General features: G+C 56.7%; 57 protein-coding genes and 1 riboswitch. Of the genes, 24 read left to right on the top strand and 33 right to left on the bottom strand.

What is annotated here, in order from left to right:
* Positions 1-381: 381 nt before the first annotated feature.
* Positions 382-1,452, bottom strand: a complete 1,071-nt coding sequence (locus tag WFM49_RS11780) for a Wzz/FepE/Etk N-terminal domain-containing protein (protein ID WP_336973373.1) — start codon at positions 1,450-1,452, stop codon at positions 382-384.
* Between the two features lie 802 nt (positions 1,453-2,254).
* Here WFM49_RS11780 and WFM49_RS11775 point away from each other — a divergent pair.
* From WFM49_RS11775 to hpaI, 4 genes are all read left to right on the top strand, one after another.
* Positions 2,255-3,268, top strand: a complete 1,014-nt coding sequence (locus WFM49_RS11775) for an ABC transporter substrate-binding protein (RefSeq protein WP_336973371.1) — start codon at positions 2,255-2,257, stop codon at positions 3,266-3,268.
* Complete coding sequence (locus tag WFM49_RS11770) at positions 3,268-4,098, top strand: ABC transporter permease (protein ID WP_336973369.1); 831 nt, start codon at positions 3,268-3,270, stop codon at positions 4,096-4,098. Before WFM49_RS11775 ends, WFM49_RS11770 begins: the two co-directional genes overlap by 1 nt.
* A complete protein-coding gene (locus tag WFM49_RS11765; RefSeq protein WP_336973367.1) occupies positions 4,074-4,817 on the top strand; it encodes an ABC transporter ATP-binding protein in 744 nt (247 codons plus the stop codon). Before WFM49_RS11770 ends, WFM49_RS11765 begins: the two co-directional genes overlap by 25 nt.
* Before the next feature lie 181 nt (positions 4,818-4,998).
* Positions 4,999-5,805 carry a 4-hydroxy-2-oxoheptanedioate aldolase gene (gene hpaI, locus WFM49_RS11760; protein ID WP_336973365.1) on the top strand — a complete coding sequence of 269 codons (807 nt, stop codon included), beginning with the start codon at positions 4,999-5,001 and terminating at the stop codon, positions 5,803-5,805.
* Positions 5,806-5,925: 120 nt separating this feature from the next.
* Here hpaI and WFM49_RS11755 read toward each other — a convergent pair whose 3' ends face one another.
* The 5 genes from WFM49_RS11755 to rimO all read right to left on the bottom strand — a co-directional run bounded on the left by WFM49_RS11755 (position 5,926) and on the right by rimO (position 11,048).
* On the bottom strand, positions 5,926-6,813 hold the full coding sequence (locus WFM49_RS11755; RefSeq protein ID WP_336973363.1) for a LysR family transcriptional regulator: 888 nt from the start codon (positions 6,811-6,813) through the stop codon (positions 5,926-5,928).
* 300 nt (positions 6,814-7,113) lie between these two features.
* A complete protein-coding gene (locus WFM49_RS11750) occupies positions 7,114-7,875 on the bottom strand; it encodes a maleate cis-trans isomerase family protein (protein WP_009458584.1) in 762 nt (253 codons plus the stop codon).
* A 122-nt stretch (positions 7,876-7,997) separates the two neighbouring features.
* Positions 7,998-9,005 carry a UDP-glucose 4-epimerase GalE gene (gene galE, locus WFM49_RS11745; RefSeq protein ID WP_336973360.1) on the bottom strand — a complete coding sequence of 336 codons (1,008 nt, stop codon included), beginning with the start codon at positions 9,003-9,005 and terminating at the stop codon, positions 7,998-8,000.
* 37 nt (positions 9,006-9,042) lie between these two features.
* Complete coding sequence (locus tag WFM49_RS11740) at positions 9,043-9,567, bottom strand: gamma carbonic anhydrase family protein (RefSeq protein WP_009458586.1); 525 nt, start codon at positions 9,565-9,567, stop codon at positions 9,043-9,045.
* Between the two features lie 161 nt (positions 9,568-9,728).
* Positions 9,729-11,048: a 30S ribosomal protein S12 methylthiotransferase RimO gene (rimO, locus tag WFM49_RS11735; protein ID WP_252605578.1), complete on the bottom strand. Its 1,320-nt coding sequence runs from the start codon at positions 11,046-11,048 to the stop codon at positions 9,729-9,731.
* Positions 11,049-11,252: 204 nt separating this feature from the next.
* On the opposite strand from rimO, the gene rsmB reads away from it, so the two are divergent.
* Genes rsmB through WFM49_RS11715 form a run of 4 tightly spaced genes read left to right on the top strand, consistent with a single transcriptional unit; the run spans position 11,253 to position 16,243 of the window.
* The gene (rsmB, locus tag WFM49_RS11730; RefSeq protein ID WP_321291058.1) at positions 11,253-12,557 is read left to right on the top strand and encodes a 16S rRNA (cytosine(967)-C(5))-methyltransferase RsmB; all 1,305 of its coding nucleotides are present in this window, start codon (positions 11,253-11,255) and stop codon (positions 12,555-12,557) included.
* Positions 12,558-12,605: 48 nt separating this feature from the next.
* Positions 12,606-13,190 (top strand): DUF4390 domain-containing protein, encoded by a 585-nt coding sequence (locus WFM49_RS11725; protein WP_026483737.1) that lies wholly within the window; start codon positions 12,606-12,608, stop codon positions 13,188-13,190.
* Positions 13,190-15,526, top strand: a complete 2,337-nt coding sequence (locus tag WFM49_RS11720) for a sensor histidine kinase (RefSeq protein WP_250757259.1) — start codon at positions 13,190-13,192, stop codon at positions 15,524-15,526. Before WFM49_RS11725 ends, WFM49_RS11720 begins: the two co-directional genes overlap by 1 nt.
* Positions 15,527-15,547: 21 nt before the next feature.
* A complete protein-coding gene (locus tag WFM49_RS11715; protein WP_336973356.1) occupies positions 15,548-16,243 on the top strand; it encodes a response regulator in 696 nt (231 codons plus the stop codon).
* A gap of 112 nt (positions 16,244-16,355) precedes the next feature.
* Here the strand turns inward: WFM49_RS11715 and WFM49_RS11710 are convergent, their stop codons facing one another.
* The 3 genes from WFM49_RS11710 to WFM49_RS11700 all read right to left on the bottom strand — a co-directional run bounded on the left by WFM49_RS11710 (position 16,356) and on the right by WFM49_RS11700 (position 19,141).
* Positions 16,356-16,850 (bottom strand): 6,7-dimethyl-8-ribityllumazine synthase, encoded by a 495-nt coding sequence (locus WFM49_RS11710; protein WP_009458595.1) that lies wholly within the window; start codon positions 16,848-16,850, stop codon positions 16,356-16,358.
* A 97-nt stretch (positions 16,851-16,947) separates the two neighbouring features.
* Positions 16,948-17,090, bottom strand: a riboswitch (FMN riboswitch).
* A 33-nt stretch (positions 17,091-17,123) separates the two neighbouring features.
* The gene (locus WFM49_RS11705) at positions 17,124-18,464 is read right to left on the bottom strand and encodes a HAMP domain-containing sensor histidine kinase (protein ID WP_336973354.1); all 1,341 of its coding nucleotides are present in this window, start codon (positions 18,462-18,464) and stop codon (positions 17,124-17,126) included.
* A complete protein-coding gene (locus tag WFM49_RS11700) occupies positions 18,461-19,141 on the bottom strand; it encodes a response regulator transcription factor (RefSeq protein ID WP_021447183.1) in 681 nt (226 codons plus the stop codon). The genes WFM49_RS11705 and WFM49_RS11700 overlap by 4 nt, the downstream gene beginning before the upstream one ends.
* An 83-nt stretch (positions 19,142-19,224) precedes the next feature.
* Here WFM49_RS11700 and WFM49_RS11695 point away from each other — a divergent pair, with 83 nt between their 5' ends.
* Entirely contained in the window at positions 19,225-21,246 is a 2,022-nt protein-coding gene (locus WFM49_RS11695; protein ID WP_137430624.1) for a TonB-dependent receptor domain-containing protein, read from the top strand.
* Between the two features lie 7 nt (positions 21,247-21,253).
* On the opposite strand, the gene WFM49_RS11690 is transcribed toward WFM49_RS11695, so the two are convergent.
* Positions 21,254-22,168: a methyltransferase domain-containing protein gene (locus WFM49_RS11690; RefSeq protein ID WP_254498784.1), complete on the bottom strand. Its 915-nt coding sequence runs from the start codon at positions 22,166-22,168 to the stop codon at positions 21,254-21,256.
* Between the two features lie 81 nt (positions 22,169-22,249).
* Here WFM49_RS11690 and WFM49_RS11685 point away from each other — a divergent pair, with 81 nt between their 5' ends.
* A complete protein-coding gene (locus WFM49_RS11685; protein WP_336973350.1) occupies positions 22,250-22,999 on the top strand; it encodes a ComF family protein in 750 nt (249 codons plus the stop codon).
* A 54-nt stretch (positions 23,000-23,053) separates the two neighbouring features.
* The gene (locus WFM49_RS11680) at positions 23,054-23,524 is read left to right on the top strand and encodes a tRNA (cytidine(34)-2'-O)-methyltransferase (RefSeq protein WP_035270260.1); all 471 of its coding nucleotides are present in this window, start codon (positions 23,054-23,056) and stop codon (positions 23,522-23,524) included.
* 150 nt (positions 23,525-23,674) lie between these two features.
* Here the strand turns inward: WFM49_RS11680 and WFM49_RS11675 are convergent, their stop codons facing one another.
* From WFM49_RS11675 to WFM49_RS11655, 5 genes are all read right to left on the bottom strand, one after another.
* Positions 23,675-24,673, bottom strand: coding sequence for a Bug family tripartite tricarboxylate transporter substrate binding protein (locus WFM49_RS11675; protein ID WP_009458612.1), 999 nt, complete (start codon positions 24,671-24,673; stop codon positions 23,675-23,677).
* Between the two features lie 78 nt (positions 24,674-24,751).
* Positions 24,752-25,804, bottom strand: a complete 1,053-nt coding sequence (locus tag WFM49_RS11670) for an NAD(P)H-dependent glycerol-3-phosphate dehydrogenase (RefSeq protein ID WP_442893033.1) — start codon at positions 25,802-25,804, stop codon at positions 24,752-24,754.
* Positions 25,804-26,292 (bottom strand): protein-export chaperone SecB, encoded by a 489-nt coding sequence (secB, locus tag WFM49_RS11665; RefSeq protein WP_009458614.1) that lies wholly within the window; start codon positions 26,290-26,292, stop codon positions 25,804-25,806. Before secB ends, WFM49_RS11670 begins: the two co-directional genes overlap by 1 nt.
* A 39-nt stretch (positions 26,293-26,331) precedes the next feature.
* Complete coding sequence (grxC, locus tag WFM49_RS11660; RefSeq protein WP_009458616.1) at positions 26,332-26,589, bottom strand: glutaredoxin 3; 258 nt, start codon at positions 26,587-26,589, stop codon at positions 26,332-26,334.
* A gap of 23 nt (positions 26,590-26,612) precedes the next feature.
* Positions 26,613-26,960, bottom strand: a complete 348-nt coding sequence (locus WFM49_RS11655) for a rhodanese-like domain-containing protein (RefSeq protein ID WP_226349166.1) — start codon at positions 26,958-26,960, stop codon at positions 26,613-26,615.
* Between the two features lie 161 nt (positions 26,961-27,121).
* On the opposite strand from WFM49_RS11655, the gene gpmA reads away from it, so the two are divergent.
* From gpmA to WFM49_RS11635, 4 genes are all read left to right on the top strand, one after another.
* Positions 27,122-27,868 (top strand): 2,3-diphosphoglycerate-dependent phosphoglycerate mutase, encoded by a 747-nt coding sequence (gene gpmA / locus WFM49_RS11650; RefSeq protein ID WP_009458620.1) that lies wholly within the window; start codon positions 27,122-27,124, stop codon positions 27,866-27,868.
* Positions 27,869-27,871: 3 nt separating this feature from the next.
* Entirely contained in the window at positions 27,872-29,446 is a 1,575-nt protein-coding gene (locus tag WFM49_RS11645) for a murein hydrolase activator EnvC family protein (RefSeq protein ID WP_336973342.1), read from the top strand.
* 164 nt (positions 29,447-29,610) lie between these two features.
* Complete coding sequence (locus tag WFM49_RS11640) at positions 29,611-31,122, top strand: S41 family peptidase (protein ID WP_336973340.1); 1,512 nt, start codon at positions 29,611-29,613, stop codon at positions 31,120-31,122.
* Between the two features lie 15 nt (positions 31,123-31,137).
* The gene (locus WFM49_RS11635; RefSeq protein ID WP_336973338.1) at positions 31,138-31,908 is read left to right on the top strand and encodes a HesA/MoeB/ThiF family protein; all 771 of its coding nucleotides are present in this window, start codon (positions 31,138-31,140) and stop codon (positions 31,906-31,908) included.
* Positions 31,909-31,927: 19 nt separating this feature from the next.
* Here WFM49_RS11635 and WFM49_RS11630 read toward each other — a convergent pair whose 3' ends face one another.
* The gene (locus WFM49_RS11630) at positions 31,928-32,857 is read right to left on the bottom strand and encodes an AraC family transcriptional regulator (RefSeq protein ID WP_152978324.1); all 930 of its coding nucleotides are present in this window, start codon (positions 32,855-32,857) and stop codon (positions 31,928-31,930) included.
* Positions 32,858-33,052: 195 nt separating this feature from the next.
* Here WFM49_RS11630 and WFM49_RS11625 point away from each other — a divergent pair, with 195 nt between their 5' ends.
* Entirely contained in the window at positions 33,053-34,507 is a 1,455-nt protein-coding gene (locus WFM49_RS11625; protein WP_021447176.1) for an aldehyde dehydrogenase family protein, read from the top strand.
* 6 nt (positions 34,508-34,513) lie between these two features.
* Here the strand turns inward: WFM49_RS11625 and WFM49_RS11620 are convergent, their stop codons facing one another.
* The 6 genes from WFM49_RS11620 to WFM49_RS11595 all read right to left on the bottom strand — a co-directional run bounded on the left by WFM49_RS11620 (position 34,514) and on the right by WFM49_RS11595 (position 38,637).
* Positions 34,514-35,239 carry a pyrimidine 5'-nucleotidase gene (locus WFM49_RS11620; protein WP_336973336.1) on the bottom strand — a complete coding sequence of 242 codons (726 nt, stop codon included), beginning with the start codon at positions 35,237-35,239 and terminating at the stop codon, positions 34,514-34,516.
* Positions 35,240-35,242: 3 nt separating this feature from the next.
* A complete protein-coding gene (gene argB / locus WFM49_RS11615; protein WP_009458643.1) occupies positions 35,243-36,139 on the bottom strand; it encodes an acetylglutamate kinase in 897 nt (298 codons plus the stop codon).
* 76 nt (positions 36,140-36,215) lie between these two features.
* Positions 36,216-36,716 carry a peroxiredoxin family protein gene (locus WFM49_RS11610; RefSeq protein WP_021447175.1) on the bottom strand — a complete coding sequence of 167 codons (501 nt, stop codon included), beginning with the start codon at positions 36,714-36,716 and terminating at the stop codon, positions 36,216-36,218.
* Positions 36,713-37,402, bottom strand: a complete 690-nt coding sequence (locus tag WFM49_RS11605) for a BON domain-containing protein (RefSeq protein WP_009458644.1) — start codon at positions 37,400-37,402, stop codon at positions 36,713-36,715. The genes WFM49_RS11610 and WFM49_RS11605 overlap by 4 nt, the downstream gene beginning before the upstream one ends.
* On the bottom strand, positions 37,399-37,992 hold the full coding sequence (locus WFM49_RS11600) for a phosphoheptose isomerase (RefSeq protein WP_009458645.1): 594 nt from the start codon (positions 37,990-37,992) through the stop codon (positions 37,399-37,401). The genes WFM49_RS11605 and WFM49_RS11600 overlap by 4 nt, the downstream gene beginning before the upstream one ends.
* A gap of 186 nt (positions 37,993-38,178) precedes the next feature.
* On the bottom strand, positions 38,179-38,637 hold the full coding sequence (locus tag WFM49_RS11595; protein WP_009458646.1) for a YraN family protein: 459 nt from the start codon (positions 38,635-38,637) through the stop codon (positions 38,179-38,181).
* 34 nt (positions 38,638-38,671) lie between these two features.
* Here WFM49_RS11595 and rsmI point away from each other — a divergent pair, with 34 nt between their 5' ends.
* Entirely contained in the window at positions 38,672-39,610 is a 939-nt protein-coding gene (gene rsmI / locus WFM49_RS11590; protein WP_336973330.1) for a 16S rRNA (cytidine(1402)-2'-O)-methyltransferase, read from the top strand.
* 11 nt (positions 39,611-39,621) lie between these two features.
* Here the strand turns inward: rsmI and WFM49_RS11585 are convergent, their stop codons facing one another.
* From WFM49_RS11585 to WFM49_RS11540, 10 genes are all read right to left on the bottom strand, one after another.
* Positions 39,622-40,710: a septal ring lytic transglycosylase RlpA family protein gene (locus tag WFM49_RS11585; protein ID WP_009458648.1), complete on the bottom strand. Its 1,089-nt coding sequence runs from the start codon at positions 40,708-40,710 to the stop codon at positions 39,622-39,624.
* A complete protein-coding gene (gene rapZ, locus WFM49_RS11580; RefSeq protein WP_009458649.1) occupies positions 40,707-41,582 on the bottom strand; it encodes an RNase adapter RapZ in 876 nt (291 codons plus the stop codon). Before rapZ ends, WFM49_RS11585 begins: the two co-directional genes overlap by 4 nt.
* Positions 41,583-41,680: 98 nt before the next feature.
* Complete coding sequence (gene hprK / locus WFM49_RS11575; RefSeq protein WP_009458650.1) at positions 41,681-42,607, bottom strand: HPr(Ser) kinase/phosphatase; 927 nt, start codon at positions 42,605-42,607, stop codon at positions 41,681-41,683.
* Complete coding sequence (locus tag WFM49_RS11570; protein ID WP_051316301.1) at positions 42,579-43,079, bottom strand: PTS sugar transporter subunit IIA; 501 nt, start codon at positions 43,077-43,079, stop codon at positions 42,579-42,581. The genes hprK and WFM49_RS11570 overlap by 29 nt, the downstream gene beginning before the upstream one ends.
* Positions 43,080-43,233: 154 nt before the next feature.
* Positions 43,234-43,560 (bottom strand): ribosome hibernation-promoting factor, HPF/YfiA family, encoded by a 327-nt coding sequence (gene hpf / locus WFM49_RS11565; RefSeq protein WP_009458652.1) that lies wholly within the window; start codon positions 43,558-43,560, stop codon positions 43,234-43,236.
* 189 nt (positions 43,561-43,749) lie between these two features.
* On the bottom strand, positions 43,750-44,541 hold the full coding sequence (gene lptB / locus WFM49_RS11560; protein WP_009458653.1) for an LPS export ABC transporter ATP-binding protein: 792 nt from the start codon (positions 44,539-44,541) through the stop codon (positions 43,750-43,752).
* An 18-nt stretch (positions 44,542-44,559) separates the two neighbouring features.
* Positions 44,560-45,210, bottom strand: coding sequence for a lipopolysaccharide transport periplasmic protein LptA (gene lptA / locus WFM49_RS11555; protein WP_021447173.1), 651 nt, complete (start codon positions 45,208-45,210; stop codon positions 44,560-44,562).
* The gene (gene lptC, locus WFM49_RS11550; protein ID WP_009458655.1) at positions 45,207-45,827 is read right to left on the bottom strand and encodes an LPS export ABC transporter periplasmic protein LptC; all 621 of its coding nucleotides are present in this window, start codon (positions 45,825-45,827) and stop codon (positions 45,207-45,209) included. Before lptC ends, lptA begins: the two co-directional genes overlap by 4 nt.
* A 2-nt stretch (positions 45,828-45,829) precedes the next feature.
* Positions 45,830-46,435, bottom strand: a complete 606-nt coding sequence (locus WFM49_RS11545) for a KdsC family phosphatase (protein WP_250756174.1) — start codon at positions 46,433-46,435, stop codon at positions 45,830-45,832.
* A 2-nt stretch (positions 46,436-46,437) separates the two neighbouring features.
* Positions 46,438-47,427: a KpsF/GutQ family sugar-phosphate isomerase gene (locus WFM49_RS11540; protein WP_254498790.1), complete on the bottom strand. Its 990-nt coding sequence runs from the start codon at positions 47,425-47,427 to the stop codon at positions 46,438-46,440.
* Between the two features lie 157 nt (positions 47,428-47,584).
* On the opposite strand from WFM49_RS11540, the gene WFM49_RS11535 reads away from it, so the two are divergent.
* From WFM49_RS11535 to WFM49_RS11505, 7 genes are all read left to right on the top strand, one after another.
* Positions 47,585-48,151 carry a GbsR/MarR family transcriptional regulator gene (locus WFM49_RS11535; RefSeq protein WP_026483763.1) on the top strand — a complete coding sequence of 189 codons (567 nt, stop codon included), beginning with the start codon at positions 47,585-47,587 and terminating at the stop codon, positions 48,149-48,151.
* Positions 48,144-49,727 (top strand): cytochrome ubiquinol oxidase subunit I, encoded by a 1,584-nt coding sequence (locus tag WFM49_RS11530; protein ID WP_336973320.1) that lies wholly within the window; start codon positions 48,144-48,146, stop codon positions 49,725-49,727. Before WFM49_RS11535 ends, WFM49_RS11530 begins: the two co-directional genes overlap by 8 nt.
* Before the next feature lie 15 nt (positions 49,728-49,742).
* Positions 49,743-50,894 carry a cytochrome d ubiquinol oxidase subunit II gene (gene cydB / locus WFM49_RS11525; RefSeq protein ID WP_021447171.1) on the top strand — a complete coding sequence of 384 codons (1,152 nt, stop codon included), beginning with the start codon at positions 49,743-49,745 and terminating at the stop codon, positions 50,892-50,894.
* Between the two features lie 14 nt (positions 50,895-50,908).
* Positions 50,909-51,049, top strand: coding sequence for a cytochrome bd-I oxidase subunit CydX (cydX, locus tag WFM49_RS11520; protein WP_009458674.1), 141 nt, complete (start codon positions 50,909-50,911; stop codon positions 51,047-51,049).
* Complete coding sequence (gene cydD, locus WFM49_RS11515; protein WP_021447170.1) at positions 51,050-52,750, top strand: thiol reductant ABC exporter subunit CydD; 1,701 nt, start codon at positions 51,050-51,052, stop codon at positions 52,748-52,750. It abuts the gene before it with no gap.
* Complete coding sequence (gene cydC / locus WFM49_RS11510; protein ID WP_336973316.1) at positions 52,747-54,441, top strand: thiol reductant ABC exporter subunit CydC; 1,695 nt, start codon at positions 52,747-52,749, stop codon at positions 54,439-54,441. Before cydD ends, cydC begins: the two co-directional genes overlap by 4 nt.
* Positions 54,442-54,611: 170 nt before the next feature.
* Positions 54,612-55,163 (top strand): adenine phosphoribosyltransferase, encoded by a 552-nt coding sequence (locus WFM49_RS11505; protein WP_009458676.1) that lies wholly within the window; start codon positions 54,612-54,614, stop codon positions 55,161-55,163.
* A gap of 138 nt (positions 55,164-55,301) precedes the next feature.
* On the opposite strand, the gene WFM49_RS11500 is transcribed toward WFM49_RS11505, so the two are convergent.
* On the bottom strand, positions 55,302-55,572 hold a 271-nt coding region (locus WFM49_RS11500), incomplete at its 5' end, for an autotransporter outer membrane beta-barrel domain-containing protein (RefSeq protein ID WP_336973314.1).

Here is a 55,572-nt window from a genome sequence, read left to right as displayed (position 1 = left end):
CTGCAGCAGGTTAAATGCAGATGCTTTGGGATACAACTCGTCTTCTTTGTTGATGAAGCCAGGAATGTCGAAAAAAAAATAGGCTAGTTTGGCAGGTTCAGATTCAATACCGATAATGATGGAAGGCCCAAGCTGGCCGCTTCTAAGATGGCAGTGCCTGAGCCGATGAAAGCGTCATATTTTAATAGGGTGGCATACCGCTCAAAGTAGGAAACGTTGCCATGCGAGTGTAAAAACCCTGCATCTGTTCTTGCTGAATCTTAACTTCAGTTTGTGATTTGGAATTGCCTCAGCCATAGATGTGACAATGATAGTCTACATGTTTCTGATGTAGTTGACGTACAACTTCTATTATCCAAAGATTGTAAGTTTTGAAGTCTACTAAACATGGTCGGGACGCATTACGGGGGGGCGGAACGCACTGAAAAACAGTACAAATAAGCAGGATGCCCCAAAACCGCCTAGTATGCTCAGCGCCATGATAAGCATAGGGCGTGGCCAGATGGCTATACTGCTGGGCTCTGCGACTCGGTCGATATTTATGACTTTTAGATGAGTCGGATTGATTTGTATGGCGTTCAGCAATGCTTGCTTCTTGAGTAGATCGTTCAGTTCAGGAATGTAGGGATCATTATTCTCGCGCTGCTCGATGATCTGGATCTCAGATTCCAAGGCTTTTGATCCTCTTAGATAAAGGTTTTCGTCCGAGTAAGATGTGATCAGATTTCCTTGTGTCGGAGGTTCGAGCAGATGAATGGATTGGGCCAGATGCCAGGCATCCTTGAGGCGCTTTATTTTGGCTTCGCGCTCGATTTCAGCGGTGCTGCGCAAGGTTTTTATCTGGTCCTCAGTAACCTTTTGACGAATGCGAACGGCGCTCTGCAGTGCTTGTACCAGCTCATCGCTGGCAGATGCTCCGGCCAATTGCACATACTGGTTGGCCCAATCCGCATTCTGCTGACTATCGGGGCCGCTGAAGCTAAGTATGTGCCCGTTTTCACCTTGCTGGCGAACTTGCAACTGCTCTGTAAACTGATTCCAGAGTCGTTCGTGATCTTTTTGAGAAACTGTAATGGGTAAAGATGGCAAATAATATTCGTTAAAAAATTTTAAACGAGTGGAATAAGCGTGCAAGTGCCTTAAGAAAAATTCGTAGCTTTCTTTGGGTGTAAGTTCGTTTAGTTCGTTTTTTTCTTTAGTTCGCGACATCAAGTCTGAGATGGCGGGACCAGCCAACTGAGCTGCTAAATTGTATTCAGTCAAATCGGCACGTTTCGGCTGTAATAGCTCAACCTGAGAAGCGTAAATAGGGGGAGTTATTGCAATATATATGATTCCTGCGATAGTACAGGCAGTAGTGCAGGCCACAATCCACCATTTTCTTGCCCAAGCGCACAGCAGGAGCTCTTTGAGATTGAGATCCTCTGTCTCTTTTGTTGCATGTTGAGTCATTTCTGAGTTCATTGCCTATGTATGTGATGTAACAAGTTTTCCCGGCTTTCCGCCTTCCAATGATTCCGAGTTATGCAGCGATTTCTTTATCTACTACTCTACTAAGTGGACTTCATCAAGCCCTTGGGCATGATCAGCAGCAAAAATAGCCAAAAATCGACAAAGAAGCTCGGCTTCCTCGCTGCTAGTACCTTGGCAAGGTCTTTGTTAAAGCCTTTGGGCGGTGTATGGACGTAACTCATTCCTATCAAATGTCGATGTGCCATGAGCCTGTAGTTTTGCAACAGATGGCGAAAGTTCTAGATCGTCGTTCTATCAGATACCCGTCCGTCCTGAAACTGAGTAAATTGACACGTACAAGGCCTCTTCCATTGCTACTTCCCGCAAGCTGAACAGCTGCTGCAGAATGTGGGTCTGCCGTACCGCTCCTAAGGGATACGATTGGTGATCCACCGTCCCAAGCTTCTAATCCTGCTGAACTGGCCAGTGTACGAGATACGTGGGATGGCACAGCTGGATCACTGAATTGCAGCATCGTATTTAAGCTATGGCCAACAATAGAACTCCAGCATGACATCCCAGACATTGTATACACTATGAATTTAGTCAGTGTTGCAGTTTGTGTGTTCTACTCATGGGCGATCATCGAAACGTGTCTATGAGAACGGTGGGCACAAACTTACAGTCAAGGATGCGAATGGAGAAAATCGAATACTATATATATTGATGAGCTATAAGCAAATAAAGATGCGTCTCCCCAACAGGTTTAAGCTTCAGTTTTCGCCTGTTTCACGAGATCGTTATGTTTTCCCGTTATTTAGCCCCTGGCCTTCTTGCTCTATCCGTCTCCTTCTCCGCACAGGCTGCCGAGCAAGCTCTGGAGATCGGCTATTTGCCCATCATGCCTGCCGCTCAATTGTTCGTGGGCTTAGGGTCTGGCGACTTATTGCCAGAGGGACAAGCGGAACCCAAGCTGGTTCAGTTTCAAAGCGGTCCAGCGCTGACCCAGGCCTTGATCGCCGGTCAGCTGGATGTTGCCTATGTCGGTATTGGCCCTGCCTTGGTGGCCAAGGCTAAAGAGGCCGACGTCAAAGTTGTTGCCTCCAACATTGTGGAGCAGGTCAGCGTGGTCGCTATTGGCGATCTGGCTGCCTATCTGGATGCCGACAAGCCTGATTTCGCAGCGGCTGTGGCCAAATTCACTCAGGAAAAAGGCCACAAGCCCAAGGTTGCCAGCTACCCCAAAGGCGCTGTACCTGAAGCCGCCCTGCAGTACTGGCTGCGCAATATGCTGAAAGTCGATCCTGATGTGGTCGAAGTTATTTACCAGGGTGAAGCACAGATTCAGCAGGCCTTGAGTAATCATGCTGTAGATGCGGCTGCCATTCTTGAGCCTACGGTTAGCCAGATCCTGCAGCGTCAGCCCGACGCCAAGATTGTGGCTCATGGCGGTGAGCTGTTTCCCAATGAGCCAGGTTCGGTGCTGCTGGTACGCGAAGGCTTGATCAAGTCCAATCCTGAATTGGTTCAACATCTGGTGAATGCACACCTGCGTGCTACGGCTTTGTTGCGTGATGAGCCTGCCAAAGCCACTCCTTATGTGCAGAAGTATGTAGGCGGTGGTCGCTTGCCTAAAGAGATTGTGCAAGCCGCTATCGAGCGCTCGCGTGATCAGTTCCAGCCTGACCCTCACAAGATTATTGATGGCACGGTTCAGCTGCAGGATTTCCAGGTTTCTTTAGGCACGCTGGCTACCAAGCTGGATGATGTTCAAAGCCTGTTTGACGTTCGCTTTTATGAAAAGGCAGCACCGTAATGAGCGTTGCGAAACAAGCAAGTTTGCCCGCCACGGCTGCACCGGCACCTGCCGGTGCTTTGGTTGATGCCTTGTGGCGTCGTGGTCTGGAACGAGTTGTTTATGGCCTGGCTGGCTTGGCCCTGTTCATCGTGGTGTGGCGTCTGGCTTATGTCTATGGCTGGGCTCCGCGCGGTACCTTGCCGGATCCATTAAGCCTGCCTTCGGCCTTGTTCCAGGAAATCGAAGCGGGTCGTCTCTGGCCTGCAGCTCAGTCCAGCCTGGTGCATTACTTCTGGGGCTTGGGCATTGGCACCGTTTTAGGGATTGCCTTCGGCCTGGCGGCGGCCACCATTCATCGCTTTGATTTACTGCAAGCTTACTTGGTTCGCTTGCTGCGTCCTATCCCGCCCTTGGCGTGGGTGGTGTTTGCAATTGCCTGGTTCAAGGTCAGCCACACTGGTGCAGCCTTCGTGATTGCAATCGGTGTGTTCTGGCTGAATTACTTTGCCACTTACAGTGCGGTGCGTTCGGTCGATCCCCGCTATTACGAGTTGGCTGCAGCTTTTGGGCATAATTCTTATTTTTCTCGCGCCTGGACGGTAGTGTTGCCAGCGATCAGCCCCGGCTTGTTGAGTGGTGTGCGTGCCGGTATCGGTCAAGCCTGGATGACGCTGATTGCGGCCGAGTTGCTGGGTGTGCCTGGCATGGGTCAGGAAATGAATGCCGCGGCGGGTGTGGGTGCTTACGATGCAGTTGTGGTCTATATGTTGATCATCTCGGTGGTCTACACCTTGTGCGACATGCTCTTTCTGACTTTCAACAAATGGGTACTTCAGTGGCAGCCTTGATTCAGTTCCAGGGGTTTGGTTTTCAGTACCCCGGTGCGTCTGCACCTGTTATCCGCGATGTGAATCTGGAAGTGCAGGCAGGGCATTTTGTGGCGATTGTAGGTGGTTCGGGTGTAGGCAAGAGCACCTTGTTGCGTGCGGCAGCCGGTTTGAGCCAGCCCAGCTTCGGACATCTGCGTTCCAACCTGCAAGATAGTCCTGGCCGTCGTGCCAATGCCTTCGTGTTTCAGGACAGTCGTCTGTTACCTTGGCGACGTATTGCTTCCAACGTGGCTTATGGTCTGGAAGGGTTGGGCTTATCGCGTGAAGAGCGTGATCAGCGTGTGGATGCCGCCTTGAATCAGGTGGGTTTGGCGCATCTGAAAGACCGCTGGCCGCATCAACTGTCGGGTGGTCAGGTACAGCGTGTTGGCATTGCCCGTGCCTTGGCTGTGCAGCCGGATTTGTTGTTGATGGATGAACCTTTTTCTGCCGTGGATGCCTTGACTCGTCAGGCCTTGCAGGATGAGCTGGTTCAAGTGTGGCAGCGTAGTTCGGCAGCGGTTCTGTTTGTGACGCACGACATTGACGAAGCGGTCTTTTTGGCCGATACCATTATCGTTCTGGGTGGCAGCCCGGCTGGTGTCAGCGCCCGGATAGAGGTAGACCTGCCACGTCCGCGAGATCGCACTACACTCCGCTTTGGGGAGTTGGTGAAAGAGGTTGGTCAGGCCTTGTAATTACGTCTGCCATTGCATCAAGAAGAACGGCCCATTGAGTGGGCCGTTTCTGTTGCCCACTCTTGTCTGCTGGTTCTGCATGGGTATGCTCAGAGACAAAACAATCAGGCCCTGTGCTCACTTCTACCTTGCGCGCTTTACACTACTTGTTTGACGCCTAAACACATGACAAGGAGAGGACATGAAGCACCCGGTAAATGCATTCAAGCAGGCTTTGCGGCAGGGTCAGTCCCAGATTGGTTTGTGGCATGGCTTGGCCAGCCCGTATGTGGCGGACCTCTGTGCAGGCCTGGGCTATGACTGGATCTTGCTGGATGGCGAGCATGTTCCCAATACGGTACAGACTTTGTTGGCGCAGTTGCAGGCCGTATCGGCCCATCCTATTGCGCCGATTGTGCGTCCCAGCTGGAATGACCCTGTGCAGATCAAGCTGCTGCTGGATATGGGGGCTCAGAATCTTTTAATCCCCATGGTGCAAAACGCTGAACAGGCCAAAGCGGCTGTTGCCGCAACACGTTATCCTCCGCACGGTATTCGCGGGGTGGGGGCAGCCTTGGCGCGTGCTGCTCGCTGGGGGGCGACCACGGACTATGTAGCGTGGGCCAATCAGGAAATGTGTGTAATTTGTCAGGTGGAAACTCGCGAGGCACTGGATAATCTGGACGAGATTCTGGCGGTGGAGGGCGTGGACGGTATTTTCATCGGCCCGGCGGATTTGGCGGCCAGTATGGGGTATTTGACCGAACCAGGGCATCCAGACGTTTTTTCAGCGATTGAGGATGCGATTGTGCGTATCAGCAAGGCGGGTAAGGCTCCCGGAATCTTGCAGGCCAATGTCGAGGCAGCGCATCACTATTTGTCCTTGGGGGCCTTGTTTGTGGCCGTAGGCGTGGACGCGGTGTTATTGCGGCAGGCGGCAACGGCTTTGTTGGGTCAATTCAAGGACGAGGTCGAGGTGCCCGTTGCTCAGCCCGGCGCAGCTTACTAAAGCTGGTTTGATAGCCAGGCGTCTTGCGGATAGCTGCTCCGCCTCAGTTATGTTGTAAAGGCCGGGCCTGCTTATTAGACGATATGACCTTGGCCGTAGCACCGGCTAAGGTCGGCTTTCTTAAGCGCCGCTCTCGAGCAGGAAGCTCAGCAAGGTTTCGGCGCTGGGCTGTAAATCGCTACGGCGGCGCACACCGATCAGAATTTCTCGCTGACTCCATTCTTCGTCCAGCTCAATCACACGAGTATTGGGGATCTGATAAATGCTGGCACTCTTGCGCGGCAAGATGCCAATACCCATGCCCGCATTGATCAATAAGCACATGGCGTCGTAGCCCGACACTTCGGTGCGGATGCGCACGGAGCGGTTGGCTTCCATGGCGGTTTTGGTGATCTGGTAATGCAGCTGCGTGCCGGTCAGTAGCGTAATCTGCTCATGTTCCAGCGTCTGCTCGAAACGGATTCTTTCATGCTGAGCCAAGGGGTGATTGATAGGCACCAGCACGACTAGCTTGTCACTGCGAAATGGGTAAGCTTCGATATCGGCTGCATAAGGCAGGCGGGTAAAGACACCCAGGTCGGCTTTGCCCTCTGCCAGAGCCCGAATAATGTCCAGGCTGGTTTGTTCTTCCAGTTGCAGGGGAATAGCGGGGTGCAGACGTCCAAATTCGCCCAGAGGCTCGGCCAGAAACTGAGAGATAGCCGATGTATTGGCCAGGATATGTACCAGCCCTTGCTGGCCTTGCGAGAACGCCTGCAGGCGTGTCTCTATCTCCTGGGCGCTATTGAGCAGGGCACGGGAACGATAGAGCAGCTCCAAGCCCGCCGCAGTTGGGCTGACACCTTTGTTCGTACGCAGCAGCAAGGTGGTGTTCAGAGACTGTTCCAGATCCGCAATCCGGCGGCTGACCGCGGCGGCAGCAATATGCTCACGCTCTGCCGCTTGGCTGATCGTGCCTTCTTCCAGGATGCGGACAAACAGTTTGAGGGTTAGAAGGTCCAGTTTCATGCAGGCATCATATCGCTTTTTTTTGCTTATCTGCATCTGAGCTGACGGTGGCAGCGGAGAGAGTCATCGCCCTAAGCTCTATGGCTATTTCGCGTCGTGTCTACGCCATAGATCCATACGGATGTAGTAGTAGAGGGTGTTATCAGCCTGTATCGAGGGCGCACGACCGTCCATGGCTTGGCGTTTGTTTATGAGCCGCCACAACTGCGGTTTTTACGGCGCGCATTGAGGACGTCTAAGCATAAAAAAAGCCCCGCCGACTGTATGTCGGCAGGGCTTTGTACAGCTAAACCTGTTCGATCAGGCTTGTGGCTTGGCGCCAGACAGGATGTGGCCAGCGTTAGGAACGCGGGTTTCCAGACCCAGGGTCTTGAGCATTTGGTACACGGTGCAAACAGCGGCGGACAGAACGGGCTTGCCGATCTGGTCTTGAGCGCGCTGGATAGCAGGCAGGGAAGGCATCTGCACGCAAGCGGACAGAATAACTGCGTCCACGCCGTCGTGGTTCAGGCGCTTGACGTGCTCCAGCAGGTTCTCTGGATTCAACAGGCCCACTTCCAGGTTGTCCGACACTTCCAGGCTGATGGAGTCTTGAACTTCGATGCCTTCAGCTTCGATGTAGTCAGCCACGCGCTTGGTCAGCGGCTTCATGTAAGGGGTGATGATGGAGACTTTCTTGTAGCCGAATTCTTTCAGCGTATCGACCAGGGCACCGGCCGAGCTCAGCACGGGAATTTCCACGCCGTTGTCTTTTACGGTGTTTTGCAGACGCTCTTGCGAGACGCGGTGGTAGCCGTCGCCTTGGGCCATGATGGCGACCAGGCAAGCGTAGGCCATCACGCTCATGCGGGCGTCGCTTAGCTCAACAGCACAGCGATCGCTGGCGATGTCCATGGCTTTCAGCTCTTCGGGATTCACGTGCATCATGCGCATGCGCGAGGAGTGGAATGTGAAGCGCTCTTCAGGAAACTCGGCGTAACGAGCCTGCAACATGGCAGGAATCTCGGTTTCCATGGTGGTGTTGGAGCTGGGAACGATCTGACCAATGCGGTAGGTTTTCATAGGGATCTGTCTCTGAAGGTGGTTTTTAGATTGACGCCTTCATTCTAGGACCCGTTTTCTTCCTTGCAAATCAATCATCTGTCAACGTGCCATCGCCAACGGCGATGGCAGGAGGGCAGAGATCAGGACTGGCCGGATTGCCAGCGCCAGGCGTCGTCGCACATTTCCTGGATGCCTTTTTTGGCTTCCCAACCCAGTGTTTCGCGGGCTTTCTGGGTATCGGCCCAGCAAGCAGCGATGTCGCCGGGACGGCGAGGGACGAGCGAGTAGGGGATAGAGTGTCCACAGCTGTGGGCGAAGGCTGCAATCATCTCGAGAACGGAATAGCCCTGGCCTGTCCCCAAGTTGACAGTCAGCAGCTCGCTATCCTTGGTTTCCAGGTATTCCAAGGCGGCAACATGGCCTTCAGCCAGATCAGTGACATGGATGTAGTCCCGCACGCCAGTGCCGTCTGCTGTGTCATAGTCGTGGCCGAAAACTTGTACTTGTTCACGTTGTCCAGTCGCAACTTGCGCGATATAGGGCATCAGATTATTAGGAATGCCTTGGGGGGCTTCACCAATCAGTCCGGACTCGTGAGCGCCTACTGGATTGAAGTAACGTAGCAGGCCAATGCGCCAGCCCGATTCGCTTTGGTAGAGGTTACCCATTGCTTGTTCCAGCACCAGCTTGGTGTGGCCATAGGTATTGGTTGCGGACAGTGGGTGTGTCTCTGGAATGGGAAGCTGTTGGGGATCGCCATAGACGGTAGCAGAAGACGAAAACACCAGGGTGCGCACATTGGCCTGCTGCATGGCTTGCAACAGAGTCAGCGTACCAGTGATGTTGTTGTCGTAGTACTTGAGTGGTTGGGCGACCGACTCGCCCACCGCTTTCAAACCCGCAAAATGAATGACTGCCGCAATTATGTGTTGCTGAAAAATCGTGTCGAGCAAGGCTCGATCCCGGATATCGCCTTCGATGAAACCGGTTTGAGTACCCGTAATTTTCTCGATGGCATCCAAGACGCTTTTTTGGCTATTGCTCAAGTTGTCCAGGATCAGAACCTGATAACCGTGTGCAATCAACTCCACACAGGTGTGAGAGCCGATAAAGCCGGTACCGCCAGTGACAAGAATGGTTTTGCCCATGGGTCTTTCCAGTTAAATGCAAGTTGAAAAGAAGTGCTTAGTCTATGCGTTTCAAGGCCGTTTTGTAGTGGCCACCGCGTTGGGCGTAAACACTGGCGTTTTGACGTAGCTTGGCAATGTCCTCATCGCTCAGGGTACGTACGGCTTTGGCAGGCGATCCGATGATCAGGCTGCGTTCCGGGAAGACTTTGCCTTCCGTGACCAATGCTCCAGCACCAACCAGGCTATCGCGACCGATGACGGCACCGTTCAGCACGACCGCCTGGATGCCGATCAGCGCGCCTTCACCGATGGTACAGCCGTGCAGCATGGCTTGGTGGCCGATGGTGACATGGTCGCCAATATCCAGCGGGTAGCCTGGATCGGTGTGCAGTACTGCGCCTTCTTGCACGTTGGAGCCTACACCCACGGTAATGGTTTCGTTGTCGCCACGGATAACGGCACCGGGCCAGACACTGCTTTGCTCTTTCAAAACGACCTTGCCAATCAGGGTGGCCTCTGCGGCAACAAAGCTGCTGTCGTCGATTTGTGGGGCGTGTTGATCTAATTGGTAGACAGGCATGAAAGATCCTTGGGTAATGTGCCGGGCCGCCTATGCCTGAATGAGAAGGGATAGGCAGCAGAGCAGGTGAGCAGGGAAGTTAATGAGGGGCTTGCGTATAAAAGCCAGTGTGATCATTGTGACCCCACTGGCTCGATCAGGCTATCAGGACTAGCCAGTGCTTAAATCTGTTCACCAAACAAGTCATATTCACTGGAATCCGTAATGCGCACGCGCACCATTTGGCCGGGTTCCAGTTTTTGTTCGCTGGTGATGAAGACGTTGCCGTCAATTTCGGGGGCGTCGGCGCTGGAGCGGCCAACGGCATCGCCGTCTTCGTCGATCTCATCAATCAGCACGTCCATTTCGCGGCCCACTTTGGCAGCCAGGCGAGCGGTGGAGATGGCTTGCTGATGTTCCATGAAGCGTTCCCAGCGCTCTTGCTTGACTTCGTCAGGGACGATGCCGTCGAGTTTGTTGGCGGGGGCGCCTTCCACGGGGGAGTACTGGAAACAGCCGACGCGATCCAGCTGGGCTTCGGTCATCCAGTCCAGCAGGTACTGGAAGTCTTCCTCGGTTTCGCCGGGGAAGCCCACGATGAAAGTGGAGCGGATGGTCAGATCCGGGCAGTCCTGACGCCATTGCTTGATGCGAGACAGGGTGCGGTCCTCAAACGCAGGGCGCTTCATGGCGCGCAGCACGGAAGGGCTGGCGTGCTGGAAGGGGATATCCAGGTACGGCAGCACTTTGCCCTCGGCCATCAGGGGAATGATATTGTCCACATGCGGGTAGGGGTAGACGTAGTGCAGACGCACCCACGCACCCAGCTCGGACAGGGCGGCGCTCAAGTCCAGCATGCTGCTCTTGACGGGGCGGCCATTCCAGAAGCCGGTGCGCTGGCGGATGTCCACGCCGTAGGCGCTGGTGTCCTGCGAGATCACCAGCAGCTCTTTGACACCTGCCTTGACCAGACGCTCGGCTTCGCCCAGCACCTCGCCGACAGGACGGCTGACGAGCTTGCCGCGCATGGACGGGATAATACAGAAGCTGCAGCTGTGGTTACAGCCTTCGGAAATCTTCAGGTAGGCGTAGTGACGCGGGGTCAGCTTGATGCCTTGTGGCGGTACCAGATCAATGTAGGGATTGTGGTCCAGCGAGGGCGGGGCGGCTTCACGCACGGCACGCAGGACTTGTTCATATTGTTGGGGGCCGCTGACGGACAGCACCGAGGGGTGTACGTCGCGAATCAATCCTTCGTCCACACCCATACAACCGGTGACAATGACACGGCCGTTCTCAGCTAGTGCCTCGCCGATCGCTTCCAGCGATTCAGCCTTGGCGCTGTCGATAAAGCCACAGGTATTGACCACCACCACATCTGCATTGTCGTAGCTGGGGGTGATCTGGTAGCCGTCGGTACGCAGCTGGGTAAGAATTCGTTCGGAATCGACCAGGGCCTTGGGACAACCCAGGCTCACGAATCCGACTTTGGGGGCGCTCATAGAGGGTCCTTCTGGAGCTTGAGGGCTCGAAATTGGGAAATAGGCTTGATTTTACCGTCCCATGCCCGGATGCGTGCGGATCTTGTGCGTTTGAGCCCGGTTTATGCGGCAAATAGTGCTACAGTCGCAGTCATATTTTTCTTTTCTAGCGGTTGTTCTGTGTCCGACACCCATCTTTCCCCCTCTTTGCCCCTGTCCGAAGTCATGCTGCTGAGCGCGCGCAATATTGAAGGCGTGCTGGCAGGCAAGTCCCTGACTGAAAGCCTGGCTGCAACGCCAGCGCCAGCCCGTGCGGCAGTGCAGTCTGTCAGCTTCCATGTTTTGCGCCGTCTGGGCCATGCCCGTCAGATTCGTATCACGCTGGTGCCGCGCCAGCCCAGCAATACCTGGCTGGATGCCTTGCTGATGGTGTCGCTGGCCTTGCTGGATACAGCCATGCGTGTGCAAGAGGATGCCAGGACTTTTGAGGATCGCCCGGATGTGCCGGTCTATGCCGTGCATACGGTGGTGGATCAGGCTGTGCGTGCGGCTGATAGCCAGGCTGCGCTGCGTCTGTCCAAGGGCTTGGTGAACGGGGTGCTGCGTCGCTTTACACGCGAGCGCAAGATGATCCTGTCTCAGGTAGAGAGCCGTCCCGAAGCACGCTGGAATCATCCTGGCTGGTGGGTCAAGGAATTGCGTCGTGCTTACCCACGTGATTGGGAAGCGTTGTTGCAAGCGGCTAATCGCCCCGGTCCTTTGACCTTGCGTGTGAATCAGCGTCGTTGCTCGGTGGAGCGCTTGCAGGCGGTGCTGACGGAAGCCGGGATTGCGTCCAGCAGCCCCGGCACGGGTGCCGTTACCTTGGACAAGGCCATGCCGGTTCAGGCGATTCCTGGGTTTGATCTGGGCTGGTGGTCGGTGCAGGACTGGTCGGCTCAGCAAGCCGGTCTGCTTTTGCCAGTCAAGGATGGCATGCGCGTGCTGGATGCTTGCGCGGCCCCGGGTGGCAAGACCGCTCATTTGCTGGAGCAGGCGGATGTTTCCTTGTTGGCCCTGGATTCGGACGGCGAGCGTCTGGAGCGCGTAGGTCATAACCTGCGTCGTCTGGGCCTGGCCAGCGACAAAGTTCAATTGAAACGGGGCGATGCGGCTCGTCCTGCCCAGTGGTGGGATGGTCAGCCCTTTGATGCCATCCTGGCTGACGTGCCTTGTACCGCTTCGGGTATTGTGCGTCGTCACCCCGATATTCGCTGGTTGCGCCGCGAGTCGGACATTGCCGATACCGCGCGTTTGCAAAGCTCTATACTGGATGCCTTGTGGTCCACATTGCGGCCCGGCGGGCATTTCCTGTATTCGACCTGCTCGATTTTCCCGGCTGAAGGGGAGCAACAGGTCGAGGCATTTCTGGCCCGTCACCCCGAGGCGCAGCTTTTGGACTCTCCTGGCCAGATTTTGCCCGGCGTTGCGGGACGATCGCTGGCAGATGGCGACGGTTTTTTCTACGCCTTATTTACGCGCCCGGTTTGACTTGTCACAATTAGGGCTCTGACTTTGTCCTTTTTGCGGTTAATCACGATGTGGCGCGTTTTTCTGTCTTTTCTGCTGATTTTCAACTGCGCGCTAAGCTCGGCCAATACCATTGTGCCGGTCGCTACGTCGGGAGAGCGGGTCGTCAAGGTCGAGCCCCATATTCGGGACGAAAAACTGTATATCGACGCGGATGTCGAATTCGAGTTAAGCCCGGAATTGCGTACCGCTGCCGAGAAAGGGGTGCCGCTGTATTTCACGGTTGAAGTGGAATTGGCCAAACCCCGCTGGTACTGGTTTGACAAAAATGTTGTTAAAGAACAACAAACTTGGCGGGTCGTGTATAACGCCCTGACCCGACAGTGGCGCGTGGGCACCGGGGACCTTTCTCTGCCCGAATCCTCCATGAACGACGCATTGGCCATGCTGCGGCATATTCGCGGCTGGGCCGTGGCCTATGTGGCTGATCTGGATCGCGACCAGGAATACCAGGGTCGTGTACGTTTGCGCCTGGATACCTCTTTGCTGGCCCGTCCGTTTCAAGTGGACGCCATCAATAGTTCTGCCTGGACATTGGCTACTCCATGGAAAACCTTTTCCTTTTCCGTCTCCGTCGACGAGCCCCAACCTTGATACGTTGGATCTTGCGCACCGCTCTGTTCGGAGCGGGTGTCAGCGCGTTGGCGCTGTTTTCTCTTCTTGTCTGGTCTACGGGTAATGCTTCGCGCTATGCGCAGCAGTATGACTTGCTGCTGGTGCTTAACGGTGTACTGGCCGCCACGCTGATTTCCTGGGTGCTGTTGCTGACGATTCGCCTGTTCAGACAAATACGCCGGCGTCAGTTTGGTGCCCGCATGACGGCGCGCTTTGCCTTTTACTTCACCCTGATCGGCATTATTCCGGGGGCATTGATTTATCTGCTTTCGGTGCAGTTCATGTCACGATCGATCGAGTCCTGGTTCAACGTGCGGGTAGATACGGCGCTGGAATCAGGCTTGAGTCTGGGACGTGCCGCCCTGGATTCGCAGCTCAATGAGCTGGAAGGTCGTGCCAATGAAATGGTGTCGGCACTGAACAAGGCGGATAGTGCGCAGTACAGCAGCTTGCTGATCTCCTTGCGTGAGAACAGCGGGGTGACGGAGGCAATGGTGTTCTCCGGCAATGGCCGTTTGATTGCCTTTTCCTCAGCACGGTATGACACCTTGCTGCCGGATATGCCGCCCTCCAGCGTGATGAATCAGCTGCGTATTGCAGGCCGCTATTCGGCTGCCGAGGTGGATGATGATGCGCCTGTTCACGACAACGGCCTGGACGAAGGCGGGGTTCCCGCAGAGTCCACGGGCTTGCGTCTGCGCACGGTTCTACCATTGGCCGATCCCAATCGCTTTGCGGCAACCTTGAGTGGCACGGCAGACTCGCGCTGGCTACAGGTCATTCAGCCTGTGCCGGACAAGATTGCACGCAACGCCAACCAGGTGCAGCAAGGTTTCCGGGATTATCAGGAGCTGGCTTTATCTCGTCAGGGCTTGCGCAAGCTCTACGGCATAACGTTGACGCTGGCCTTGATTCTGGCGGTGTTTACGGCTGTGGCGGCTGCCTTGGCCTTGTCGCGCCGCCTGACGCGTCCTTTGCTGACATTGGCTGCCGGGACGCAGGCGGTAGGGGTAGGGGATTACCGGGCTTTGCCTGAGCCACCTGCCAAAGATGAAGTGGGCCAGCTGACCCGCTCTTTCAATGCCATGACTCGGCAACTGGATGAAGCGCGCCGCATGGTCGAGAAAAATCGTCTGCAGCTGGAACGCTCCAATATGTACCTGGAGTCAGTGCTCAGTAATCTGTCCAGTGGTGTACTGGCGTTTGACGAGATGTTCCGCGTCACCATGTTCAACCAGGGGGCGCAGCGTATCTTGCAGGTGGACTTGCGCTCCATTAAAGGTCGTCCGCTGGAAACGCTGGAAGGGGCCATGACCTTTGCCTCGATGATACGTGAAGCCTTTTCCACGCATCAGGCCATGGGCTCGGATCATCCTTACTGGCAGCAGCAGTTTGAATTGGAAATGCAAGAAGGTAATGAAGCGCGTGATACTATCGTCACCGTTTTGGCCCGTGGTACCTTGCTGCGTGTAGATGGTCAGCCAACCGGGTATCTGGTGGTGTTTGACGATATTACTGACGTGATTTCCGCCAGCCGTCTGGTGGCCTGGAGCGAGGTGGCTCGACGCCTGGCACACGAGATCAAGAACCCGTTAACGCCTATTCAGTTGTCGGCCGAACGACTGGCCATGAAACTGGAGTCGCAGCTGGATGAAGTCCATGCTGCCATGTTGCTGCGCTATACCAATACCATCGTCAATCAGGTCAGTTCGCTGAAAAAGATGGTGGAAGATTTCCGAGAGTATGCTCGTAAACCGGCGACTCAGATGCAAGCTCTGAATCTGAACGAGCTGATTACCGAAGTGCTGACTTTATATGGTTGGGACCCGGAAGAAGGCATGGTCCGGGACGATGGTTATAGTGTGGCAATTGATGTGGAGCTGGACCCTGATTTGCCCATGGTTCAAGGCGACCCCACGCAACTGCGGCAGGTTATCCATAATCTGCTGGCCAATGCTCGTGAAGCGGCTGCCCAGGATCAATCACTTGACCAGGCGCATGTATTTGTTAAAACCATGATTGCGGGCGTAGAAGGTTCCGACTCTTCTGATGCGGTCAGTTTTGTGGTGTCAGATAACGGGCCTGGTTTTGATCCCCAGATGCTGGTGCGCGTTTTTGAACCTTACGTAACCACCAAGCCCACCGGCACGGGTCTGGGACTTGCTATAGTTAAGAAAATCATCGAGGAGCACGGCGGCAGAATCGATGTTTCCAATCGTCGTGAGGGGGGGGCTCGCATTTCCATCCTCTTTACCCGGCTTGCTGGCCAGCATATTCGTCTGGACTCTGGGCGGCGAGCAAACGATAATGCGTAAAAATCACGTAGGTGACGTTTTATGGCCAGAATTCTGGTAGTTGATGACGAAATCGGCATTCGGGAACTTTTGTCGGAAATTCTTTACGACGAAGGGCACACCGTGCAATTGGCAGAGAATGCCGCCCAGGCTCGCGAGGCACGCTTGCGGGGCCGCCCCGATCTGGTCTTGCTGGATATCTGGATGCCAGACACTGACGGTGTCAGCCTGCTCAAGGAGTGGGCTTCTCAAGGTTTGCTGGATATGCCAGTGGTCATGATGAGTGGTCACGCCACGGTGGATACCGCGGTGGAAGCAACCCGTATTGGTGCGGTGGACTTCCTGGAAAAACCCATTACCATGCAGCGCCTGCTCAAGACTGTTGCTTCAGGTCTGGAGCGTACTGTTGCACCCAAGGCGCTGTCAGCCGCTGCCCGCCCGGTGGTTCAAGGTGGTGATCGCCGCCCTGAAACCGCCATCATGGCTCCCGGTATGGCACCTGCCATGGCCGTCCCTGAAGTCGAGCAGGATGAGTCCCAGCTGGGCAGCATTTCTTTGGATCTGCCTTTGCGCGAAGCGCGTGACGAGTTCGAGCGCATTTATTTTGAATATCATCTGCGCCGCGAAAATCACAGCATGACGCGTGTGTCGGAGCGTACTGGTCTGGAACGCACCCACTTGTACCGCAAGCTTAAACAGCTGGGTATAGACTCGTCGCGCAAGCGTAACCAGTCTTGATACAGTAGTTACCAAATGCATGGCCGGTAAAGTTCCGGCTAGCCCTGTAGCTGCGGGTAAAAGCCGCTCCAGGAGTCGAGAGTATGGCGGCCTTTTCAGGCCGCCTAGTCGTTTAAAGAGCGGCGACGGTTGCCGCAACAGGCAGTGCCTGCAATTTGCTCACGGTATCCAGGCATGTACGGGCCGCTTCCTGGCCCTTGATCACAAAGTGACGGTGGAAGTAATCGTGGTGCTCTTTGCCATCATGGAAATGGTGAGGAGTCAGCACGACTGAAAACACCGGCACGTTGGTGCTGAGCTGGACTTGCATCAAGCCTTGAATCACTGCGGTAGCCACAAAGTCGTGGCGATAAATACCGCCATCAACCACCAGACCGGCAGCCACAACAGCGGCATATTGACCCGATTGGGCCAGACGTTGAGCATGCAGTGGGATTTCAAAGGCGCCGCCCACTTCAAAGAAGTCGATCAGGCTGCTGTCGTGGCCCAGAGCTTTGACTTCGTCGATAAAACCCAGTCGGGCCTGATCCACAATGTCCTTGTGCCAGCAAGCTTGAATAAAGGCGATACGGGGAGCCAGAAGATTGGCTGAGGTAATACTGTTCATGTTGATTTCCTGTTTTATGACAACAAAAACAGGGCATGCAGGAAGCAGGATAGCTCAAGCCCATAGCAGGATGACTCCTGTACAGGTTATGAGGGTATCCCGTTCTCTCTTTATCCGGACTATACCGTCGGCCCCGGAATCACACCGGGTCTGCTGTCCCTGACCACAGGTCAGGCGCTCGCGGGCTAGGCTAGTGCCATTACCGCCGGTGGGGACTTGCACCCCGCCCTGAGAACGTAGTTGGCCGGGGAGGCCAACCGGACGAGTTTACCGCTAAACCGTTTTTTTGTCAGAGGCGGGAGCCGCTAGTGGCAGCAAGAGCCTCAGAGTGCAGGGTGCGCCGGGCAGGAACAGGGCCTGGCCACTGTGGCGCAGCATAATCTGGCGCACAATCGTCAGCCCCAGGCCCGCTCCTTTGCTGGCGCTGTCTTGCTTGTGAAAACGCTCAAAGGCCAGATGAGCTGTTTGCGCGTCCAAGGCTGCACCTTGATCGCTGATATCGATCGCGCATTGGTCTGGCTGTGGGTTATGCAAATGCAAGCTGACCGTGCCTTTGCCATGCGTCAGGGCATTGTCCAGTGCGTTGACAATGGCTTCGGACAGATCGGCCTCGCAGGCTTGAACAGTATCGAGCGAACTATCATCGTGAAATTGGATCTCCCGATTGGTCTGCTCGAAAAGCGGCCATAAGTCTCCCATCACACGGCGGCACAACGGTGCCAGGGCTGTGTGGTCTGTTAGCTCCGTAGCCTGCTCCTGCTTGCGGGCCAGGCTGAGCCATTGGCTGACCAGCCGCTGCAAGTGGCTAATATCCTCACGCAGCAAATCCCAGTTCTGATCGCTATGGTGTTCGGCCGTTTGCAGACGCAAGGACATTACAGCTAATGGGGTGCGTAGTTGGTGCGCCGCATCTGCGACCAGTTGCTGCTCATGTTGATAGGCCTGCATCAGGCGGTCCAGACTTTGATTGACGGCCTGTGCCAAGGGGCGAATTTCTTTGGGCAGTTCAGTGACCGGCAAGCGCAGCTCGGGTTGAGCAGGGCCCAGCGTCGCAGCCAGATTTGCCGCTTGTCGTACCGGGCGCAAGGTCCAATGAATCAGCCAGGTGATCAACAACAGACCCACCGCACACACTGGCAGCCACAAAAGCAGTGAGCGCCACATGCGGGTTTGCAGCAAGGCTCCGATCAGCTCTCTTTCGCGCTGATCTCGTTTGGCGATCATCAGGATTTCGCCACTGGGCAGCGTGACCGAAACCGAAACTACATAGCCACTGCGATGCTTCAGCCTGAACAAGGCCAGCTCGTCTTCGGGCTGAGCAGGGCGCAGGCGTCGTGGACTTGCCAGATTGGATGAGGCCTGGAGCAACTCACCCTCGGCGCTGTACAGCGAATAAGACATTTCGCCACCGGCGTACTGACGTGGCAAGCTGTCCAATGATTCCGAGGGTTTAAAGTCGCGGGCGATTTCTTCGGCCTGCAAAAACAGGCTGATGCGGCGCAGCTCGTCTCGTGTATCGAACAAGGACAGGGCCAAAGTGCAAAAGCCCAAGGCCAGCATCAGCAAAAGGCTGATCAGTAATCGCCCGCGCAGACTGAAGGCGCGCCTGCTCACAGAGCGCGCAAGCGGTAGCCCACACCGCGCACCGTGTCGATGCAAACCAGGGCATTTTGCTCGCGCAGCTTGCGGCGTAGTTTGGAGATCAACGCTTCGATGGCATTCAGACTGATGTCGGTCTGGTTTTGATAGAGCTGCTCCAGCAAATAATCCTTGACCAGCAAACGGGGGCTGGCCTGCATCAGCTCCAGCAAGAGCAGGCTTTCCCGCCGTGGCAACATCAAGGCTTGGTCATTGACCCAGGCTTGTCGCACTTCAGGTTCGAATCGTAGATTCGCGATCACCAGTTGCTGGTAACGATGGGGCGCAGCCCGCCGCAGGATTGCGCTAAGGCGGGCCTCCAGCTCAAGCAGATCAAAGGGTTTGAGCAGATAGTCGTCCGCACCGCCACGCAGCCCTTGAATGCGATTGTGGACGGCATCGCGCGCACTCAAGATCAGGCAGGGCAGGCGCTGGCTGCGATCTGGGCGATGCAGCTGCGCCAGAACTTCCATGCCGTCCATATCGGGCAATCCCAGATCCAGAATCAGGGCATCAAAGCTATGTTCTTGCAGCAGGGCAAGACCAATCCGCCCCGTCGTAGCGGTGCGAATTGCATATCCCTGCCCTTGCAGATGGCTTGCCAACAGGCTCAACAAAGGCCGGTGGTCTTCAATAATCAGAATAGTTTTCATCAGACTACGGTCAGAAACCGGGCTCATGATAGTAGCAAATAGAAATGAGTTTGGTTCGTATTATAAATAATGGAAAAAGTCTGATGAAAATGAGAACGGGCCTGCGTTGGCCCTTGGCCGCCTTATCCTTGGCGTGTATGTCCGCCTGGGCTCAGGAACGCAATGAAGTTGAGCAGTTAAGTGCAATCTCGGTGACCGCCTCGGGATTCGCGCAGGAGGTGGTGAGCGCACCAGCCTCTATCACCGTGATTCCGCGCGAGGAGCTGGAGGGGAAACGCTTTGAGTCTTTGGCCGATGCCTTGCGCCAGGTGCCGGGCGTCAGCATTTTAGGTGGCGACAAAGGGGCTATCTCGATTCGCGGCATGGAGTCCGAGCATGTGCTGGTCTTGATTGATGGTCGTCGCCAGGACATGCGTCAGATCACTATGAAGGGTGGGGTGTCTGAGGCTCTGGACATGAACTGGATTCCCCCGCTGGAAGCCATTGAGCGTATCGAAGTGGTGCGTGGCCCCATGTCGACCTTGTACGGCTCTGAGGCTTTGGGCGGAGTCATCAATATTGTGACGCGCAAAGTGGCCGACAAATGGCACGGCTCCTTGACCGGTGGCTATACCTTGCAGGACAGTGGTTCGGCTGGAAATAGCGGCTCGGCTGATTTGTACTTGTCTGGCCCCATCGTGCCGGGGCGCTTGGGCTTGCAGTTCTGGGGCTACCACAAGCAACGTCAGGAAGATCAGGTGTTGAATGGCTTTGCGCGTGCCAAACGTCAAAACGGTACGGTGCGTTTGTGGGCAACCCCCAATAACAATCATGAGTTCATGTTTGAAGCTGGCCGCACGACCCAGCATTTCTGGACCACCCCCGGCAAGTCATTGGCTTTGACGGGCAAGGCCAATGAAAACGAGTACGTGCGCGACAGCTATACGCTGGCCCATACGGGGCGTTGGGGCCGCTTTGATACGGAGCTAAGCCTGAACCGTGAACAAGCCTATCGCGATGGCCCCACTCAAAGCGCCCGCCCTGATCTTCGCAATACCGTGATTGATGGCAAGCTCACCCTGCCTTTGGCCGATCACATGCTGGTGGGTGGTTTTCAGTGGCGCAAAAGCGAGTTGAAGGCCGATGGCTACTACGCCAATCCGAATGGCGCAGGTGTGGATACTTCCGTGCGTGAATACTCCCTGTTCCTGGAAGATGAATGGAGCCTGAGCCCATCCTTCGCCCTGACCGGCGGCGTGCGTATGGACGACAACGAGTTCTATGGCCGTCACTGGACTCCCCGTTTGTACGGTGTCTGGAGTGCGACGGATGCCTGGACGCTGAAAGGCGGGATCGCCAAGGGTTTCAAGTCTCCGACCATTATGCAAAGCAATCCGCAAATCGGTTTGCCGCAGCGTGGCGGTGCTTATACCTGGGGCAATCCGGATCTGGAACCTGAGGTCAGCACCAACGTAGAACTGGGCTTGTACTTTGACGATGGCGGACCGTTGAGCGCCAACGCTACTTTGTTCCACACCCGCTACAAAAACAAGATCGCCAATACCGGCTCGCGTCAGCTGTACTACCCCGATGGCCGCCCTGTGCCACCGGACCCGTATACCAACAGCATGTATAGCACCTACTTCAATATCACTGAAGCACGGGTTCAGGGTCTGGAACTGGGCTTGGCCTATCGCTTTAACGAGCAATGGAAAGTGCGCGGCAGCTATACCTTTACGGACTCCAAGGTGCGTAATGGCAGCGCCACTATCCTGGGCTTTGGCTACCCGCAGTCTGAAGGACAGCCCTTGGTGGCGACCCCACGCAATATGGGCAGCCTGACCGTGGACTGGACGCCGAATGAAGCCGTGTCAGCCTTCTCGACCTTGAACGTGCGTGGTCGGGAAACCAATATTTCCTGGGGACAGGGCGGTGCTGTCAGCGAAAGCATGGGGACGATTGCTACGGTGGATCTGGGAGCTAGCTGGCGTGCCAGAAAAGATCTGAGCTTGAGCGCGGCCGTCTATAACCTGACCGATCGTCGTCGCGACTCGGGTACCAGCGGAGCCTATTCCTATGCGGAAGATGGCCGCCGCTTCTGGTTGCAGGCCGAATACCGCTTCTAAATGCGGTTTATTCCTGGGGTTTGGGGCGGCGGCTGATTGTGGAGATCGGCACGCTGACCTCGCCCTGGGTGCTGCGACGGCTACGAGCGCGCCAGGCGTGCCCGTACGCAATTTCCAGGCTCAGATGCAAGGTGCCGTCCATATGGCGCTGTTTCTCCAGCGCATTGAGCAGGCGTTGACGCCAGGGCAGGGTGCTCAGGCTGGCCTTGCGTTGTGGGTGCGGATTGCCGCCCAGTAGACGCAAATCATCCAGCAGTTTTTCAGCGCTGCGGTAGGTTAGCGTCACGACCTCTTGATCCATCACGGGATCAGCAAAACCGTTTTCCAGCAACAGATCGCCAAAGTCGTGCATGTCCACGAATTCCAGCGTTTGGGTGCCCAGATCCGCTTGCCCCATGGCACTGCGCAGCTCGGCAAAAGAGCCGGGACCCAGGCAGGAGAACATGACCAGCGTCTCGGGTTTCAGCAGGCGGTTCCATTCAGCCAGGACTCGATGCGGTTCCGGGTGCCAGTGCAGGGCCATGTTCGACCAGACCAGCTCCTGGCTTTCTGCGGGCAGGCCGCTATTGGCCATATCGGCCTGAACCCAGTTGGCAGCAGGGGTAGGTTGGTTGCGTAGTTTTTGCCACAGGCTGGGTTTGGATTGGTAGCGCTCGCGGGCAACCTCCAACAGCTTGGCGCTGCGGTCCAGGCCGGTGTAGTTCATATCCGGGTAGCGGGAACGCAAAGGTTCCAGCGCGTGGCTGGCACCACAGCCGGCATCCAGAATATGAGTGGGTTGCAAGCGCACCAAAGCCAGCCGGGACAACATCCGTTGCGCGACTTCACCATAAAGAAACTGAGCGTGATCCAGGGGAGCGCGGCGATTGAATTGCTGCTCGACGTGGGCGGAGTTGATTGGTAAAGAAGGTAACTGGGACATAGTTGCGCGGACGTTGCTGGCCTGGATCAGTGGCATGTGCTGTGATCGGATTAGCCTGGCTCTGAAAGGTAATGATCTATTATGGCGCATCCCCTGTTTCGGCGCGAGCCGACCCACCGTCTTGTAGGGATTCCACTGCTGGCACGGCCTTGTGTGCTGTGTGGATTACGTTCGCAAACTGGCCCACTGTGTCGCTTTTGCCGACACGCGCTGGCAACACCGGCCCAGGATTTGCGCTGTCCTCGTTGTGCTCTGGCCTTGCCGCCTTTGGCTTTACTGGCCTGCCCGGATTGCGGAGCAGGGCAATTGTCCCTGCAAGCGACGGTTGCCGGATTCGATTATGAACATCCTGGCGATATGTTGATACATGCGTTTAAAATTTCCCGTCGGCTGGAAATGGCAGCGGTGTTGGCGGAACTGATGGTGCAGCAATGGCGTAGGCATGGGCCTGTGCTGAACGCTGCTTGCCGGGTCATTCCAGTGCCTTCGCAGCGTAAAGCCTTGCGCCGGCGGGGCTTTAACCCGGCAGCCGTGCTGGCCAGGCGCGTGGCACATGAATTGGGTTTGTCAGCTCGTTTGCATATCGTCGTGACGCAAGTACGGCATGAGCAGGCACAGAAGAACTTGGGGCGTCAGGCTCGCAGGCAGGCCATGCGGGGTGCTTTTAACCTACGGGAGTCGCTACAAGGGTGTGATGTGCTGTTGGTCGATGATGTGCTGACCACAGGAGCCACTTTGGATGCTCTGGCCCGGGCCTGCCGTTTGGAGGGTGCACAGTCTGTTTATGCCTTGGTCGCTGCACGAGCTCCCTGGAAACTGAAGGCATCCTAGCCCTGTATACTTCCTCGCTTGTTTGCGGCTTTTTCTGCACTTTTTAGGTTTTTCATGTTTCATATCGTCCTGGTTTCGCCCGAGATCCCCCCCAACACGGGTAACGTCATTCGACTGGCGGCCAATACAGGCTGTGTCTTGCACTTGGTGCGGCCCCTGGGCTTTGAGCTTGAAGACAGCAAGCTGCGTCGTGCCGGGCTGGATTATCACGAGTGGGCGCAAGTGAAGGTGCACGACAGTCTGGAAGAAGCCCTCCAGGCCACTGGCTCCGCGCCGGATCGCGCGTTTGCCCTGACTACACGTGGTAGCCATTTGCTGGCTGAGCAAAGCTTTCAGCCGGGTGATGTATTTGTATTTGGCCGCGAAACCGCAGGCTTGTCTGCAGAACAACTGGCCTTGTTTCCCAATGAGCAGCGGATTCGTCTGCCCATGTTGGCGGGGCAACGCAGCTTGAACCTGTCCAATGCCGTGGCGATTTGTGTTTTTGATGCCTGGCGGCAAGCGGGTTACGAAGGTGGGGTTTAAGCTTGTGCAGAGACAGGCCGAAAGGGTGTAGTCCTGGGCGACGCCACATTTGTCATTGAACGGCGCGTATTTATTTTTTTGGGTAATGGCTGCAAAGAAAACGGCCCTGCAAATCTTGAATTTGCAGGGCCGTTTTTTTCGATCTTGTCCTTACTCCAGCGACAGATTCAGGCGTTCAATCACCTCATCCCAACGAGCCTTGTCGGCAATGATCTTGTCCGTCATCTCCTGCGGGGTGGAAGGCTCGGATGAGAAGTAAAAGGCGTTGAGCTTGGCCTTGATGTCGTCGCGTTGCAGGATGGTGGTGATTTCCTGGTTCAGGCGTTTGACCACATCGTCCGAGGTATTGTGGGGCACAAAGAAGGCGTCCCAGGAAATCGCCTCGAAGTTTTCCAGACCGGCCTGTGCCATGGTGTCCAGACCGGGCAGCAATTCGCTGGGCTGCAGGGAGGTTACGGCCAGAGCTTTCACCTTGCCCGCTTCAACCTGGGGCATGGCAATGCCGGGCACCATGAAGGCGGCGTCAATGTCGCCACCAATAATGGCGGTCAGGATTTGTGGAAAGCCCGAGTAGGGGATTTGTTCCAGTTTGATATCAACCGCATGTTCCAGCATGGCCATGGCCAGGTGGGCTGAGCTGCCGGGGCCAACTGAGCCGTAGTTCAATTCGCCAGGACGAGATTTCGCCAGGGCAATGAACTCTTCTACCGTGTTGGCGGGCGAGTTGGCCGGCACGACCAGCACGTTGGGGCTGGTGCCAATCATGGAGATGGCCTGCAAGTCTTTCAGCGGGTCATAGCCCAGCGAGGTCTTGTACAGGGTGGGGGCGGTCACCATGGGACCATTGATGGTCAGCAGCAGGGTGTAGCCGTCGGGTTTGGCATGCGCTACGAAGCGGGTGCCGATATTGCCACCAGCACCGGGGCGGTTATCAACAATGATAGTCTGGCCCAAAGCTTGGGACAGGGGCTCGGAAATGGCACGGGCCAGGGCGTCAGGCGAGGAGCCTGCCGGGAACGGCACGACCATTTGAATCGGGCGCTCTGGCCAGCTGGATTGGGCCAGAGCCGATTGAGCCAGCAAACCAGTGCAGGCCAGCCCCAGGACGGAGCGGATCAGAAGATCACGAGAACGAGCAAGCAATGACATTGTTTTATTCTGAGTAAGAGACGGTTGACTGCAGTTCTGGCAGCGCGGGTGAAGTGCCAGATCGGGCAGACGAAGGTATTAGTGGCCTTCCTGCTTTGCCTCGCGGGTAAGCAAGGCGTGGACAGCTTCGCGCGGGGCCAGTTGTTCAAACAGGATTTGGCAGACCGCGGCGGTAATCGGTAATTCAATCTGGTGTGCTCGGCCCATTTCCAGAACCGAACGGGCACAGCGTACACCTTCAGCGGTAATGCCGGTGGCCAGGATGCTGTCCAGGCTTTCACTAGCACCCAGCGCCAGGCCTACTTGGCGATTGCGGGACAATTCGCCCGTAGCCGTCAGGACCAGATCCCCCAGGCCCGCCAGGCCGTAGAAGGTTTCGGATTGACCACCCAGCGCAACACCCAGGCGCTGCATTTCAGCCAGGCCTCGGGTAATCAGGGCGGCACGGGCGTTATGGCCCAGGCCCAGAGCGTCGGCAATGCCACAGGCAATGGCCATGATGTTTTTGACAGCGCCGCCCACTTCCACGCCGATCATGTCGGTGCTGGTGTACAGGCGCGCTTGCTTGCCATGCAAAGCCTCCAGGGCAATGCCGGCCATATCAGCAGGTTCGCAGGCCAGTGTCAGCGCAACAGGCAGGCCTTTAGCCACTTCCAGGGCGAACGAGGGACCAGAGAGCACGGCACGGCCTAACCAGGGATGGTCGGGCAGGCTTTCACGCACAATCTGGTGGGGTAACAAGCCGCTTTCCTGATGGAAGCCTTTACAGGTCCAGACCAGCAGGACGGGATGGCGGCGTGTGGCAGGCAGGTACTGCGCCAGATCCACACAGGTTTGCGCCAGGCCACGCACAGGCACGCCCAGAATCAGCAGGGCAGGGCCGGTGTCATCAGCCAGAGCAAACTCCATGACTTGCTGCAGGCTGTCGCTGGCCTGTAGCGAGTCGGGCAGCACGACATCGGGCAGGTAGGCTGGATTGCGATGATCCTGCCCGATGGCTTGTGCGGTTGATGCTTTGCGCGCCCATACCATCGTGGGAGCCTGGGTGCTGGCCAGAGCGGCCAAGGCCGTTCCCCAGCTGCCTGCGCCCAGGACTGCAACACGAACAGGAGTGTGCGCGTTTGACATCATCAGGCCTGCAAGGGCTGGCCGTCAGCGGGGGCGGCTTGCTGGGCCAGACGCTGCTCGTACAGGGACTGGAAGTTCACTTCAGTCAGGTGCAGGGCAGGCAGGGACGTGCGGTTGATGGCGTCGGCCACGGCAGCGCGCAAGTAGGGGTACAGCATGGTGGGGCACACAATGCCCAGCAGGGGTTCGAGCTGCTCTTCAGGAATGTTGGCAGCTTCAAAGATACCGGCTTGGGTAGCTTCCACCAGGTACATGACCTTGTCGCCAATGCGTGTGGTCACAGTAGCGGTGACGGTGCTTTCGTAGACGGTGTCAGCCAGGCGTTGGCCGCCCACATTGATCGACACTTCCACGGAAGGGGCCTCTTGCTCCAGAAAGATCTGGGGAGCGTTGGGCATTTCGATGGACAGGTCTTTGATGTAGGTGCGCTGCAGGCTGAAGCTGGGTTGTTGAGCTTCTTGGTCAGCGGCTGGGGTGTTCTGGTCGGCCATGGGTGATCCTATGGGATAAAAAAATTGTTAGAAAAAAAATCAGGCAGCCAGCAGAGGCAGCAGGCCACCTTCGCGGTCCAAAGCGGCCAGATCATCGTAGCCACCTACATGGGTGTCGCCAATGTAGATTTGGGGAACGGTACGCCGACCGGTGCGCTCCATCATGAGAGCGCGCTGTTCGGGTTCGCGATCAATCATGATTTTATTGATTTCAGTTACGCCGCGTTGCTTGAGCAGCATTTCAGCGCGCACACAATAAGGGCACACCATTGTGGAGTACATCGTGACTTTTGCCATGAGAGCCTCGTAGAAGGGGGAGCTTACGATTTTTTGACGGGCAGACTGGACTGCAGCCAGCCTTGAATACCGCCTTGCAATGTGTAGGCTTCGTTGATGCCGTGCTTGCGCAGGACGGCCACGCTGCGCGGAGCGCTGCGACCGGTATCGCACACCAGAATGACAGGCTTGTCTTTGGGCAGTGTGCTGGCCTTGGCGTCAAGGTCGGCAGCAGGAATGTTGCGAGATTGTGCAATTGCCCCGGCCTTGAACTGATCGGCGCTGCGCAGATCAATCAAAATAGCGTCTTTCTGGTTTACCATCTGTACCGCTTCCGAGCTTGAAACTGCGCGTCCCGCACGGCCTTTGAAAAAGCTGGGTATTAACAGCATAATGCCGGCAAGCACCGCAATTGCTAAAATTAGAAGATTGTTCTGACTTAAGATGAAGTCCACGTTAAATCCTGTTGATTACCAAGAAAAGCAAGAAAAAAGGGCAAGATCACACGATTATAGAGTGGCGCCAATTTTTCAACCTCGAGGCTGTTTTTACCATGTATAAACTTGTACTGATGCGGCACGGCGAAAGCCAGTGGAACCTGGAGAACCGGTTTACTGGCTGGACCGATGTCGATCTTACCGAAACCGGGCGTCAACAGGCAAAGCAGGCCGGTGATCTGCTTAAAGAAAACGGTTTTGAGTTCGACCTGGCTTTCGCGTCGGTCCTCAAGCGCGCTATCCGTACCTTGTGGATCGCCCTGGATTCGATGGACGCCATGCACACCCCCATAGGTTTGAGCTGGCGCCTGAACGAACGCCATTATGGTGCTTTACAGGGCTTAAATAAAGCCGAAACCGCACAAAAGTACGGTGAGGATCAAGTCCTGGTCTGGCGTCGTGCCTACGCAATCGCTCCCGAGCCCGTCGCTGAAGACGATCCACGCAATCCGCGTTTTGATGCTCGCTACGCGCGTGTGCCAGCTGATCAGCTGCCTCGCACTGAGTGCTTGCAAGACACCGTAGCCCGCGTGGTTCCTTTCTGGGACGAGTCCATTGCTCCTGCAATCCGCTCCGGCCGTCGCGTTCTGGTGACGGCTCACGGCAACAGCTTGCGCGCGCTGATCAAGCACCTGGACGGCATCTCTGACGAGGACATCGTTCACCTGAATATTCCTACCGGCCAGCCTTTGGTGTACGAGCTGGACGAAAACCTGCGTCCTATCCGTCATTACTACCTGGGCGACCAGGAAGCGATTGCGGCTCAGATGCAAGCCGTGGCCAATCAGGGCAAGGCGCAGTAAATAATGTGGCGCTACAGCGTTTGCCTGTTGCTGGCAGCCTGGACCTTACCGGCCCTGGCTGCTGATCCGGACTTGGCCGCCCGCCAGGCCCAGGCTCAAAAGCAGCAGGCAGAGCTGCGCCAGAAGATCGAATCGCTGCGCAAAACCATCGACACTAGCGAAAGCTCGCGTCGTGACGCCGCCAATGCCTTGCGCGAATCCGAGCAGGCTATTTCCGATATCGATCGCACGCTGGCTCAGATTGAGCAGCGGCAGGAACAATTGCACCAGCAGCTAGGTACGCTGGGCAAACAGATCAGCGAACAGCAAGTGATTAAAGAGCAACGTCAGCAGGAGCTGGCCGAGCAATTACGAGCGCAATACGCCAATGGTGTGTCGCCCTGGTCTGCCCTCTTGTCGGGTGATGATCCCAACGCCATTAACCGCGAATTGCATTACCTGGGCTATGTCTCGCGTCAGCAGACCGAGCAGGTTCATAAAGTACGTCGCACCGTAGAGCGTCTGGATCGCTTGCAGACCCAGGTTGCCGCGCGTGAGAAAGAGCAGGAGCAACTGGCCAAGGAGGCCGCGGCTCAGAAGGAAGCTCTGGAAGAACAAAAAGAAAAACGAGCCAAGGTGGTGGCTGACATCAGCGCCGAGCTGGAACGCCAGCGCGGTCAGGCTGCCAACCTGCAAAGTAATGACAAACGGCTGGGAGATTTGATCTCCGGCCTGGAAACTGAAATTGCCCGACAGGCCGAGCTGGCCCGTCGCGCCGAAGAACAACGCCGACGGGAAGCGGCGCGCCGTGCAGAGGAAGCGCGCAAAGCCGAGCTGGCTCGTCAGCAAGAGTTGCAGCGTAAAGCCAAACAAGAGCAGGCCGCCCGTGAACAGGCACGTCTGGAGCGCGAGCGGGAGTTGCTGGAGCGGGCTCGTGCCACGCAACCGCCTTTGCCTGCGGCCTTGCCACCTAGCAAGCCGGAACCTGCTGCGCCACAGAAGCCAGATCCGGAACCCATGATTCCGCGTCCACCGCTGACCTACACGCCGCCGACCGCGAACGAGCGTCTCTTGTCAGACAGCCTGGAAGCGTCGTCCGAGCCTAGCGAGCCGATCAGCAAACCGGCCGTTCCCAAAGTGCGCGAGGTTCAGGTCGTTGAGGAGCCCGTTGAGCAGGCATCTGCTCCCGCCTTGGAACCAGAAGGTGGTTTCCAGGGTCTGAAACGTGGCTTGCCTTATCCGGTACGCGGCGAAATGCAAGGCAAGTTCGGGGCTGAACGTCCTGATGGCGGCATTTGGCGCGGTATTGTGTTGCGAGCACAGGCCGGCACCACGGTTCGCGCGGTAGCTCCAGGCCGAGTGGTTTTTGCCAGCTGGATGACCGGTTTTGGTAATTTGCTGATTATTGATCATGGTCGCGATTACTTGAGTGTCTATGCCTATAACCAGAGCACCCTCAAGCAAGTAGGCGATATTGTGGGGCGTGGGGATGCGGTTGCGCGGGTGGGAGCCACCGGCGGCCAGGTTGAACCCGGCCTGTACTTCGAGTTGCGCCATCAAGGCAAGCCAATCAATCCGCAGGTTTGGTTAGGTTCCTAAGCCACTTTTGCCTGCGGTGCTTACGTTTGCTCGCATTTGTTGCGCGGGGTAGCGACTCCAGCCCAGTTCACGCTGGTCGACGCTTTACGCTACTCTTATAATGCATGGTCGGGTCAGCTCCGGGAGGTGGCCCCGTCTTGAATCTGAAAATAATGGGAATGTGCATGAGCACTCGAAGGATTGGCAGCATTGGTCTAGTGGCAGCAGGTGCTGTGGGCGGTATCTTGATCAGCCTGGGCATTACTGCGGTCGCTCAACGCGGCGAGCCATTGCCTTTGCGCGAACTGCAGCAGTTCGCCAATGTGTTCGCTGCCATCAAGAACACGTATGTGGAGCCCCTGACGGATCAGGCCCTGGTCAATAACGCGATCAAGGGTTTGTTTACCGATCTGGATCCGCACTCGGCCTATCTGGATGCCGACGCTTTCAAGGAAATGGAAGCCATGACCCAAGGCGGGTTCGGCGGTCTGGGCATAGAGATTGGTAGCGAAGACGGGATGCCTAAAGTTATCTCGCCTATCGAGGATACGCCTGCGGCGCGCGCCGGTATTCTGGCGGGCGACATCATCACGCACATCAATGGCAAACCCACCAAGGATTTGAGCCTGAATGATGCCGTCAAGCAAATGCGTGGCGAGCCCAAAACCTCCATCAAGCTGACGATCCGTCGTGCCGGACGTGACAAGCCGCTGGAGTTCAACCTGGTGCGTGATGTCATCAAGGTACGCAGTGTGCGCTCCAAGATGCTGGCTGACGATGTGGCCTATGTACGCATTGCCCAGTTCCAGGAACGTACCGCTGCTGATCTGGTCAAGCAGTTGTCCGAAGTTCATAAAGGCCCAGGCGCACCAAAAGGCTTGGTGATTGACCTGCGTAACGACCCTGGTGGCTTGCTGGAAAGCGCTATCGGCGTGACTTCCGCCTTCCTGGATTCGGGTGATCTGGTGGTTTCCACCAAGGGCCGTATTCCTTCCTCCAACCGCGAGTACTACGTCAAATCCATGCAGTCCGTTCTGGGCGAGCTGGATACGGACGCGGATGTTCTGAAGAAACTGGATTGGCTCAAGAGCGTGCCTATCGTGGTGCTGGTAAACGTGGGTTCGGCCTCGGCGTCGGAAATTGTGGCCGGTGCTTTGCAAGACCACAAACGCGCCACCATTATCGGTAACCGCACCTTCGGCAAGGGCTCGGTGCAAAGTGTGGTCCCTCTGTCCGAGGAATCGGGCCTGAAACTGACGACTGCCTTGTACTACACACCTAACGGTACTTCCATTCAGGTGACGGGCGTACAGCCGGACGTGGTCGTGGATGACACCGCCCAGGGCAATCTGTTCCGCCTGCCGCGTGAAGTGGACTTGAAGCGCCACCTGGTCAACAGCAAGGTGGATGAAACTACCGAAGAAGAACAGCCTGATCTGGGCATGAGCCCGGAATTCAAGATGTTTGAATTCGGTGGTGACGACGACTTCCAGTTGCAGCAAGCGCTGAACCATCTGGCTGGCCGTCCTGTGATCAAGAATGATCCAGCCAAAGTAGCTGCGGCCAAGGAAGCGGCTGCCAAGCGCGAAAAGGAAGTGGAGTCCGAGTCGCCGGAAAAAAAAAGTCCCCTGAGTCAGCAACCCAGCGTTGAGCGGTTCCGAATCACCCCCAAGGGGCTCGAACCGGTAAAGCCGTAAACACAGGTTCCTGACGTGGAAGATCAGCAATTACTGCGCTATGCGCGGCATATTCTGCTCGATGAATTCGGGGTAGAAGCGCAGGAGCGGATTCTGGCTTCCCGCATCCTGGTCGTTGGAGCCGGGGGACTGGGTTCCCCCGTGGTGGCTTATCTGGCGGCCTCGGGTGTGGGCTCCATCATTCTGGTGGATGATGACCAGGTGGAATTGAGCAATCTGCAGCGTCAGATTGCTCACACCACCGATCGTCTGGGCTGGGACAAGGTTGAATCTGCCAAGCTGCACATCGAGCAGCTCAATCCCGAAGTGAAGGTGACACCCGTCGTTCAGCGTCTGGACGAAGCGGGCTTGATGCATTGGGTTCAGCAAGTGGATCTGGTTCTGGATTGCTGCGACAACTTCGCAACCCGCCATGCTATCAACCGTGTCTGCGTGGCACTACGCAAACCGTTGGTGTCCGGTGCAGCGATTCGCTTTTCGGGTCAGGTCAGTACTTACGACTTGCGTCAGCCCGAAGCTCCTTGCTATCACTGTCTGTTCCCTGAAGCGGACGACGTCGAGGAGCTGCGTTGCGCCACCACAGGCGTTCTGTCGCCTTTGTTGGGTATGGTGGGTAGCGCACAGGCGGTTGAAGCCTTGAAGCTGTTAGGCGGCTTCGGAGAGCCTTTGGTGGGCCGTTTGCTAAGTGTGGATGCCTTCAATATGAATTGGCATACCGTACGTTTCCGCAAAGATCCCGCTTGCCCGGTATGCGGTTCAGCGGCTGAACATGCCGATCACACTTGATCTGTTTCTGATCTCTGCTTCACGACTTCAGGCCATGAGCATGAAAATGGCCTGGCGTGATGCCAAAGCGCCGTCTAAATTGGCGGTGAAAGTAGGACAGATCTGAAAATCCCACTGAATAGGCTATTTGCGCCACCGTGTTGGACGATGTCTGGCGCAGCAGTTGTGCGGCTGCATCAAGCCGCAGCTGCATTAACTGGGCTGTAAAAGTACTTCCCTGTGCTTTGAACAGTTCCTGGACGGTACGCGGTGCCATACCCAGGTGCTCGGACAGGGCTGCAATATTCAAGGCGGGATCACCTAGTCGATCAGACAGATAGCCCAGTGCATCTTCGTACCGAGCCGCGCTTGGAGCAGGCGAGGCAGAGCGCCGCTCGTTAATGCTCATGGCCAACAGGTCGCGCAGACAACGCCAGGCCTGATCGTGCTGATTGGCCCGCAGGCCATCGGCAGACAGCAGCAAGCCTTGTAGATAGTGTTCCAGCAAGTGCAGGCTGGCACCTTGCGCCAGAGGCTGGGCGACCACGTCATTCAAAGGGCCGGTATAGGGTAGCAGCCCCTCCAGCGGCAAGCGCAGCGTGGTCATAATGACCTCGTCCACAAAATCCAGTGTGAAGGGGCTGGTGCCTATATTCAGGCTCAGGCTCCCGGCGGGGAGCCATTGCTCACGCCCGTTCTGAATCAGGCGGCAGTGGCCTTGTTGATGCACATTCAAGAACAACCAGGGCTGATCCGTTTGCGGCCTGCTTGTGCTGACCCGATAGGGCTGAGCGGTCAGCCGGTTGATCGCTACCTCCCCCAGACGTTGCGAGCGCAAGGTGCCATGAAAGTTTTGTCCGTGGCACTGCGTTTGTACGTGCTGAAAGGACAGTGAAATGGCTTGGGTCCAGAGCTTGGCGCCTTGTCCGGGTGGCAAAGCCTGCGTATCCCAGTGGTAGTTCGTGCTCATGCGTTTTTTTCCGTCTTCTGCGCCATTGTCCAGATTGGGCTGCGCCCCAGTCCACGACACAGAGAGGCATTTGGCTCAAGAATGGTATCTAAGACAGTACTGCATGGTGAGCTATGGCGCACCTCGGTGGCTATCGGGTTTAACCATGAAGGGTGCCCAAAGCGCACCTGGAGACAACACAGGAAAGGAGCAGTCATGACAGAGCAGCTAAAGCAGGTCTACCCCTACATCAACGGACAGGCCTGGAAATCAGAAGGTCAGTTGCATAAGGACCTGGTCAATCCCTATACGGGCAAACCGCTGGCTCGCGTTTTTCTGGCGACCAAACAGGACATTGAAGAAGCGCTAGCCAGTGCAGAACGTGCACAGCGCATCTGGGGCAAGATGCTGGCCCGTGAACGTGAAGCGATTTTGTGCCGTGCGGCTGACATTGTGGAACGCCGTCGCGACGACATCGTGCGTGTGCTGGTTGAAGAGGGCGGTAACGTCTTTGGCAAGGCCATGTTCGAGTGCGATTACATCGTCAGCACCTTCCGTATTGCCGCCGGTCAGACCCGCGATATTCGGGGTGAAACCATGCCGTCGGACCTGCCAGGGCGTATTTCCATGAGCATTCGTCGTCCTTTGGGCGTGGTGGCTGGGATCGGGCCTTTCAATGCACCTTTGCTGCTCAATGGCAAGAAGTTGGCCCCGGCACTGGCGGCGGGTAACAGTTTCATCCTGAAGCCTTCGCCGCATACGCCTATGGCTGCCTTGATGTTTGCCGAGATTCTGGAAGAAGCCGGTCTGCCTCCCGGTGTGTTGACCGTTCTGCTGACCACCGACGAAGCTCTGGGCGATACCTTGTTCTCTGATCCGCGCGTCAAACTGGTGACTTTCACGGGCTCGGCTCGAGTGGGTCGTATCCTGGCGGATCTGGCTGGTCGCCATCAAAAGCGCATTGTGCTGGAGTTGGGTGGTAAAAGCCCGGTCGTGGTGCTGGATGATGCCACGTTGGATTACGCTGTGCGCTCCGCCGCTTTCGGCATCTATTTCAATCAGGGCCAAGTGTGCATGGCCAACTCGCGCATCATTGTGGAGCAGGGCATTTACGATGCGTTCTGCGAAGCCTTTGCCAAGCAAGTGGCTCGTATTCCTACTGGTGATCCTGCTTTGCCACAAACCGCGGTTGGTCCGCTGATCAGTTCCGAACAGGCTGATTTTGTGCAGGCCCACATTCAGGACGCCGTCTCCAAGGGGGCCACCTTGCTGGCAGGTGGCGGCCGCGAAGGCAATGTGATCCAGCCTACGGCCTTGTGCGATGTGACCCCGGACATGCATCTGTACCACGAAGAGACTTTTGGTCCTGTGGCTGCCATCTACAAGGCGCGCGACTACGAGCACGCCCTGGAAATGGCTAATGATACTTCCTACGGCTTATCCTCTGCCATTCTGACTAACGATCTGCAAAAGGCCATGGATTTTGCCGAGCGTATCGAGGCAGGTTCGGTCCACATCAACGACAACTCCTTTGATGATGATCCGAATGCGCCTTTCGGTGGCTTCAAGGACAGTGGCTACGGCAAGGAAAATGGCCGCTACTCGATTGCGGACATGACCGAATTGAAGTGGGTCACCATTCAGCAAGGGGAGCGCCAGCTGGCGTTCTAAGCAGGCCTAGGAACGTGGCCAGTTCTTGACCAGTTGTGCGATGCGGTTGATGCGATGGTCAACATACGGGCTGCGTCCATGATACAGAGCGCTAAATGGAGTGCCTGCGTTATAGATATGGATGGTTTGCATCCCTAACTGGCGGGCACTTTTCAAATTGCGCAGGGTGTCTTCGACCAGAACAATGTCGCGGGCCTGGGATTTCAGCACGGCCAGAGCCTGCTTCATCAATGCCTGAGAGGGCTTGGGGCGATAACGGCCTTGCAGCTGCATATGCTCGATGGCCCATAGCCCGTCAAAGACAGGCAGCAGATTCAGGGCTTTCAAGACGCGCTGTGCGTACTCCAGCGGTGCATTGGTCAGCAGCAGTTTGTAGCCAGGCAGACGGCGCAATTGGTAGGCCAGGCCTGGTTCGGCGCTGATCAGGGAAGGCACGTCAAAGTCGTGAGCGTGTCTCAGGAATGTCGCCGGGTCTGCTCCATGGTGGCGTTGCAGGCCGATCATGGTGGCGCCGTAACGTTTCCAGTATTCCAGACGCAGCCGGTCGGCCTCGTCCATATCCACGCCCAGCGTTTGCGCCACGCCGATGCGCATGCGTCCATCAATCGCCTGGAAAATGCCTTTGGAGGCATTGTGCAGGGTGTTATCCAGATCAAACAGCCAGATGGTTTCATCTGGCTGACAGGCTGACAAAGGCCGTGCCCAGGCATGGGCACGGATAGGAGCGCGCACGGATTAGTGCGAGCTGATCATGGTGCCCACACCACGGTCAGTCAGGATTTCCAGCAACAGGCAGTGAGGGACACGGCCATCAATGACATGTACGGAGTTGACGCCATTGCGCGCTGCATCCAGGGCCGAAGAGATCTTGGGCAGCATACCGCCGGAGATGGTGCCATCAGCGAACAGTTCGTCGATGGTCTGAGCTGACAGGCGACGCAACAGTTGACCTGCCTTGTCCAGCACACCGGGAGTGTTGGTCAGCATGACCAGTTTTTCAGCGCTAAGCACTTCGGCCATCTTGCCGGCAACGACGTCGGCATTGATGTTGTAGGCCTGACCGTCTTCACCGTATCCAATTGAGGAGATCACGGGGATGAACTGATCGTCCTGCAGGGCTTTGACCACTTCAGGCTGGATGCTTTCAATATCACCCACAAAACCAATATCCAGCAGCTCGCCAGGATGCTCGGCATCCGGCAGCATTTTCTTGGTGACGCGAATCATGCCACCGTCTTTACCGGTCAGGCCCACGGCCTTGCCACCGGCTTCATTAATCATCATCACGATGTCTTGCTGCACCTGCCCGCCCAGCACCCACTCCACCACTTCCATGGTTTCTGCATCGGTGACACGCATGCCCTGAATAAAGGTGCCTTCTTTGCCCACTCGCTTGAGCGCGTCATTGATCTGGGGGCCGCCACCGTGCACCACAACGGGGTTCAGGCCAACCAGCTTGAGCAAGACGACGTCATGGGCAAAGCTGCGCTGCAACGCTTCTTCAGTCATGGCGTTGCCACCGTATTTGATGACGACGGTCTTGCCGTGGAAACGGCGAATATAGGGCAGGGCCTCGGACAAAACTTCTGCTTTGACGGTCGAGGAGTAATTCTGCGAATCTGTGGTGCTCATTGATGCGCTCACTTGAAGAAAACCCGGGTCCACTGCTGGTACCCGGGGTTATGTGGCTGGGGGCAGAAACAGGCTTTTAGCTGCTGGCCAGGGCTTTTTCGACGGTGGCAATGAATTCCTGCTTGTCGTAATTACCCAGGTAGCGCTTGATGATGTGGCCCTGTTTGTCGAGTAAAAAGGCAGTGGGCGTCAAACGGACGTCCCCAAAAGCCTTGGCGATTTCGCCCTTGTCGTCATGGACAACCGTGAACGGCAGTTGGCGGGATTGGGTGAAGTTGCGCACGTAGTTGATGGGGTCGTGCTTCATGGCCACGGCCACAATATCAAACCCTTTGCCGGACATGGCATTGAAGTTCTCAATGTTGTCAGGCATTTGCGCCACGCAAGTGGTGCAGTCCGTGGCCCAGAATTTCACCAGGACGACCTTGCCTTGCAAGTCTTTGGTTTCAAAGTGCTTGCCATTCAGATCGGTAAAGGCGACATCGGGGGCGCTGGCCTTGGTGCTGCCGGACATGGTCCAGACGCCCAGACCCACGGCAATGGCAACAGCAAGGGCAATGATGACTACTTTTTTCATTGGACGGGCATAACTTCTACAGAGGAGGCGGGCGCAGGCTCAGTTGCAGGGGCCGCTGTGCCAGAACTATTGCTTGGCTGATTATTGGTGCTCAAAGGCTGTGCCAGGCTTTCGGCGCTGACGTATTCAAAGAGCTTGGCCACCTTGTTCACGCCAGGGACGCTGGAGGCAGCAATCGCTGCGCGTTCGCCTTCTTCACGGGTAACGCGGCCCAGCAGATAGACCACGCCACGCTCGGTGGTGGTGGAGATCGTGCGGCTGGGAACGTCTTTGGCGTTCAGCAAGGCGGTGCTGACGCGGGTGGTGATCCAGGAGTCGTTCGAGCGTACGCTCAAGGGGGTAGGTTCACCCACACGCAGTTCGTTGACCACGCGAGTTACCTTATCAACCTTGGAAACCAGGCGAGCAGCTTCCTCCTTGTCGGCCTGGGTAGGCACATCACCCGTCAGCAGGGCAACCCCGGCGTAAGACGTGGTATTGATGCGGCCTTCCTTGTTTTCCAGCAGGCGACGTGTTTCCGCACCGGCTTTCATGACAATGGTTTTGTCCTCGACCTGCTCGCCCGTAGTGCGGCGGTCGGTAGCGACAACGGCGGTTGTGGCTGCAGCGCCGCCAACTACCAGCAGACCGCAACCGGTCAGCGTAGTGCTGGCCAGCAAGGCGGCCAGAATCAAACGGTGTTTCATAGTGGATCTCCGAGCAGCAGCGCATCAATGCCATCGCACATGGCGTGCAACAGAACAATGTGTACTTCCTGAATACGCATGGTTCGATCGTGCGGGACGCACAGATGGATGTCGGTATCCGAGAGCAGGTCGGCGATTTGTCCGCCGCCCTTGCCGGTCAGGGCAATAATGACCATATCGCGCTCGCGAGCCGCTTCGATGGCGCGGATCACGTTTGGCGAATTGCCGCTGGTGGAGATGGCCACCAGAATATCGCCAGTCTGGCCCAAGGCACTGACCTGGCGTTCAAAGATGCTGTCAAAGCCATAGTCATTACCCACCGCCGTCATGATGGAGGTGTCGGTATTCAAGGCAATGCCAGCCAGGGGCAAACGGTCGCGCTCAAAGCGGCCCACCAGCTCAGCAATAAAGTGCTGAGCGTCGGCTGCTGATCCGCCGTTTCCGCAGGCCAGAATCTTGCCGTCGTTGGCCAGGGTGGCAAACAACAGCTCGACAGCGGCGGCCAAAGGTTCGGCCAGTTCGCGTGTGCTGGCTTTGAGAGTATCGACGGAATCGTCGAAATGCGAAGTCATTAAGGCGATAAGGTCCATAGCGCGCATTATCGCACGGAGAATTTCCCCGTGGGGCAGGCAGATCGTGTCATGTTGAAAAAAACGCCACGGTATTGAAACCAGATGCTGTAACAGGGCCGAAATACGGCGCGGCGGTTGAGATTTTTGTATAGGACAGCGTTCTTGTCTGAAAATTCCCAGGGTAGCTTTGCTGCTTTTTATTTTTCAGCGCTGCTCGAAGGCGTTCTGGATCCAGATCAGGGTGTCGTCTTCAATGGCGATAACGTCAAATCGGCAGGCGGGCAGCCTGCCCTGGAAATGGCGCTGGCATAGCGTCGGCAGCCATTGTTGGGCTGTCAGGATCAAGCGCCGTTGCTTGTCCCGGTTTACACTGGCAAGCGCCCCGCCGTAGCCCTTGTGATTGCGCTGGCGCACTTCCAGAAAGACAAGATAATCTTGATGCCACAGAACCAGGTCAATCTCCCCAAAGCGAGTACCCAGTTGACGGGCCAGAATACGGGCACCCTGCGCGGTGACATGATCGCAGGCGCGCTGTTCAGCCTGGTCGCCGCATTGCTGGCTGGGAGAGCGCCGTGGCCTGTCCTTTCTGGCTGCAGGACGACTACGTTGTTTGCGCCGCAGTTGCCGGTTTTGAGCCTGGCGAGCGTATTCAAAGGGATTCATAGGGATACACGATGATCAATAAGCAGGATCAAGCATGAGCGATACCGAAAACCGAACAGGGAATGCCGGCGTCTGGCAAAGCATGATGGACAAGGTGCAAGGTCAGGTCTGGCCACAGTCTTGCCTGTATGTGGTGGCCACGCCCATTGGCAATATGGGAGACCTTAGCCTGCGCGGCTGGCAGGCGCTGGAACTGTGCGACATTATTGCGGCAGAGGATACGCGGGCAACCCGCCCTTTTCTGCAGGCTTGGGGCATACAAACGCCTTTGATGGCGGCGCATCGCCATAACGAGGCCCAAGCCGCTCAGGCAATTATCGAGCGTCTGGAGCAGGGACAGCGAGTGGCCTTGGTATCGGATGCGGGTGCGCCTGCTGTCAGTGACCCCGGTGCTCGTGTCGTACGTTCAGTGCGGGAGGCGGGCTTTCAGGTGATTCCTTTGCCCGGTGCCTCGGCAGTCATTACCGCCCTGATGGGTAGTGGTGCAACCAGTGACGAGAACCCCGCTTTTGCTTTTGCCGGTTTCATGCCGCCCAAAACTGTGGCGCGCCGTAAGTGGCTGCAGCATTGGTCCAGCCTGGGTATGCCGGTATTGATGTTTGAGTCTCCTCACCGTTTGCGTGCGGCCTTGCGCGATATGGAAGAGGTGTGTGGCCCGAAGCGCGAACTGACTTTTGCACGTGAGTTGAGCAAGCGTTTCGAGCAGATTCATACCGTACCTTTGGGGCAGGCCTTGGCCTGGCTGGATGAAGACAGCCACCGCGAGCAGGGTGAATTTGTCCTGATTCTGCATGACGCTGTGCGCGAAGTGGACGAGGATGCGCCGGCGCTGGATGCCACGACAGCGCGCTGGATGAAAGCCTTGCTGGAGCAGGTCTCGCTGCGTGATGCAGCCCGGATTGCCAGCCAGGCGACCGGAATTTCTCGCGATGTTCTGTATGCCTGGGGTCTGGCGAACTCGCCCAAGGACTAGGGCGCCTGGGTTTAGCGAACGGCAACCGAAGGGCTCAAGCCAGTTTGCTGCTGGATACGGTAAGCCGCGTTAATTGCTTCGGTCCGATTCTGATACGGGCCAATTTGTACCCGGTACAGATCGTTGTGCATCTGTACTTGGGCATCGCGATACTCTATCTGCGCAATCTGGCGATTCAACTGCTGTGCCAGGGCAGCCGCATTTTCACGGGCAGAAAAAGCGCCAAATTGCAGGTAGACCCGGCTCTGGCCGGACGGGGCCTGCGGCTTGCTGGTGGCGGCGGGCGAGGACTGCACAATCAACTGCTGATCGCTGGCGTCGCTGCTCCAGCTAGGCGAATCGTCCAGCTCTATCTCTATGTCTTGCTCAGACAAGGCGGCCAGGGCGTCCGGCGTGGGCTCCAGTTTTTCGGTAATCACCAGGCTGGATTTGGGAGCCGGAGCGGCGGGAGTCGGCTTGGGAGCCGGAGCCTCGGCAAGTTCAATGTCGCCCCGGCCAAAACTGCCACTGCGTATTTCTTCCTGTGTGATGGATTCAACTATCACGGTGCCGCTGCCGGGTGCAATCAAGTCCAGCTTGGCGGCGGCAACGTAGGACAAGTCGATGATGCGTGAGCTATGAAATGGTCCACGATCGTTAATGCGCACAATGACGGATTTGCCTGTTTTGGGCCGGGTCACGCGAGCATAGCTGGGAATAGGCAAGGTGGGATGTGCCGCCGTCATGGCGTACATATCGTAGGTTTCGCCATTGGCTGTTTTCTTGCCGTGAAACTTGCGTCCGTACCAGGAGGCGGTGCCGGTCTGGGTAAAGGCTTTGTGTGAAGTGTGGGGAACAAAGCTTTTGCCGAGCACGGTATAGGGGCGGGTATTGCTGCGGGCGATGGGTTCTATTCGGGGAACTGCGTCGGGGGTGGCTTGAAGATTGGCGGGGATGCGGGCGTCGGGGCCATCGTCTTTGTAGTAGCCCCCGCCTCGGGGCGCTGAAACGGTGGCCCCTGATTTGGCTTTGGGCTTGGCGCGTTTGGGGCTGGATGCGCATCCGGCCAATAAGGCCAGGATGCTCAGGATGGCGCCTAGTTTGCGTACAGTTGGGCTCATGGGACGGGATTAATGGGCGGTTGATTGCGATGGCGCACCAGCAAGGGGGCGTAATCGGCAAAGCGCAGCGCCAGTTGTTCGGTAACGTACACAGAACGGTGCTGGCCGCCGGTGCAACCAATGGCGACCGTCAGGTAGTTGCGGGTGTCCTGCATATACAAAGGTAACCAGCGACGTACAAAGCCGGCGATGTCATCTACCATGGTCTCGACGGAACCGAACTGGGCCAGCCATTTGGCTACTGGTTCGTCGCGGCCTGTCATGGGGCGCAGCTCCGGGTCGTAGTGGGGGTTGGGCAGGCAGCGAACGTCGAACACCAGATCTGCATCGCCGGGCACGCCACGCTTGTAGGCAAAGGATTCGAAAGTCAGCACCACGCTGGCGCGGTCGGCTTGCACCAGATCTCTAATCCAGGCACGCAATTGGCCAGGGGTCAAGTCGGTAGTGTCGATAATGTGACCCAGCTCGCGCAAGGGGGCCGTCATTTCACGCTCAACGGCAATACATTCTTCCAGGGAAGGCGAGCGGCCATCCTGACGCAAGCGGTCTGTCAACGGATGACGACGGCGTGATTCCGAGTAACGCTGCATCAGCGTGTGATCGCTGGCGTTCAGGAACAGGACACGCAGGGAGTAGCCTTCTTCATTCAGTTTGCTGATGACACCGGGAAGGATGTCCAGATCACCGGCGCCGCGCACGTCAATGGCAACGGCCAGCCGCTCCAGTCCTTGTTCGGCAGAGCGCTCGACAAATTCGGCCAGAAATCGGGGTGGCAGGTTGTCGATGCACAGGTAGCCGGTATCTTCCAGCAAGCGCAAGGCAACTGATTTTCCCGAACCGGATATGCCGGTAATCAATACAACTTTCAGCATCGTGGCAAAGGGCTCCGAGTCGCCGCCCGGCGGGCAGCGTTTAGGTGAAACAGGACAAAGCTGTCAGGGCCGTTAAGTGCCAACCGGCCCTTGAGCGCCTAGTCGTCGCGACTATTCATGATAGCCAATGCCTGGCGCTCGATGAAGTCGCCCATGGTATCAATGCCGCGAAAGGCCAGAATGGTGTTGCGCACGGCGGCTTCCACCAGCACGGCCAAGTTCCGGCCTGCGGCCACTTGAAGCATCACGCGTTTGATGTCCACCCCCAGCACTTCCTGGGTCTGATCCTGCGTAGGCAGACGCTCGAAGCTGTCGGGGTTGGAACGAACCAGGTGCACAATTAGTTTAAGCTTCATTCTACGACGAACGGAGGTTTCGCCGAAAATGGTGCGAATGTCCAGCAGTCCCAGCCCGCGTACTTCCAGCAGGTTCTGCAGCAGAGGCGGGCATTGGCCGTCAATCATGTTGGGAGCCGTGCGGGACAGCTCAACCGCATCGTCTGCAACCAGCCCGTGTCCACGGGAGATCAGCTCCAGCGCCAGTTCACTTTTACCCAGACCGGATTCGCCGGTAATTAACACGCCCAGACCCAGCACATCCATGAACACGCCATGCATGGTGGTTTTGGGGGCCAGACGTTTGCCCAGGTAGATGCGCAGCAAATCGATAAGCTGGGCCGCATCGATAGGGGTGTAGAGCAGCGGCACCCCTTGGGTTTCGCAAAACTGGATCAGATCGTCGGGCGCAACGGCGTCGTTGGCAATGAACAGGGCAGGAACACCGCCTTGCCTGAGATCATCCAGATGATGCAGGCGACGTTTGACGTCAAAGCGGTTGTAAAAAGAGAGTTCTTCAGGGCCGAAAACCTGAATGCGGCCAGGGTGGATCAGGTTCAGGTGGCCGACCAAATCCGCGGCAGAGGCGCCAAGATCGGGGATGGGGCGTTGGGCAGCTTGTTTTCCGGCTGCCCAGCTTACCTCGAGCTTGTCATGATTATCATTGACCAGTTCTTGAACTGTCAGCATCGGGATGTTCCGCGTTGAGATCAGGGGTCTGGGTCAGGAGTTGGTGGATTTGAACAGGGTCCGTTTCCTGGGCCAGCGCCTGGCGGATGTCCTGATCGGCCATCAAACGGGCGATCTCGGCCAACAAGTCCAGGTGAATTTGAGTAGCCGTTTCGGGAACCAGCAAAAAGAACAGCAAGCTGGCGGTACGACCGTCGCTGGCATCAAAACGCACCGGTTCGGCCAAACGCATGAAAACGGCACAAGGCTCCTTCAAGTCCTTGATGCGGCCATGCGGGACGGCTACGTCGTGGCCAAGAGCAGTGGAGCCCAGACGCTCGCGAGCGATCAGGCTATGGAAAACGGCTGTCCGGGCAATGCCGTGATGGTTCTCGAAAATCAGTCCGGCTTGTTCAAAAGCGCGCTTCTTGCTGGTAACAGCAAGATCCAGAACCACGTTGGACAAAGGCAAAATACGCGACAAGAGATTCATGACGGCCATTATAGGGGGGAATGTTTTTTAGCTAAACATTTTTTGGATGGCTAACAACAGGCGGACACTGTGCCAAGAAACACAAAACCCCGAACTTCTGAAAGAACGGGGTTTGTCGGCAGGCGGCTATGCCTGCTGTAACAGTTCGGCGTGATCAGGCTGCCGGAACTTCGAGCCGCTTGGCGGGCTCATGCGCATGGCTGTTTGCCTTTTCCTTGTATTTCAGAATCTGGCGGTCGATCTTGTCGGCTAGCAGATCGATGGCGGCATACAAGTTTTCGTCTGAAGAGGCGCAGTGTATATCTTTGCCGGGGACACGGACGGTCACTTCGGCATTGTGCTTCAGGCGTTCAATGGAAAGCATAACCTGCGAGTCAACCACGTTGTCGAAGTGCTTTTCAATTCGACCAATTTTGCTTTTGACGTAGTCGCGAATGGCAGGAGTTATGTCAAGATTACGGCCAGTGATGTTAAGGCTCATATAGGCTCTCCGTAGTAGTCAAACAACATGTTTCAGAGGGGGGGATATCTTCGTGTTTAGCCTCCTTACTACTGATCTTGGATATTCCAGTATACCTATATGTTGGTCAGATAACATGACCTGGATCAATCTGCGGTGTGCAGGAAAACCCTTGCTCCGACAGGCCCCGTTACAGGGCCACAAGTCGGCTTACATTCGGAAGTTCGAGCCCAGGTAAACCTTGCGCACGGCTTCGTTATCGATGATCTCGGACGGGTGCCCGCTGGTCAGTACCGTGCCTTCGCTGATGATGTAGGCGCGGTCACAGATGCCCAGGGTTTCGCGCACGTTGTGGTCGGTAATCAGTACACCAATATTGCGGCCTTTCAGAAACTGTACGATGCGCTGGATTTCAATCACGGCGATCGGGTCCACCCCGGCAAAGGGCTCGTCAAGCAGAATGAAACGGGGGTTGCTGGCGAGTGCGCGGGCAATTTCTACGCGGCGGCGCTCGCCACCAGACAGGGATAGGGCGGTATTTTGACGAATGTGCGCAATTTGCAGCTCGCTGATCAAGGTTTCCAGGCGCTCGTTGATGTCGTTCTTGCTGATGCTGCGGCCGTTATCGTCCAGCTGCAGCTCCAATACGGCGCGGATGTTTTCTTCGACCGTCAGGCGGCGAAAGACGGACGCATCCTGGGGCAGATAGGACAGGCCCAGCCGTGCCCGCTTGTGCATGGGCATGGCGGTAATGGGCGTGCCATCAATTTCAATACGGCCTGCATCGGCGGGCACAATGCCTACAATCATATAGAAGCTGGTGGTTTTACCAGCCCCGTTCGGGCCTAGCAGGCCCACCACTTCGCCGCTTTCCACATTCAAAGAAACATCCTGCACGACCGTACGTTTGCCGTAGGTCTTGCGCAGTCCTTGTGCAATCAAGCTGCCTTTGGTCGAGTGGCTGGCGCGAGTAGGGGTAGACGGGTTGTTAGAAGCAACCATGATTCAAGGGGGTCCGGGCTATTTGCGGGGGGAGGACTTGCGTTGGCATTCGGCCAGAGCAGCATCGGCATTGGCGCGTGGGCGGGCCACAGAGCGGACCCGGCCATCACGTGTGGCGGAGTCCGAACCACCAAAGGCTTGGTACGTGCCATCTTTTTGGCGGTAGATAATGCGCTGGCCCTGGACAGAGTCCTGCAGCTTGCCGCAAACATAACGATTGACGACTGCCTTGCCAATCAGCTCGACCTCTTCGGTTTTGCCGTTATAGATAGCTCGGACACCTTCGGCGACCATCAGTTCAAACTTGGCCGGGTCTTCCTGACGAATAGTGACACGGGCGCGCTCGGTCACCGTTGCGGTGCCATGCTGGAAACCTTCCGCGTCCTGCTCGATGGCCAATTGGTCAGCCATCAAGGTCATGGCGCCACGGGTCAGGATGATGTTGCCTTTGTAAATGGTCTGCTTGGCAATATCGTCGTAAGTCAGGGTATCGGACAGCACGGAGGTGTCCGGTTCGGCGGCAGCAGAGGCAGCCGCTTGGGCCAGAGCAGGGGCCGTAGGCAGCAAAGCCAGGCTGGCAGTGCTCAGGCACAGGGCCAGGGCACCACGCAAAAGGCTAAGAGAGAGCTTGGGCTTGTGGCCCAGGCGGGCGCTGTCAGGCGTGGTCATGGGGGGGAATCCTTAGAGCTATTGGAAGAACGCGCTTTTTGTGTTTGTTGGCCGGAGATTTTAACGTCGGATTCCGACATGACGTTCAATTGGCGAACGCGATTATCGTAACGCATCCCGGTACCGCGCATGGTGGATTGGCCGTTGACGACCAGGGCCGGTTCGTTGGTGTACACCACGTCCTCTTCGGGCAGGATGATCAGCACTTCGCTGCGCACGTCCATCGCCTCGTCATCAGGTGTGGCCTGGCGGTGAATATGGGCATTGCCTTTCATGGTGATGGTGTCCCCGCCTGCATTCATGTGTGCCGTATCGGAAGTGGCAATGGTCAGGGGCGAATCGGCCCTGTTGCTGACAGCGCGTGGGGAAGTAATGTCGTGCGAGTCGTCATCCGGGTAGTGATAGGCAATCTTGCCATCCAGGCGGCTGATGGCCATCCCGGTCTGGTCGGAGCTGATCATGGTGAAGTCGCGCGCCCAGGAGTCGGGTTCGTGGGTAATGCGGCGTGGCGGGTCAATGGCGACCGAGCTTTGGGTGTAATCGACCGCCCACAGCGTTGCCAGCACCAGCAAGGTCAGCAACAACAGGGAAATGACGGTGGGTAGACGGTCACGCATGATTACTGAATGACTCCCGTGGTCTTCAAAGGACCACCTGTAATAAAGGGCGCAAGGCGACCCTGGGAGGCCAGGATGGCATCACAGCATTCGCGCACTGCGCCGTGGCCGGCCGGCTGTGTGGCTACCCAGCTGGCAATTTGACTGATATAGAAGGGGGCACCAGGCACGCTGGCGGAAAAACCGACGCGCTGCATGGCGGGCAGGTCGATCAGATCGTCGCCCATATAACCCACTTCACTTAGGGACAGGCCGTTTTCCTGAGCCAGGTGGGTCAGGATGGCAATTTTGTCGCGTACGCCCTGGTAAACAAAAGGAATGCCCAGTTCGGCAGCGCGACGCGATACGATGCCGCTTTCGCGTCCGGTAATCAGGGCGACATGAATGCCGCTTTCGCCCAGCATGCGTAAACCGTGGCCGTCCAGAGCGTGAAAGCTCTTGAACTCCTCGCCGTTCGCGCTGTACCACAGGCGTCCGTCGGTCAGCACGCCGTCCACGTCAAACACCATCATGCGCAACTGACGTAATTGGGTGCGCACGTTCTCGGGCAGCTTGGCCAGAATTTGAGCTTCAGCGGGATGGAGCGGGATGGTGGGCGTATTCATCATGATCAGATTACCTTTGCAGCCAACAGGTCGTGCATGTGCAGAGCTCCCAATAGTAGCCCGTTTGTGTCCAATACCAGCATTTGGCTGATACGCAGGGCATCCATTTGCTCGGCTGCTTCGATGGCCAGGGCTTCGGCGGCAATGCTGCGTGGTTCGCGCGACATGCCCTCAGATACTGGCAGATTGCGTATATCGCCGGCACGAGCGATCAGGCGGCGCAGGTCGCCGTCGGTGAACATTCCAACGGGGTGGCCTTGTGCGTCCGTGACAATAGTCATGCCCATGCCTTTGCTGGACATTTCCATCAGTGCATCGGGAATCAGGGTCTCGGGGGAGACGATAGGCAGTTGTTCGCCGCTGCGCATGATGTCGCGCACAAACGTCAGTAGTTGACGGCCCAGTGCACCACCGGGGTGGGAGCGGGCGAAGTCTTCGCGGCTAAAGCCTCGTGCTTCCAGGCAGGCAACGGCCAGCGCATCACCTAATACCAAGGCGGCCGTGGTACTGGCCGTGGGAGCCAGGTTGAGTGGGCAGGCCTCATGCTCTACATGGGCATCCAGATGCAGGTCGGCATTTTGGGCCAGTTCGGACTGGGCATTGCCGGTGATCGCAATCAGTTTGGCACCCATGCGGCGCAGCACAGTCAGCACCGTGACCAGTTCCTGGGCCTGTCCAGAGTAGGAAATGGCAATGACCACGTCCTGCTTGGTAATCATGCCCAGGTCGCCGTGCAGGGCTTCAGCAGCGTGCATGAAAAAAGCGGGAGTGCCGGTCGAGGCCAAGGTAGCCGCAATCTTGCGCGCCACGTGGCCGGACTTGCCTATGCCGGTCACCACCACACGGCCCTGACAGTGCACGAGCAGCTTGGTGGCTTCTACAAAACTTTGGTCCAGACGCCCGCCCAGCGCTTGTAACGCGTCAACTTCAATGGCGAAGGTGCGTTGTGCCGAGGACAGGATATGTGCGGGGTCTAAAAGTGCCGGTGTATTCATGGCGAAATTGTAAACGTGAAGTGTCTGCTTGGCATGTAGATTTGCAGGAGGCAAATTGTAAGGACAGATGGCCTTGGACCAGTGGCAAGCCGAATAGTTTAGGGTTAAGATACGTCTTGTTTTGTAATTTCAGTAATTACTGAAAATTCAGGAAGCCATGAATCTAGGACCACAGGCAGAGCGTTTTATTCTGCATTTTGGGGAGATGGGCGGGCGCTGGGGGGTCAACCGGACGGTGGGCCAGATCTATGCGCTGCTGTTCATTGCCCCCGAAGCCCTCCACGCCGACGAGATCGCTGAAACGCTAGGCATCTCCCGCTCCAATGTCAGCATGAGCTTGCGCGAGTTGCAGTCCTGGAGACTGGTCAACATGACGCACAAGATTGGCGAGCGCCGCGAATACTTTGAATCTCCCAAGGATGTATGGGATATTTTCCGTACTTTGGTGGAGGAAAAGCGTAAGCGCGAGATTGATCCCACATTGACCTTATTGCGAAGTATCCTAATGGAAGCGCCCGTCAATGACGAAGAGGCATATGGGCAGCAGCGCATTAATGAAATGCTGGAATTGATCGAGTTGGCTTGTGGTTGGTTTGACGAGGTTCATCACTTACCGCCCGAGACCCTGCAAAATCTGATGCGTTTAGGTAGCAAAGTTCAGAAAGTGCTGGGGTTCGCCGGGAAGATTCGCAAAGCTGATCAAACTGGGGATCGTCATGATTGATCTGGATGTTGTTACCTTGTCGCGGTTGCAATTTGCTTCCACCGCGATGTTTCACTTTTTATTTGTTCCCTTGACGCTGGGCCTGTCTTTTTTGCTGGCCATTATGGAAAGCGTCTATGTCATGACGGGCAAGGCCATCTGGCGCCGCATGACCAAGTTCTGGGGCGTACTCTTTGGCATTAACTTTGCCCTGGGTGTCGCGACCGGGATTGTGATGGAGTTTCAGTTCGGCATGAACTGGGCCTATTACAGTCACTATGTAGGCGATATTTTCGGAGCACCGCTAGCCATTGAAGGTTTGATGGCTTTTTTCCTGGAAGCAACCTTTGTCGGCCTGTTCTTTTTCGGCTGGGATCGCCTCTCCAAACTGGGACACCTGATTGTTACCTGGCTGGTTGCCATCGGTACCAACCTGTCGGCTCTGTGGATTCTGGTCGCTAACGGCTGGATGCAGAATCCGGTCGGTGCCATCTTCAACCCCCACACCATGCGTATGGAAATGACCGATTTTGCCGAGGTCATTCTCAATCCCGTTGCGCAAGCCAAAGTTGTTCATACCGTCAGTGCCGGCTATGTCCTGGGTGCCATGTTCGTGATGGGTATCAGTGCCTGGTACTTGCTGCGTGGTCGCCATATTGATCTGGCCAAGCGCTCGATGACGGTAGCGGCCAGTTTCGGCTTGGCAGCGTCCCTGTCCGTGGTGGTGCTGGGTGATGAAAGTGGTTACCTGACTACTGAACACCAGCAAATGAAGATCGCAGCCATGGAATCCATGTGGGAAACCGAGGAAGCCCCTGCCAGTTTCAATCTCTTGGCCTGGCCTGATCAGGAGGCCCGTGAAAACCGCTTTGCCGTGGAAATTCCATGGGTGATGGGTTTGATCGGTACACGCTCAGTCAGTACCCCCATGCTGGGCATTAATGAACTGGTCGAACATGCCAAGATTCGTATTGCCAATGGCTTGCGTGCTTACGAGGCACTGCAGCTGGTGCGCGCTGATGACAGCAATATCGAGGCCCGCCGCGTCTTTGACAATAACTGGAAAGACCTGGGCTATGCCTTGCTGCTCAAGCGTTATACGGACGACATTACCAAAGCCGATACCGAGACCATCGCCCAGGCTGCCTGGGATACGGTGCCACAGGTTGCGCCCCTGTTCTGGAGCTTCCGTGTGATGGTGGCGCTGGGGCTGTACTTCATCCTGTTCTTTGGCGTGGCTTTTGTGCTGGCATCGCGTGACCGTCTGCAACGTCACCCGCACTTGCTTAAAGCAGCGGTCTGGAGCATTCCCCTGCCTTGGATTGCGATCGAATGTGGCTGGTTTGTGGCCGAGTTCGGACGTCAGCCCTGGGCGATTGAAGGTGTCTTGCCTACCTACTATGCGGCCTCTGGTCTGTCCTTTGTGGACTTGATGATCAGTATGACCATTTTCCTGTTGCTCTATACCACTTTGGCGGTGATTGGCATCAAGGTCATGCTGCACTCGGTGCGTAAAGGTCCGGACGAGGCTGGCGAGACCGCCACACCTTCCGCTTTGTCTTATGGTTCGCGCAACGCTCCGTTGCTGCGCGGTTAAGGAGGGGGAACCATCATGGAAAATTTGATTCTTCTCGATTACGACACCTTGCGCATCATCTGGTGGTTGCTGCTGGGCGTTTTGTTGGCGGCATTTGCCATCATGGACGGGGCCGACCTGGGTGTGGCTATGGTGTTGCCGCTGGTTGCTCGCACTGATGATGAGCGGCGTACGTTGTACAACGTGATTGGCCCGGTCTGGGAAGGTAACCAGGTTTGGTTGATCGTGGCCGGTGGTGTGGCCTTTGCAGCCTGGCCTTTGCTGTATGCCATGGCTTTCTCGGGCTTTTACCTGGCCATGATGCTGCTTTTGGTCGCCTTGATTGTTCGCCCGGTGGCCATCAAGTATCGCAGCAAGCTCAGCTCGTCGCGCTGGCGTCGTAACTGGGACGCGATCTGGACTGCCTCCGGCCTGGTTTGTGCTCTGGTGTTTGGTGTGGCCATTGGGAACGTCATGCTGGGCGTACCTTTCGGCTTTGACGAGACAACGCTGCGCCCCATGTACCAAGGCAACTTCTTCGGTCTATTCCAGCCCTTTGCTGTTCTGTGTGGCTTGCTCAGCGTCCTGATGCTGGCTTTCCAAGGTGCGGTGGTGGTTGCCTGGAAGGGCAGTGATCATGTGGCTCGTCGTGCGCGTGCCTGGGCCCTGCCGTTGGGCCTGCTGTCCATTGTGGCTTTTGCTGCCGGCGGCTGGTGGATCAGTGCCATGAATGGCTATAGCATGCCTTGGCCCGAGGCGGCCCACGCCATGTCCAACCCGATTGGCAAGACGGTCGATATGGTTGAAGGTGCCTGGTTGGCTAACTATCGTACCTGGCCTGCCTTGTGGGCAGCCCCCATTGTCGGTTTTGCGGGCTTGCTGTTCGGTGCCTTGCTGGCTGGTCGTGGTCGCGGCTTGTTGGCTCTGCTGTTCTCGTCCTTGGCACTGGCTGGCATCATCCTGACTTTTGGTTTTGCCGTCTTCCCATTCCTGCTGCCTTCGTCCTTGAACCCCGGTTCCAGCCTGACCCTGTTTGATGCCTCAGCCAGTCATCTGACCTTGTGGATCATGCTTTTGGTGACACTGGTGTTCTTGCCCATCATCGTGCTCTATACCTCCTGGGTATATAGCGTAATGCGTGGCAAGGTGTCGGTTGCCAGCATGAAAGATTCTTCTCATTCTTACTAAGGAGGCCAGCGCATATGTGGTACTTCTCTTGGGTTCTAGGTTTGGGTCTGGCCTGCGCATTCTCCATCCTGAATGCGATGTGGTTCGAGCTTCGTGAAAACACCGCTTTGCAGAGCGCAGCCGCCTCCAAGGCTAAAGCAGATATCGAGGTCTGATTGACACCGCAAAGTCCAACGGCGCAACAATGGCTGGGGCAATTCTCCAGCCGCGCCCGCACGGCTTTGCGGGCTTCCATGCTGGCCCCCGTGCTGGCCGGCGCTTTACTGATTCCCCAGGCCTGGTTGCTGGCAAAGATTGTGCAAGCAATTGTGGTCGATGGCTTGCCCTGGACAGGGCAGCTTTTCTCTATCCTGATGGTGGCCGCACTTTTGTTGCTGCGTGCCGCTATTTCCGCTTTTGGCGAGCGCCGTGCGCAAAAGGTTTCAGAACATCTGAAACAAGGACTGCGCTCCGAGCTGTTTGCCCGACTCTTCCGCAGTACGATGCCGCGTTTGCGGGCCAGCAATAGCGGCGAACTGTCCACCAGCTTGATCACGCAAATTGAAGCCCTGGATGGCTTTGTGACTCGCTATATCCCTTGCATGGCAGCGGCAGCCCTGGTTCCTTTGGCGCTAGTGCTGGCGGTCTTGCCGGTGGATGGCATTGTTTCCTTGATTCTCTTGTTGAGCACACCTTTAATTCCCCTGTTTATGGCCTTGGTGGGCTGGGGGGCGGAAGCGGCCAGCCGTGAACAACAACAAACAACGCTGCGACTGTCCGGCTTTTTCGCCGACCGGCTGCGCGGCATTTTTACCCTGAGCCTGATGGGGCGTGGGCAGGACGAGTTGCAGCGTGTGGAATTGGCCAGTCAGGAGCTGCGCACACGTACCATGAAAGTGCTGCGAATCGCATTTTTATCGTCGGCTGTGCTGGAGTTCTTCGCGGCATTGGGTGTGGCCGGGATAGCCGTCTACATTGGCTTGGGTTACCTGGGCTATCTGGGCGAGTCCTTCTCGGGCATTAGCCTGCAACAAGGCTTGTTCTGTTTGCTCCTGGCCCCCGAGGCCTACCAGCCCTTGCGCCAATTGGCCGCTAATTATCATGATCGGGCAGCGGCGCGTGCGGCTGCGGTGGAAGTCGACAGACTGTGGGCAAACTTGGGCCAGGATTTGATTCCTGCGGCTCCCACCAGCGCCGACAATGAAGCGGTTTTTCCCAACTTACCGGTACTGGTATTGCGTCATCTGCATTTGCCGCAGTTGGGCGGGCAGGGGACCTTGCTGGAAGTGCCCGGCCTGCAACTTTATATAGATCAGTCATACGCCTTGCTGGGGGCCAGCGGCTCCGGCAAGACCAGTCTGCTGGAAAGCCTGATTGGTTTGCGCCCCTTGGCGCAGGGTGAAATTTTGCTGCGCAACAGCGATACTGCCGGGCGTTTGCTGACGCGCCATGATGGCGTCGTACTGATTTCCCAGCAGGCCTTTTTAGCCATGGGGACCATTGCCGATGGCTTGCGTCTGGCAGCCCCACAAGCCAGTGATGAACAGCTGTGGCAAGCCTTGGAACAAGCCTGTGCAGCCGAATTTGTACGGGCCTTGCCCGATGGTTTGCAAACGGCGCTGGGCGAGGGTGGTTTTGGGCTTTCCGGTGGCCAGATTCAGCGTTTGGCACTGGCCCGCCTGTTTTTGACAGACCCGCATGTGGTCTTGCTGGACGAACCCAGCTCCCGCCTGGATGCGGCGACCCGGAATCGTGTTATGCGCAATATTCTTCGCTTCTGTCAGGGGCGTTGTCTGGTCGTGGCCACGCATGACCAGGAGCTGGCGGCCATGTGCTCGAACCAACTGCACATTGCCCAAGGAGTTCTGACGGCATGAAAGCGTGGTTTCGTCTTTTAGGTTCCAGCCTGCGCGCACGACGTGGGGCCGTATTGTTTACGGTTCTGCTGGCGATCAGCACGGTGGCCGCCGGTGTCGGCCTTTTGGGTGTGGCTGGTTGGTTTCTAAGTAGTGCTTTCCTGGCTACTTTGGGCATCGTGTTCAATCTGTTTGGCCCTTCGGCCATGATTCGTGGCCTGTCTTTTTGGCGTATCGCCTCCCGGTATCTGGAACGCGTCGTCGGCCATGCCCTGACGCTGGATCTGCAAGTACGTATTCGCAGCCTGGTTTTCGGACGCTTGAGCCGATTCAGTCAGTCTCGCTTGGCCCAGTTCCGAGATGGGGAGCTGGCTTCCAGTCTGACCTCTGACGTGGCTGTGCTGGATTTGGTGCTTTTGCTGATTTTGGTGCCGCTGACTACGGCTGTGGTGGCTGGTCTGGTGTTTAGCGCTGTGCTGCAAACCTGGCTGTCCTGGTGGGCCTGGCTGATTCTGGCTTGTTTGCTGATTGCCGCTTGTCTGATTCCGTATATTTGCGCCCGTGGCGCCAGCCGTGCAGCCCAGCAAGTCCATCAACTGGAAAACCGCCAGCGTGTTCTGGTGCATCAGGCCATCCGCGCCTATGCTGATATTCAGGTGTTTGCCGCTGCGGATGCCGTGCAGGAACAAGTGGACAAGCTGGGTCTGGAACTGGGGAAAGCCCGTTTGCGCAGTAATGGCTGGGGCATTGTCGGGCAGTTTTCCCAGCAGGTCTTGATGGGCGTGGCCTTGATGACCTGCCTGCTGGTTGGAGCGCAACAGGTCAATCTGCAAGCCATGAGCGGCCCCTTGTGGGTGGGGCTGGTGTTGGCTTTGCTGGGCTTGTTCGAGATCATGGCACCCATGATGCGCGGTGCGTCCCGCCTGGGAGAGGTTCAGGCAGCCAGCAATCGTTTGCTGACCATTCTGGACGAGCCCGAGGAAACCGATCAGGCGCAAGGGCAGGCGATTGCGTTGGACAAGCCAGCCTCCCTCGAAATCACAGATCTTAATTTTGCCTACGGTTCACAGCCTGTATTGGAGCAGTTGTCGCTGCAAGTCCAAGCTGGTGAGCACATTGCTATTTTTGGCCCCAGTGGTTCCGGCAAGTCCACCTTGCTGGGTGTGCTGATGCGCTTGTTACCTGTTTCGGGAAAGCAGTATCTGGTTGAGGGTAAAGCAGCCCAGCATTGGAGCCGCGCCAGCTGGTTTGATCATTGCGCCTTGTTGGCACAGGACTCGCCGCTGTTTCTGGGCTCGGTGCGAGATAACCTTTTGCTGGCAGAACCGACAGCTTCAGAGCAACAAATCTGGCAGGCTCTTCACGATGCCCAGCTGGACAGTGTGGTACGTGATTTGCCCCAAGGGCTGGATACCTGGCTGGGCGAGGGCGGGCAGCAATTGTCCTTGGGGCAGCAGCGTCGCCTGTGTCTGGCGCGTGTACTGTTGTCGTCTGCCCATATCTGGTTTCTGGACGAGCCTACGGCCAGTCTGGATGGCCCGACCAGTCAGGCCTTGATGCAGGATATTCTGGCCGCAGCGCGGGGGAAAACTGTGATTATGGCGACACACGATACCCGTTTGCTGCCTTTGGTCGATAGCGTTTATCAGTTTGAGGCGGGGCGTTTGCAGTGCAAATCCGGCGCAGCAATGGATACTTTAGGACCAAACTAAAAGGATACTTCGGGTCAAGTCTGTAGCGTTTTTTACCCAGCCGCGTCGTATTAGTACAACTTACGGGCACAAGCCGGGCGAGCCCTTGTTGCTGCTGCCCAATTGTGTACACTTGCAACGTATCCAAGTGCGCCCTTCGCGCCCGGATTTTCTGTTGTAGAAGCTTTGACATGCAAATTGATCCCACCCAGTACATCCGTCAAATCATTCGCAATGTGCCGGACTGGCCCAAGCCAGGGGTGACTTTCCGCGATATCACCACCGTTTTGCAGGACCCACGCTCCTTCCGCGTTCTGATTGACCTTTTTGTCTACCGTTACATGGGACAAAAGCTGGATCTGGTGGCGGGTGTGGATGCGCGTGGCTTTATCGTGGGCTCGGTTCTGGCTTACGAGCTGAACCTGGGTTTTGTGCCTGTGCGCAAGAAAGGCAAGCTGCCTTTCAATACCGTGGCCGAAGAGTACTCCCTGGAATATGGCAATGCCAGCGTCGAGATGCACACGGACTCCGTGCGCCCCGGCCAGCGTGTCCTGCTGATTGACGACCTGATCGCTACTGGCGGTACTTTGCTGGCGGCGGCTCGTTTGCTGCAGCGCCTGGGTGCCAACGTGGTGGAAGCCGCCGCGATTATTGATCTGCCTGAACTGGGTGGATCCAAGGCCGTGACAGATTCCGGCTTGTCGGTTTACACCGTATGTAGCTTTAACGAATCTGACCGCTAATTGCCAGAACCGGCGTATTGCCGGTTCGGCTTTGTAGCCTGAATCCCTGCCATGCCCGGAGCATCGCAGGGATTTTTCATGTCTGTCTGCTGGAGAGCGGGACTGGGGTACTGCCAGCCCCGCGCGTGGTCGTAGTGCTTAGAAACGGACCTTCATGAACAGGGAGCCAGCATGGTCCTGATTACGACCAAACTGACCCTGGTAGTTCAAGCCAAAGGAGGTGCTTTTGCCGGCTTTCAGTTCAGCGCCCAATTCGGCGACAGCAGCATTTTTGGCGATAGGCGCGCCGCTGATGCGGAAGTTGTTGCCGGGCAGTGCGGCAAAGGCCAGTTCACGTTCGGGGGTGGTGTCGCCCAGGGCATGACGCCAGCCTAAACCGGCACTCAAGGACAGCGTGGTTTTGGACAGA

It is taken from the genome of Alcaligenes sp. PF14 (assembly GCF_037150615.1).
GTDB lineage: Bacteria > Pseudomonadota > Gammaproteobacteria > Burkholderiales > Burkholderiaceae_B > Alcaligenes > Alcaligenes phenolicus.
This window is presented reverse-complemented; position numbering and strand designations above follow the sequence as displayed.

Coding starts and splice junctions, on each gene's coding strand:
- WFM49_RS11535 (WP_026483763.1), top strand. CDS start 47,585: ATGAATCTAGGACCACAGGCAGAGCGTTTTATTCTGCATTTTGGGGAG.
- secB (WP_009458614.1), bottom strand. CDS start 26,292: ATGGCCGACCAGAACACCCCAGCCGCTGACCAAGAAGCTCAACAACCC.
- WFM49_RS11770 (WP_336973369.1), top strand. CDS start 3,268: ATGAGCGTTGCGAAACAAGCAAGTTTGCCCGCCACGGCTGCACCGGCA.
- WFM49_RS11605 (WP_009458644.1), bottom strand. CDS start 37,402: ATGAAACACCGTTTGATTCTGGCCGCCTTGCTGGCCAGCACTACGCTG.
- WFM49_RS11680 (WP_035270260.1), top strand. CDS start 23,054: ATGTTTCATATCGTCCTGGTTTCGCCCGAGATCCCCCCCAACACGGGT.
- WFM49_RS11725 (WP_026483737.1), top strand. CDS start 12,606: ATGTGGCGCGTTTTTCTGTCTTTTCTGCTGATTTTCAACTGCGCGCTA.
- WFM49_RS11675 (WP_009458612.1), bottom strand. CDS start 24,673: ATGTCATTGCTTGCTCGTTCTCGTGATCTTCTGATCCGCTCCGTCCTG.
- WFM49_RS11775 (WP_336973371.1), top strand. CDS start 2,255: ATGTTTTCCCGTTATTTAGCCCCTGGCCTTCTTGCTCTATCCGTCTCC.
- grxC (WP_009458616.1), bottom strand. CDS start 26,589: ATGGCAAAAGTCACGATGTACTCCACAATGGTGTGCCCTTATTGTGTG.
- cydB (WP_021447171.1), top strand. CDS start 49,743: ATGGAAAATTTGATTCTTCTCGATTACGACACCTTGCGCATCATCTGG.
- WFM49_RS11570 (WP_051316301.1), bottom strand. CDS start 43,079: ATGAATCTCTTGTCGCGTATTTTGCCTTTGTCCAACGTGGTTCTGGAT.
- WFM49_RS11545 (WP_250756174.1), bottom strand. CDS start 46,435: ATGATGAATACGCCCACCATCCCGCTCCATCCCGCTGAAGCTCAAATT.
- WFM49_RS11505 (WP_009458676.1), top strand. CDS start 54,612: ATGCAAATTGATCCCACCCAGTACATCCGTCAAATCATTCGCAATGTG.
- hpf (WP_009458652.1), bottom strand. CDS start 43,560: ATGAGCCTTAACATCACTGGCCGTAATCTTGACATAACTCCTGCCATT.
- WFM49_RS11685 (WP_336973350.1), top strand. CDS start 22,250: ATGGCGCATCCCCTGTTTCGGCGCGAGCCGACCCACCGTCTTGTAGGG.
- WFM49_RS11690 (WP_254498784.1), bottom strand. CDS start 22,168: ATGTCCCAGTTACCTTCTTTACCAATCAACTCCGCCCACGTCGAGCAG.
- WFM49_RS11645 (WP_336973342.1), top strand. CDS start 27,872: ATGTGGCGCTACAGCGTTTGCCTGTTGCTGGCAGCCTGGACCTTACCG.
- lptA (WP_021447173.1), bottom strand. CDS start 45,210: ATGACCACGCCTGACAGCGCCCGCCTGGGCCACAAGCCCAAGCTCTCT.
- WFM49_RS11740 (WP_009458586.1), bottom strand. CDS start 9,567: ATGCCTGTCTACCAATTAGATCAACACGCCCCACAAATCGACGACAGC.
- WFM49_RS11610 (WP_021447175.1), bottom strand. CDS start 36,716: ATGAAAAAAGTAGTCATCATTGCCCTTGCTGTTGCCATTGCCGTGGGT.
- WFM49_RS11670 (WP_442893033.1), bottom strand. CDS start 25,804: ATGATGTCAAACGCGCACACTCCTGTTCGTGTTGCAGTCCTGGGCGCA.
- WFM49_RS11585 (WP_009458648.1), bottom strand. CDS start 40,710: ATGAGCCCAACTGTACGCAAACTAGGCGCCATCCTGAGCATCCTGGCC.
- cydX (WP_009458674.1), top strand. CDS start 50,909: ATGTGGTACTTCTCTTGGGTTCTAGGTTTGGGTCTGGCCTGCGCATTC.
- WFM49_RS11595 (WP_009458646.1), bottom strand. CDS start 38,637: ATGAATCCCTTTGAATACGCTCGCCAGGCTCAAAACCGGCAACTGCGG.
- galE (WP_336973360.1), bottom strand. CDS start 9,005: ATGGGCAAAACCATTCTTGTCACTGGCGGTACCGGCTTTATCGGCTCT.
- WFM49_RS11750 (WP_009458584.1), bottom strand. CDS start 7,875: ATGAAAACCTACCGCATTGGTCAGATCGTTCCCAGCTCCAACACCACC.
- argB (WP_009458643.1), bottom strand. CDS start 36,139: ATGAGCACCACAGATTCGCAGAATTACTCCTCGACCGTCAAAGCAGAA.
- lptB (WP_009458653.1), bottom strand. CDS start 44,541: ATGGTTGCTTCTAACAACCCGTCTACCCCTACTCGCGCCAGCCACTCG.
- lptC (WP_009458655.1), bottom strand. CDS start 45,827: ATGCGTGACCGTCTACCCACCGTCATTTCCCTGTTGTTGCTGACCTTG.
- rsmB (WP_321291058.1), top strand. CDS start 11,253: ATGCTGCTGAGCGCGCGCAATATTGAAGGCGTGCTGGCAGGCAAGTCC.
- WFM49_RS11530 (WP_336973320.1), top strand. CDS start 48,144: ATGATTGATCTGGATGTTGTTACCTTGTCGCGGTTGCAATTTGCTTCC.
- WFM49_RS11655 (WP_226349166.1), bottom strand. CDS start 26,960: ATGCTGTTAATACCCAGCTTTTTCAAAGGCCGTGCGGGACGCGCAGTT.
- WFM49_RS11600 (WP_009458645.1), bottom strand. CDS start 37,992: ATGGACCTTATCGCCTTAATGACTTCGCATTTCGACGATTCCGTCGAT.
- WFM49_RS11715 (WP_336973356.1), top strand. CDS start 15,548: ATGGCCAGAATTCTGGTAGTTGATGACGAAATCGGCATTCGGGAACTT.
- rapZ (WP_009458649.1), bottom strand. CDS start 41,582: ATGCTGAAAGTTGTATTGATTACCGGCATATCCGGTTCGGGAAAATCA.
- WFM49_RS11695 (WP_137430624.1), top strand. CDS start 19,225: ATGAAAATGAGAACGGGCCTGCGTTGGCCCTTGGCCGCCTTATCCTTG.
- gpmA (WP_009458620.1), top strand. CDS start 27,122: ATGTATAAACTTGTACTGATGCGGCACGGCGAAAGCCAGTGGAACCTG.
- WFM49_RS11755 (WP_336973363.1), bottom strand. CDS start 6,813: ATGAAACTGGACCTTCTAACCCTCAAACTGTTTGTCCGCATCCTGGAA.
- WFM49_RS11765 (WP_336973367.1), top strand. CDS start 4,074: ATGGGTACTTCAGTGGCAGCCTTGATTCAGTTCCAGGGGTTTGGTTTT.
- cydC (WP_336973316.1), top strand. CDS start 52,747: ATGAAAGCGTGGTTTCGTCTTTTAGGTTCCAGCCTGCGCGCACGACGT.
- rimO (WP_252605578.1), bottom strand. CDS start 11,048: ATGAGCGCCCCCAAAGTCGGATTCGTGAGCCTGGGTTGTCCCAAGGCC.
- hprK (WP_009458650.1), bottom strand. CDS start 42,607: ATGCTGACAGTTCAAGAACTGGTCAATGATAATCATGACAAGCTCGAG.
- WFM49_RS11625 (WP_021447176.1), top strand. CDS start 33,053: ATGACAGAGCAGCTAAAGCAGGTCTACCCCTACATCAACGGACAGGCC.
- WFM49_RS11630 (WP_152978324.1), bottom strand. CDS start 32,857: ATGAGCACGAACTACCACTGGGATACGCAGGCTTTGCCACCCGGACAA.
- WFM49_RS11780 (WP_336973373.1), bottom strand. CDS start 1,452: ATGACTCAACATGCAACAAAAGAGACAGAGGATCTCAATCTCAAAGAG.
- hpaI (WP_336973365.1), top strand. CDS start 4,999: ATGAAGCACCCGGTAAATGCATTCAAGCAGGCTTTGCGGCAGGGTCAG.
- WFM49_RS11540 (WP_254498790.1), bottom strand. CDS start 47,427: ATGAATACACCGGCACTTTTAGACCCCGCACATATCCTGTCCTCGGCA.
- rsmI (WP_336973330.1), top strand. CDS start 38,672: ATGAGCGATACCGAAAACCGAACAGGGAATGCCGGCGTCTGGCAAAGC.
- WFM49_RS11710 (WP_009458595.1), bottom strand. CDS start 16,850: ATGAACAGTATTACCTCAGCCAATCTTCTGGCTCCCCGTATCGCCTTT.
- WFM49_RS11700 (WP_021447183.1), bottom strand. CDS start 19,141: ATGAAAACTATTCTGATTATTGAAGACCACCGGCCTTTGTTGAGCCTG.
- WFM49_RS11640 (WP_336973340.1), top strand. CDS start 29,611: ATGAGCACTCGAAGGATTGGCAGCATTGGTCTAGTGGCAGCAGGTGCT.